The sequence below is a fragment of the Pseudoalteromonas sp. GW168-MNA-CIBAN-0100 genome, from assembly GCF_040309225.1.
GTDB classification, from domain to species: domain Bacteria; phylum Pseudomonadota; class Gammaproteobacteria; order Enterobacterales; family Alteromonadaceae; genus Pseudoalteromonas; species Pseudoalteromonas arctica.
The window spans coordinates 1-57,671 of the sequence record NZ_JBEOOL010000014.1 but is presented as its reverse complement, the minus strand read 5'-3'; the positions used below and the strand labels follow the sequence as shown (position 1 = coordinate 57,671).

The 57,671-nt window shown below is 39.4% G+C and carries 50 protein-coding genes (1 of these 50 running past the window's edge); 21 read left to right on the top strand and 29 right to left on the bottom strand.

Annotation, left to right across the window (positions count from 1 at the left end; all coding sequences use genetic code 11):
• From folE to ycaO, 6 genes are all read right to left on the bottom strand, one after another.
• A protein-coding gene (gene folE / locus AAEY62_RS10445) for a GTP cyclohydrolase I FolE (RefSeq protein ID WP_002962341.1) crosses the window boundary here: on the bottom strand, positions 1-281 show its 5' portion. 274 nt of this gene lie to the left of the window's left edge; the window shows 281 of its 555 coding nt (coding positions 1-281); it begins with the start codon at positions 279-281; its stop codon lies off the left edge, out of view.
• Positions 282-303: 22 nt separating this feature from the next.
• Positions 304-1,023 (bottom strand): dihydromonapterin reductase, encoded by a 720-nt coding sequence (gene folM / locus AAEY62_RS10440; protein WP_350634916.1) that lies wholly within the window; start codon positions 1,021-1,023, stop codon positions 304-306.
• Positions 1,024-1,246: 223 nt separating this feature from the next.
• Positions 1,247-2,077, bottom strand: coding sequence for an NAD(+) synthase (gene nadE / locus AAEY62_RS10435; RefSeq protein ID WP_024589633.1), 831 nt, complete (start codon positions 2,075-2,077; stop codon positions 1,247-1,249).
• 68 nt (positions 2,078-2,145) lie between these two features.
• Positions 2,146-2,775, bottom strand: coding sequence for a YceH family protein (locus tag AAEY62_RS10430; RefSeq protein ID WP_024589634.1), 630 nt, complete (start codon positions 2,773-2,775; stop codon positions 2,146-2,148).
• A 43-nt stretch (positions 2,776-2,818) separates the two neighbouring features.
• A complete protein-coding gene (locus AAEY62_RS10425) occupies positions 2,819-6,181 on the bottom strand; it encodes an ATP-binding protein (protein WP_350634915.1) in 3,363 nt (1,120 codons plus the stop codon).
• 115 nt (positions 6,182-6,296) lie between these two features.
• Complete coding sequence (gene ycaO / locus AAEY62_RS10420) at positions 6,297-8,057, bottom strand: 30S ribosomal protein S12 methylthiotransferase accessory factor YcaO (RefSeq protein ID WP_024589636.1); 1,761 nt, start codon at positions 8,055-8,057, stop codon at positions 6,297-6,299.
• Between the two features lie 156 nt (positions 8,058-8,213).
• Between ycaO and AAEY62_RS10415 the strand changes: the two genes are divergently transcribed.
• From AAEY62_RS10415 to AAEY62_RS10400, 4 genes are all read left to right on the top strand, one after another.
• A complete protein-coding gene (locus AAEY62_RS10415; RefSeq protein WP_024589637.1) occupies positions 8,214-10,499 on the top strand; it encodes a penicillin acylase family protein in 2,286 nt (761 codons plus the stop codon).
• A 79-nt stretch (positions 10,500-10,578) separates the two neighbouring features.
• Complete coding sequence (locus tag AAEY62_RS10410) at positions 10,579-11,427, top strand: MBL fold metallo-hydrolase (protein WP_024589638.1); 849 nt, start codon at positions 10,579-10,581, stop codon at positions 11,425-11,427.
• 98 nt (positions 11,428-11,525) lie between these two features.
• Positions 11,526-13,058, top strand: a complete 1,533-nt coding sequence (locus tag AAEY62_RS10405; RefSeq protein WP_010554553.1) for a bifunctional GNAT family N-acetyltransferase/carbon-nitrogen hydrolase family protein — start codon at positions 11,526-11,528, stop codon at positions 13,056-13,058.
• Positions 13,058-13,375: a DMT family transporter gene (locus AAEY62_RS10400; RefSeq protein ID WP_350634914.1), complete on the top strand. Its 318-nt coding sequence runs from the start codon at positions 13,058-13,060 to the stop codon at positions 13,373-13,375. Before AAEY62_RS10405 ends, AAEY62_RS10400 begins: the two co-directional genes overlap by 1 nt.
• Positions 13,376-13,442: 67 nt before the next feature.
• Here AAEY62_RS10400 and AAEY62_RS10395 read toward each other — a convergent pair whose 3' ends face one another.
• Positions 13,443-14,321, bottom strand: coding sequence for an EamA family transporter (locus AAEY62_RS10395; protein ID WP_024589639.1), 879 nt, complete (start codon positions 14,319-14,321; stop codon positions 13,443-13,445).
• Positions 14,322-14,560: 239 nt separating this feature from the next.
• On the opposite strand from AAEY62_RS10395, the gene AAEY62_RS10390 reads away from it, so the two are divergent.
• The gene (locus tag AAEY62_RS10390; protein ID WP_350634913.1) at positions 14,561-14,944 is read left to right on the top strand and encodes an MAPEG family protein; all 384 of its coding nucleotides are present in this window, start codon (positions 14,561-14,563) and stop codon (positions 14,942-14,944) included.
• Positions 14,945-15,017: 73 nt separating this feature from the next.
• On the opposite strand, the gene AAEY62_RS10385 is transcribed toward AAEY62_RS10390, so the two are convergent.
• The 3 genes from AAEY62_RS10385 to AAEY62_RS10375 form a co-directional block, all read right to left on the bottom strand.
• Entirely contained in the window at positions 15,018-16,229 is a 1,212-nt protein-coding gene (locus AAEY62_RS10385; RefSeq protein WP_350634912.1) for a M56 family metallopeptidase, read from the bottom strand.
• 9 nt (positions 16,230-16,238) lie between these two features.
• Complete coding sequence (locus AAEY62_RS10380) at positions 16,239-16,613, bottom strand: BlaI/MecI/CopY family transcriptional regulator (RefSeq protein ID WP_101217671.1); 375 nt, start codon at positions 16,611-16,613, stop codon at positions 16,239-16,241.
• 102 nt (positions 16,614-16,715) lie between these two features.
• Positions 16,716-17,408, bottom strand: coding sequence for a pseudouridine synthase (locus AAEY62_RS10375; protein WP_101217672.1), 693 nt, complete (start codon positions 17,406-17,408; stop codon positions 16,716-16,718).
• Between the two features lie 90 nt (positions 17,409-17,498).
• Here AAEY62_RS10375 and AAEY62_RS10370 point away from each other — a divergent pair, with 90 nt between their 5' ends.
• Both AAEY62_RS10370 and AAEY62_RS10365 read left to right on the top strand, forming a co-directional pair.
• Positions 17,499-17,804 carry a DUF6482 family protein gene (locus tag AAEY62_RS10370; protein ID WP_024607733.1) on the top strand — a complete coding sequence of 102 codons (306 nt, stop codon included), beginning with the start codon at positions 17,499-17,501 and terminating at the stop codon, positions 17,802-17,804.
• A gap of 40 nt (positions 17,805-17,844) precedes the next feature.
• On the top strand, positions 17,845-18,252 hold the full coding sequence (locus AAEY62_RS10365) for a GNAT family N-acetyltransferase (protein WP_101163819.1): 408 nt from the start codon (positions 17,845-17,847) through the stop codon (positions 18,250-18,252).
• A gap of 10 nt (positions 18,253-18,262) precedes the next feature.
• Here the strand turns inward: AAEY62_RS10365 and AAEY62_RS10360 are convergent, their stop codons facing one another.
• From AAEY62_RS10360 to lptM, 8 genes are all read right to left on the bottom strand, one after another.
• On the bottom strand, positions 18,263-18,619 hold the full coding sequence (locus AAEY62_RS10360) for a HopJ type III effector protein (RefSeq protein WP_197152270.1): 357 nt from the start codon (positions 18,617-18,619) through the stop codon (positions 18,263-18,265).
• Between the two features lie 21 nt (positions 18,620-18,640).
• Positions 18,641-19,744 (bottom strand): retroviral-like aspartic protease family protein, encoded by a 1,104-nt coding sequence (locus AAEY62_RS10355; protein WP_350634911.1) that lies wholly within the window; start codon positions 19,742-19,744, stop codon positions 18,641-18,643.
• 28 nt (positions 19,745-19,772) lie between these two features.
• Positions 19,773-20,480 carry an HAD-IA family hydrolase gene (locus tag AAEY62_RS10350; protein ID WP_121954373.1) on the bottom strand — a complete coding sequence of 236 codons (708 nt, stop codon included), beginning with the start codon at positions 20,478-20,480 and terminating at the stop codon, positions 19,773-19,775.
• A gap of 10 nt (positions 20,481-20,490) precedes the next feature.
• Positions 20,491-21,435 carry a tyrosine recombinase XerC gene (locus tag AAEY62_RS10345; protein ID WP_165729329.1) on the bottom strand — a complete coding sequence of 315 codons (945 nt, stop codon included), beginning with the start codon at positions 21,433-21,435 and terminating at the stop codon, positions 20,491-20,493.
• Positions 21,432-22,046: a DUF484 family protein gene (locus AAEY62_RS10340; protein WP_197236941.1), complete on the bottom strand. Its 615-nt coding sequence runs from the start codon at positions 22,044-22,046 to the stop codon at positions 21,432-21,434. The genes AAEY62_RS10345 and AAEY62_RS10340 overlap by 4 nt, the downstream gene beginning before the upstream one ends.
• Positions 22,043-22,873 (bottom strand): diaminopimelate epimerase, encoded by an 831-nt coding sequence (dapF, locus tag AAEY62_RS10335; RefSeq protein WP_033017114.1) that lies wholly within the window; start codon positions 22,871-22,873, stop codon positions 22,043-22,045. Before dapF ends, AAEY62_RS10340 begins: the two co-directional genes overlap by 4 nt.
• Positions 22,874-22,937: 64 nt before the next feature.
• The gene (lysA, locus tag AAEY62_RS10330; protein ID WP_024589650.1) at positions 22,938-24,191 is read right to left on the bottom strand and encodes a diaminopimelate decarboxylase; all 1,254 of its coding nucleotides are present in this window, start codon (positions 24,189-24,191) and stop codon (positions 22,938-22,940) included.
• Positions 24,192-24,386, bottom strand: a complete 195-nt coding sequence (gene lptM, locus AAEY62_RS10325; RefSeq protein WP_024589651.1) for an LPS translocon maturation chaperone LptM — start codon at positions 24,384-24,386, stop codon at positions 24,192-24,194. It abuts the gene before it with no gap.
• Between the two features lie 341 nt (positions 24,387-24,727).
• Between lptM and cyaY the strand changes: the two genes are divergently transcribed.
• The 8 genes from cyaY (at position 24,728) to add (ending at position 34,497) form a co-directional block, all read left to right on the top strand.
• A complete protein-coding gene (cyaY, locus tag AAEY62_RS10320; RefSeq protein WP_002960979.1) occupies positions 24,728-25,051 on the top strand; it encodes an iron donor protein CyaY in 324 nt (107 codons plus the stop codon).
• On the top strand, positions 25,048-25,704 hold the full coding sequence (locus tag AAEY62_RS10315; protein ID WP_024589652.1) for an alpha/beta hydrolase: 657 nt from the start codon (positions 25,048-25,050) through the stop codon (positions 25,702-25,704). Before cyaY ends, AAEY62_RS10315 begins: the two co-directional genes overlap by 4 nt.
• A gap of 22 nt (positions 25,705-25,726) precedes the next feature.
• The gene (locus AAEY62_RS10310; RefSeq protein ID WP_024589653.1) at positions 25,727-26,704 is read left to right on the top strand and encodes a DUF2914 domain-containing protein; all 978 of its coding nucleotides are present in this window, start codon (positions 25,727-25,729) and stop codon (positions 26,702-26,704) included.
• 35 nt (positions 26,705-26,739) lie between these two features.
• Positions 26,740-27,678: a hydroxymethylbilane synthase gene (gene hemC / locus AAEY62_RS10305; protein WP_010554568.1), complete on the top strand. Its 939-nt coding sequence runs from the start codon at positions 26,740-26,742 to the stop codon at positions 27,676-27,678.
• The gene (locus AAEY62_RS10300) at positions 27,679-29,520 is read left to right on the top strand and encodes a uroporphyrinogen-III synthase (protein WP_024589654.1); all 1,842 of its coding nucleotides are present in this window, start codon (positions 27,679-27,681) and stop codon (positions 29,518-29,520) included.
• A complete protein-coding gene (locus AAEY62_RS10295; protein WP_350634910.1) occupies positions 29,517-30,626 on the top strand; it encodes a heme biosynthesis HemY N-terminal domain-containing protein in 1,110 nt (369 codons plus the stop codon). Before AAEY62_RS10300 ends, AAEY62_RS10295 begins: the two co-directional genes overlap by 4 nt.
• Before the next feature lie 51 nt (positions 30,627-30,677).
• On the top strand, positions 30,678-33,365 hold the full coding sequence (locus AAEY62_RS10290; RefSeq protein WP_350634909.1) for a CHASE domain-containing protein: 2,688 nt from the start codon (positions 30,678-30,680) through the stop codon (positions 33,363-33,365).
• Between the two features lie 130 nt (positions 33,366-33,495).
• Positions 33,496-34,497 carry an adenosine deaminase gene (gene add, locus AAEY62_RS10285; protein ID WP_007580566.1) on the top strand — a complete coding sequence of 334 codons (1,002 nt, stop codon included), beginning with the start codon at positions 33,496-33,498 and terminating at the stop codon, positions 34,495-34,497.
• A 58-nt stretch (positions 34,498-34,555) separates the two neighbouring features.
• Here the strand turns inward: add and AAEY62_RS10280 are convergent, their stop codons facing one another.
• The 5 genes from AAEY62_RS10280 to AAEY62_RS10260 all read right to left on the bottom strand — a co-directional run bounded on the left by AAEY62_RS10280 (position 34,556) and on the right by AAEY62_RS10260 (position 39,874).
• Positions 34,556-34,966: a CBS domain-containing protein gene (locus AAEY62_RS10280; RefSeq protein ID WP_024589657.1), complete on the bottom strand. Its 411-nt coding sequence runs from the start codon at positions 34,964-34,966 to the stop codon at positions 34,556-34,558.
• Between the two features lie 168 nt (positions 34,967-35,134).
• Positions 35,135-35,848 carry an NAD(P)H-flavin reductase gene (gene fre, locus AAEY62_RS10275; protein ID WP_024589658.1) on the bottom strand — a complete coding sequence of 238 codons (714 nt, stop codon included), beginning with the start codon at positions 35,846-35,848 and terminating at the stop codon, positions 35,135-35,137.
• A gap of 109 nt (positions 35,849-35,957) precedes the next feature.
• Positions 35,958-37,424 (bottom strand): 4-hydroxy-3-polyprenylbenzoate decarboxylase, encoded by a 1,467-nt coding sequence (gene ubiD, locus AAEY62_RS10270; RefSeq protein WP_024589659.1) that lies wholly within the window; start codon positions 37,422-37,424, stop codon positions 35,958-35,960.
• 71 nt (positions 37,425-37,495) lie between these two features.
• Complete coding sequence (locus AAEY62_RS10265) at positions 37,496-39,526, bottom strand: methyl-accepting chemotaxis protein (protein ID WP_350634908.1); 2,031 nt, start codon at positions 39,524-39,526, stop codon at positions 37,496-37,498.
• 66 nt (positions 39,527-39,592) lie between these two features.
• Positions 39,593-39,874 (bottom strand): MliC family protein, encoded by a 282-nt coding sequence (locus AAEY62_RS10260; protein WP_024608268.1) that lies wholly within the window; start codon positions 39,872-39,874, stop codon positions 39,593-39,595.
• A 145-nt stretch (positions 39,875-40,019) separates the two neighbouring features.
• On the opposite strand from AAEY62_RS10260, the gene AAEY62_RS10255 reads away from it, so the two are divergent.
• Positions 40,020-40,925, top strand: a complete 906-nt coding sequence (locus tag AAEY62_RS10255; RefSeq protein ID WP_350634907.1) for a DUF808 domain-containing protein — start codon at positions 40,020-40,022, stop codon at positions 40,923-40,925.
• A gap of 80 nt (positions 40,926-41,005) precedes the next feature.
• Positions 41,006-42,970, top strand: coding sequence for an alpha/beta hydrolase family protein (locus tag AAEY62_RS10250; protein ID WP_350634906.1), 1,965 nt, complete (start codon positions 41,006-41,008; stop codon positions 42,968-42,970).
• Positions 42,971-43,003: 33 nt separating this feature from the next.
• Here the strand turns inward: AAEY62_RS10250 and AAEY62_RS10245 are convergent, their stop codons facing one another.
• The 3 genes from AAEY62_RS10245 to AAEY62_RS10235 form a co-directional block, all read right to left on the bottom strand.
• Complete coding sequence (locus tag AAEY62_RS10245) at positions 43,004-43,945, bottom strand: tetratricopeptide repeat protein (protein WP_024589662.1); 942 nt, start codon at positions 43,943-43,945, stop codon at positions 43,004-43,006.
• 86 nt (positions 43,946-44,031) lie between these two features.
• Complete coding sequence (locus AAEY62_RS10240) at positions 44,032-45,432, bottom strand: M20/M25/M40 family metallo-hydrolase (protein ID WP_165736046.1); 1,401 nt, start codon at positions 45,430-45,432, stop codon at positions 44,032-44,034.
• 180 nt (positions 45,433-45,612) lie between these two features.
• The gene (locus tag AAEY62_RS10235; protein WP_101163806.1) at positions 45,613-47,691 is read right to left on the bottom strand and encodes a TonB-dependent siderophore receptor; all 2,079 of its coding nucleotides are present in this window, start codon (positions 47,689-47,691) and stop codon (positions 45,613-45,615) included.
• Positions 47,692-47,882: 191 nt separating this feature from the next.
• On the opposite strand from AAEY62_RS10235, the gene dbpA reads away from it, so the two are divergent.
• A complete protein-coding gene (gene dbpA, locus AAEY62_RS10230; protein ID WP_007580581.1) occupies positions 47,883-49,271 on the top strand; it encodes an ATP-dependent RNA helicase DbpA in 1,389 nt (462 codons plus the stop codon).
• A gap of 22 nt (positions 49,272-49,293) precedes the next feature.
• Here the strand turns inward: dbpA and AAEY62_RS10225 are convergent, their stop codons facing one another.
• Positions 49,294-49,866 (bottom strand): DNA-J related domain-containing protein, encoded by a 573-nt coding sequence (locus AAEY62_RS10225; RefSeq protein ID WP_007580582.1) that lies wholly within the window; start codon positions 49,864-49,866, stop codon positions 49,294-49,296.
• 76 nt (positions 49,867-49,942) lie between these two features.
• Here AAEY62_RS10225 and AAEY62_RS10220 point away from each other — a divergent pair, with 76 nt between their 5' ends.
• On the top strand, positions 49,943-52,762 hold the full coding sequence (locus AAEY62_RS10220) for an ATP-binding protein (RefSeq protein ID WP_007580583.1): 2,820 nt from the start codon (positions 49,943-49,945) through the stop codon (positions 52,760-52,762).
• 64 nt (positions 52,763-52,826) lie between these two features.
• Here AAEY62_RS10220 and rho read toward each other — a convergent pair whose 3' ends face one another.
• Positions 52,827-54,086: a transcription termination factor Rho gene (gene rho / locus AAEY62_RS10215; protein WP_002960945.1), complete on the bottom strand. Its 1,260-nt coding sequence runs from the start codon at positions 54,084-54,086 to the stop codon at positions 52,827-52,829.
• 185 nt (positions 54,087-54,271) lie between these two features.
• The gene (gene trxA, locus AAEY62_RS10210) at positions 54,272-54,598 is read right to left on the bottom strand and encodes a thioredoxin TrxA (protein ID WP_002960942.1); all 327 of its coding nucleotides are present in this window, start codon (positions 54,596-54,598) and stop codon (positions 54,272-54,274) included.
• 91 nt (positions 54,599-54,689) lie between these two features.
• Here trxA and rhlB point away from each other — a divergent pair, with 91 nt between their 5' ends.
• Positions 54,690-55,967 (top strand): ATP-dependent RNA helicase RhlB, encoded by a 1,278-nt coding sequence (gene rhlB / locus AAEY62_RS10205; RefSeq protein ID WP_002960940.1) that lies wholly within the window; start codon positions 54,690-54,692, stop codon positions 55,965-55,967.
• Between the two features lie 43 nt (positions 55,968-56,010).
• On the top strand, positions 56,011-57,504 hold the full coding sequence (gene gppA / locus AAEY62_RS10200) for a guanosine-5'-triphosphate,3'-diphosphate diphosphatase (protein WP_350634905.1): 1,494 nt from the start codon (positions 56,011-56,013) through the stop codon (positions 57,502-57,504).
• The last annotated feature ends 167 nt before the right edge of the window (positions 57,505-57,671 follow it).

The window sequence follows — 57,671 nt, the reverse complement described above, 5'->3', positions numbered from 1 at the left end:
CCGTTTGGAATATAAGCAATATGGCAACGGCCAATAAAAGGTAGTAAATGATGCTCACACATAGAGTAAAGCTCTATGTCTTGCACTAACACCATGTCGTCAGCGTCAGATGTAAATACCGCTTTATTAGTTATTTCATCAAGCGTTTGACGATACCCTTGCGTTAAATATTCCATTGCTTTTGCAGCACGTTTTGGCGTATCAAGTAAGCCTTCGCGGTTAGCATCTTCGCCTACTGCGGTGATGATTTTTTCGTAACTTTCTTTTAATTCATTGTGCATAAATATCTCAGTTTATTTATATTTACTTTAAATGACGGCCGCCATCAACAGGCAAAGAGCGCCCTGTGATGTAGTGGCTTTGTAATAGTAGATCAATGCTATTGATAATTTCTTGGCATCCGGGTTCAATTCCCATTAATGATTTTTTAAGGGTCTTAGCTCGATATTGCTCATCGTCATGTTCATTAAAAATAATGAGTGATGGAGCAACCGAGTTCACTTTTATGTTTGGCGCATATTTAGCGCTAAACGATTTAGTTAAGTTATCGAGAGCCGCTTTACTTGCTGCATAAGCTAAGTGTTTAGGGCTGCCTGTTTCAACTACATAATCAGTAAGGTGAATTATATCAGCAGGTACTTTTGCACTTTGCTGATAGTTTAAAAGCAGCTCAGCGCACATTAAATTAATTAAATACGGTGTTTTGGCATGTATACGCATCATATTATCGAACAGTACTGCAAAGTCAGGATTGTTAGCTTCGCAGTCCCAGCTTGATGCATTGTGAACAATAGCGCGTAGGGATGTTGTATGCTCTTTAAGCTTATTTATAAATGCACTTATACCGTCATCGGTACTAAAATCGGCATAAATGCATACAGCGCCTTGTTGCTCTAATTTATCAACAGCGGCGTGACGAGTACGATACGTGATAATAATACTCAGCCCTTGGGCTATATAATGCTGAGCGAGTGCTAAACCAATACGTTGGCCTGCGCCGGTAATTAAAATGGGCGATGTCATATAAGGCAGTGTTCTCTTTGGCGGGTAGTTATACCAATATTATTAAAAATATCATCGTTCTATCGCTTTTTCATAGGGCTATAATAGCTCACTAACTTAACGCAATTGGTATTATAAAATTCAAAGCGTTAATTCATTAAAATATACGCAGCTTCTTAATCTGTCGATCAAAAAAGCAATTAATCCTCAAAGGCATTAATTGCTTTATTTTAGCTACTAAACATTAATCGTAGATTGTCGGAATTGGTTGACGCTTATGTTGTGTACGCGTGTAAATACTTACAAGCTTTTGTTCAACATCATTAGACACAGGTTTACCTTCTAAAAAGTCATCAATTTGCTCATAGCTCAAACCAAGTGCTTCTTCGTCTGTTAAACCTGGGCGGTCACTTTCTAAATCAGCTGTAGGTGCTTTATCTACCAATAAAGCTGGGGCACCTAGTGCAGTAGCAAGTGCACGAACTTGGCGTTTTGATAAACCAAACAGAGGGGCTAAATCGCACGCGCCGTCACCAAATTTAGTATAAAAACCAGTAATGTTTTCAGCACTATGATCGGTACCCACTACTAGGCCTTGGCAAAAACCTGCAATTTCGTACTGAGCAACCATACGTTGACGCGCTTTAACATTACCTTTAATAAAATCTATTTGAGCTTGCTCAGGCAGTGCTTCACCACAGCCAACTACAGCAGCTATCGCTTGCTCATGCAATGCATCAGCCGCAGGTTGTACGTTTACGGTCATACGTTTACTTGGCTGAATAAAATCAACCGCCATTTGTGCTTCATCTTCGTCAGCTTGTACACCATAAGGTAGGCGCACTGCAATAAACTGATACTTGTCAGTATCGTGTTCTTTATTTAGCTCGTTTACAGCAAGTTGACATAAGCGGCCGCAGGTTGATGAGTCAACACCACCGCTAATACCCAGTACTAACGAGCGTGAATGAGCTGCTACCAAACGTGTTTTAATAAAATTAACTCGGCGAGTTATCTCAGCATTTACATCAATAGTTGGCTGAACCTTCATTTCAGCCATAATTTCGGCGCGCATTGCCAGCTCCTTATAAAATTTAATATGTGATACGCAATAAACTTATTATGTGATTTAGTCTTAATTAATTAAAGTTTTAAATGAGCTTTTATTTTGCGAAGCTCTACTTTTAATTCTTCTACTTCTGCCAGTAAATCACTTAATTCTTTATCTTTAATTACTTCACTTGGTAGAGCAACAAAGGCATCGGCGGGATTATTTTGTTGTTCGCCAAATAAATGAATGTATCGGCTGTCGCGTTTACCTGCTTCTCGTTCTAATTTACGGGCGTAATCGCTTTCAATCAGTTTATTGAGCGCTGTTTCTACTTCATTTACGTTATTAAAATCAGCAAGCCTAGCACTGCGAGTTCTTAATTCACCTGGGGTTTGGGCACCACGTAAAAGTAATAAACAAACAATGGCACGCTGCTGAGTAGAAAATTGCAGATTACTAAACTCAGTGTTGCAAAAGCGGTGGTCGTATTTATTTACGCGACCAGAAAGCCCTTCATCTATAGTTACCAAACGCATGTCTATTAGTTCATCAAGTGCGTTTTGCACGTCACTATCTGTAAGATTTAACACAGGATCGCGATTAGACTTTTGATTACATGCGTTCACTAGAGCGTTTAACGATAGCGGATAATGTTCTGGCGTTGTGCTTTGTTTTTCTAGTAAACAACCAAGAATACGTTGTTGATTTGCTGATAACTGCATAAATAATCTCAAATTAGTAAGCGTATTTTATTAGCTTACACCTTTATTGGATACCAAGCCATTGCTGGAGTTTAGGTTTTAGGGCGGCTAAATCGAGCGGCTTACTTAAATAGTCGTTCATGCCTGCTGCTAGGCATTTTTCTTTATCGCCCTGCATGGCATTGGCTGTAAGTGCAATAATAGTAATATTTTCATTACCCTTACCTGCATCGCCTTCTCTAATAGCTTTAGTAGCTTGGTAGCCATCCATTTCAGGCATTTGGCAATCCATTAAAACTAGCTTATATGGCTTACCTTGTTTTGCATTGAGTTTTACAATTGCCTCAAGCCCATTTTCAGCAATATCAAAAGTCACACCTGCTTGCTTTAATAGCGCCGAGGCAACTACTTGGTTTATTTTATTGTCTTCAACGAGCAGTAGTTGTGGCTCTGATGAATCGAGTACTGGTGCTTTAGTTAGTTTATTTTGTAGTTGTGCTTGTTGCTGCTGTTGTTCAATGTATTTATCGTTAGTGAGTGAGTCAAACAAATCAGAAGGTGTGAGTGGTTTGAAAATCATACAGTCGACTTCCATACCTACTTTAGACTCCTCAGGTGAATAACTCATTGGCGCCATAAGAACTAACTTGCAACTATGCATATTTATAAAGTTTTTAAGCGCAGTTATATGCGTTTGCGGCGCTTTTTCAAAAAAGTAGTAATCAACTAAAATAGCTTCAGGGTGGGTGGTTACATTATTTAAATAATCATCAACCTCAAGATAGTCATGTACGCAATTAACTTTTGCGCCCCATACTGTGAGTTGTTTACTGGCTGTATTTGCATTTAACGAACACTCATCAATAATTAAAATATGTTTGTTTTTAATTAAATGACTCGGTAAATCTTGTTCTTTACTTAAGCGAGGCTGTATTTGTATTGTGAAAGAAAATGTACTTCCCTCACCTTGCATACTGTTTACGCTTACTTCACCGTGCATTAATTCACACAATTGTTTTACTATCGCAAGGCCAAGTCCTGTGCCCCCAAACTGGCGTGTAGTTGAGGTATCTGCTTGTGTAAATGAATCAAATAACGACGCTTGTTTTTTAGGGTCAATACCAATGCCAGTATCAATAATCGAACATTGTAGGAACGAGCCATCCGTTGTTTCATCCACTTTGGCGGTAATAACTACTTCGCCATCAATAGTAAATTTAACGGCGTTGCCAATTAAGTTATTCAGAATTTGGCGTAAGCGGTTCGGATCACTAATTATTTCGCTAACTGTAATTTGAGTGGCATCTAAAATAAGTTTTGTATTGTTTTGCTCTACTTTTAAAGCAAACGACTCAACCACTTCTCCTAATAACCGAGGTAGGTTAAATTGCACGTTTTCAATATCGAGCTTACCGGCTTCAATTTTAGAAAAGTCTAATATGTCGTTAATTATATTAAGTAAAGATTGAGCTGATGACTGAGCAAGTTCGATATGATGCTTTTGCTGTAGGTCTAGTTGCGTTTGCTTAATTATATTAAGCATGCCTAAAACACCATTCATTGGTGTGCGAATTTCGTGGCTCATACTCGCTAAAAATTCACTTTTAGCTTCAACAGCTTGTTCTGCAGTTTCTTTGGCGGCAACCAGCTTTTGTTCAGTTTCAATTCGTTGCTGGCTCGAGTGCAAGCTGCCTATTAACGCTGCAACGGCAATTAAAAAGCTTTCTTCGTTTTTAGACCAGTGGCGCTTGGATTGACATTGCTCGGCGCAAACAACGCCTATAGCACCACTTCCCGCAGGAATAATTACGCACAGCATTGATTTAATCTCGAGTGGCATTAAATACTGCTCTTTAATTGGTGCGAGTATTGGGTGTTCTAGTGCATCGGGTGCATTAAATACTGCTTGATGATCTATTGCATTAAAAAAGCTGGGGTTGTTTTTTCTTAGCCAAATAGAGTCAATTTTGTCACTAGACGAATGTTTGCTATGTATGGCAAAGGGGCTTAGTTGAGACTTGTCTTCATTAAAAAACCAAATACTGGCACGTTTAATATCGAATGCTTGGCAGATTGCTTCAGTGATAATATCTTTCGATTGGCTAAGTTGCCCATTTAATATTAATTTATTAACGGTAAGAGAAGCTAAAATTTCGTTATGTAATGCGGTTTTATTATTTTCTAATTCAATCTTTTTACGGGTATCAATATTCTGTAATGAGCCAAAAATACGTGTGCATCGTCCATTCTTTTGTTCTGCTTCACCATGTACGAGTACCCAAACAGATCCACCTTCTGCATCCATTACTTCTAATTCAACTTCGTAGCTTTCACCATATTTTATGGCTCGTTCAATTAAAGGTTTAATTGTTTCTCTGCTAGTGCCTTTTTTAAAGTAATTTAAATCTTTAGGCCATTCTGGTTGGTTATTTAATGGGTATTTAAATAGTTTTTTGGTCATATCAGACCAATACACTTGTTTAGTTTCTAAGTTAAATGACCATGCGCCTATTTGAGCTAGATCACTCATTGCTTCAAGCATTTTTTCATTTTGTTGCTGACGATTAAGCATTTTCAAAAAGAATAAAAAGGCCCAAATTAATAATCCGCAAATAATTATAATTGATAACCGAAGTGGCCACACAGCTGAATTTGGTGGGCTCCAACCTCTTTTAGGTGCTACGTAAAGTTGCCAATTGCCACCTTGAAAGCTTAACGCAAACTCAAGGGGATCTTGCTCTATTATGTTTTGATCACCGTAAAAAAATTCCCCTTTGCTGCCAAGTCCATGCCTGCCTTGTAAAGCGACGTTGTACTCTTTTCCTAGCTCATAAATACCTGAATTTTCATAGACTTTGTCAATGTTGAGAACAACTGAGAGTAATCCCCAAAAGCGATTCTCTGGCGGTATGTAAACAGGAACTCGGGCTATAAGTGCGATGTCACCTTGGACTAATTTTAATGGGCCAGCCATTACGATAGCATTTGTATCGCGGGCTCTAATTGCATCAGCGCGTTGGTTTTTTTCTTCTAAGAAGTTCAAACCGAGCGATTTTTCGTTACCTTCTAAGGGGTAAGTCATGCGAATGACCATATCGGGAGCGCCACCAATGTTACGTAGCTCATTAGAGGTTTTAAATAGGGGTTGGGCAATTTGTTCAAATTGGGTTTGTTGTAGATTAGGCTGCGCCGCTACGGCAACACCTAAACCTCGAACCAATTGGATATTAGAAACTAAAATAGATTCTAATTGAGCACGATAGGTACTTATTTCAGAGAGTATCTGTAACCTGTGAGCATCTTTTACACGATTATAGTTAATATGATCAAGAACAACACCAACTAGTACAGTTAGCGTAAGCGATAACCAAAAGGTCAGCTTAAAGTTATGAACATTCGTTTTTTTGTTATTACTAGACGGTGGCATTAGCTACATCGTGGCGTTAATTTAGGCAAATTAACTATAGCTAATTTATGACATAAATGAAAACGGCGCATTAACAAATGCGCCGTTTATTTTTTATAATTAGTAGTTTAGCGAGTTACGAATCGCTAACTTCACGTGCCCAATGATTTTGCTTTGCTACGTGTAGCTTGCGGTAACCATCAAGTAGTGCCGCATGCTTTTTAAAGCCTTCAAGCGATAAACCTGGAAAAGTTAAACCGTTAAACTGCTTTTTACCTTCGGCAATTTCTATAGCCAGCGCTACATTATTAGCACCAAACATTAAGCCTAATGCATCTTGGTAATCAGCGTATTCGCGCTCGTCATCGTATTTAATTTCAAGAATCGCTTTTAAACAGCGGAAGTGGCGCATTGCATCTTCGTTTACTTGGCCCGTATGAAGTATCCAATCAACCCAATCAATGGCTTCTTCGCTGCCTGCGGCTAAACATAGGTGCGCTTTAAGCTCACCTATACGCAGTGTGTGCCATGGTGTGTCGGCATCAGTTGCTAAGCCAATAAATTCTGCGGCGCGGATAATATCGCTATGACCGGCTTCTTCTAGGCTGTCGTAAATTTCCATCCATTGCTCTGCATCGTACTGATCAAGCGATAGGAATGCTTCGCGAAATTTTGCGCCTTCGTTGTTGTTGCGCCAAATAAGCTCATCAACTGGATAAATGTCTGACATGCCAGGTACTAAAATACGACATGCGTATACGTTTAGGTGCGTGTAATCCATGATGTATATATCGTGATCCATGCTGTGAATCAGGTCAGTACAGAAGTTATATTCTTGCTCTGTTGTGCCGCTAAAGTCCCAGTGTACAAATTCAAAGTCAGGTTTTGCACGGAAGAAATCATGCGAAATCAAACCGCTTGAATCAATAAAGTGCAGTTCAATGTTTTCTGGTGTTGCTACTTCATCGTTATCAAATGTTGCAGGTTGGAATACATCTAGTTGATCTAAACGACGACCTTGTAGTAACTCGGTAACGGTACGCTCAAGCGCTACTTCAAATGAAGGGTGAGCACCAAAAGAGGCAAATACAGAACCATCAGTTGGGTTAATAAGCGTTACGCTCATTACTGGGTAAATTCCCCCAAGTGATGCATCGGCAATACGTAAATGAAAGCCATGGCTGCGAAGCTCTTCACACGCTTCGTGAATTTTAGGATATTGCTTAACAACATCTTCAGGCACGATTGGTAAACAAATGCCTTCGGCGATGATGCGGTTTTTAATCGCGCGCTCAAATACTTCTGATAAACCTTGTACGCGAGCTTCAAACTTCGTGTTACCTGCGCTCATACCGTTAGATACAAAAATATTACCAATAACGTTTACCGGAATGTATACGTCTTGGTTATCGCGTTGGCGAGTGTAGGGCAGGGTACAAATGCCACGATCAATATTGCCAGAGTTAAAATCAAAGAGATGTGATGCGTTAAGTTCGCGCTCTGGGTCAAAGTAATCCCATAAGCTTTCATCCATAATACCTTGTGGTACTTCGTCGCCTTCAACTTTAAACCATTTTTCGGTTGGGTAATGAGTAAACTCGCCATTGGCAAATTCTTCACCTAGATAAAAGTCTGCAAAAAAGTAGTTACAGCTTAAACGCTCAAAGTATTCACCGAGTGCTGAGGCAATAGAGGCTTTGTCGGTTGCGCCTTTACCATTGGTAAACATAACACCGCAGTCACTGTCTTTTATATGAACCGAATAACAGTTAGCTACAGGGTTAAGCCAAAGCGCTTCTTCAACATTAATGTGTAGGGCTTCAAGCTTGTTTTGCATGGTAGAGATTGACGATTCTAGGTCGCGGTCTTTACCTTTGATAAATGTTTTTTCAGTCATATTGATCTCAACTAGTTCTGCACGATGTGTGGAGCTGACATTATCGTGGATTTTGATGTTTATTTCACCCTTTGCGAGCAAGAACATTATTATTTAATAAAACTGTGGTTATTATATGTCCTTAACGCTTGGTCAAAACGTGCAAAGGAAAGGTTGATGTTTAAAGTAATCAAACGCTTGTTATTATTAATTGTGATTTTAGGGCTGGCAAGTACCGCCGTTGTTTATGGTGTGCTTAGTTTAAGTTTACCTGCCCTTGATGGAAACGGACGTAGTAACGCGGTAGTAGAGCCCGTAAAAATTTCGCGCGATGCACTAGGGCAAGCAGTGATAAATGCAAATAGCCGAAACGACGTTGCCTATGGTTTAGGTTATGCGCATGGGCAAGACCGATTTTTTCAAATGGATTTACTAAGACGTAATGCCGCAGGCGAGCTAAGTGAATTATTTGGCGAAGCCGCGTTGGGGCTCGATAAAAAGATGCGTTTTCATCAATTGCGTAAACGCAGCCAAATTATTTTACAAACGCTGCCTGATGCAGATAAGCAATTACTTAAAAGTTACGCTCAAGGTGTAAACGAAGGTTTAGCGCAAGTAGGGTATTCAAGCTTTGAATATTTACTAACCGGTGCAACACAAAAGCCATGGCAAAGCGAAGACAGCCTACTTGTGATATTTAGCATGTACCTTGATTTACAAAGCGCGACATTTGAACGTGACCAAGCACTCATTCAAATTGAGCAAGCGTATGGTAAGCAAATGGTTGATTTTTTAACGCAACCAAGTAAGTACCAAGCCGCACTTGATGGCAGTAAATTAACGCCTTATAACGCCGGTATACCTACTTTGCCCACTCAAACAGAGCATACAGTTAAAAGTATTGAAGCCAACCAAGAGCGCGGCAGTAATAACTGGGCAGTTACGGGAACGCTTACTAAAACAGGCGCTGGAATGGTGTCTGATGATATGCATTTATCGATGGCAGTGCCTGTAATTTGGTACAGGGCTCAGCTAAATTATATACAAAATGGAAAACCCGCTCAGGTAACCGGTGTATCGCTGCCCGGAGCGCCGGCAATTGTTGTTGGCACTAACAACAATGTTGCATGGGGATTTACTAATGGTTATTTAGATACAGCCGATTGGATTGCATTAAACGATGATAGTAAAACATGGCAAGTAGATGAACCTATTGTATTACCCGATGGGGAGGTTGAAAACTATTCATTAATACTCAGCGAATATGGCCCTGTAAAATATATTAACGAAAAACCTTATGCATTGAGCTGGGCTGCACATCAGCCTTACGCCGTTAATATGCAACTATTAAAGTTAGAACAAGCCAAAACAGTAGATGATGCACTTGCTGTAGCAAGCGATGTAGGAATACCTGTGCAAAACCTAATGGTGGTAGATAGCCAAGGTAGTGCAGCGTGGAAAAATATGGGCGGTATACCGGCTCGTAAAACGCCAAGTGAGCTCGGTGTAAATGCCGGTGACTACTCAGCGCTTTGGCAGCAAACCGAATTAGAACGCCCCTTTATTAAAAACCCACAAAGTGGGCGATTATGGACTGGTAATTCTCGCGTGGTATCGGCTGAAGATAACGCCCGCTTTGGCAATGGTGGCTATGCACTCGGTGCACGTTCGAGCCAAATCCGCGATAGATTATTTGAAAAACAAACATTTGCAGAGAGCGACTTTTACGCACTACAGCTCGATAACCAAGCTCGCTTTTTAATGCCTTGGCATGCTTTGTTATTAAAGCAATTAAAAGCCGATCAAACCAAAAATCAGCAATATATAACAGCGCTCGAAAATTGGCAGCAATGTGCGTGTTCAACCTCCATAGGGTATACCTTAGTTAAGCGCTACCGCGATGAAGTGATTAATATTTTATTTAGTAATATTGAAAGCCAATTAAATAAACAGCAAGGCACACTTAAATACGTAAAACGAGATTTAGAGCCTGCAGTTTGGCAGCTTATTAATAACAAACCCGATACGTGGATAAACCCGCAATTTAAAAGCTGGGATGCACAATTACACGGTGCATTTAACCAAACTATCACTAAGCTTACTGAGCAATTTGGTAATAATGTACAAAGCTGGCAGTGGGGCAAGGTCAATGAGTTAGTGATAGAGCATCCGTTTGCAAAGCAAATGCCGTTACTTGCTAAGTTATTAAATATGCCCACAGCAGCGGGTTTTGGTGATAGCTACATGCCCGCCGTACAAGGGCGTAGTTTTGGCGCATCGCAGCGCTTTATTGCTCAACCTGGGCATTTAGAACATGCAATTTTAGCTATTCCCGGTGGGCAATCGGGGCATCCTCTTTCTGAATTTTATAGAGCGGGGTTTAGTGATTACGTAGAGGGTAAACATACACCTTTATTGCCGCAAACACTTATGCATCAAATAGTCATAAGTCCTATTAAATAACGTTTAAGTGATAAGTGAGTGAGCTTAAATAGTGATAAAAACGTTCTATATTTATTAATTCATACAACAGAGAACAAAAATGAAAAAAATACTACCCGCATTAATAACAGGTTTATTACTAAGTACAGCAGCGCAATCCGACGAGGGACCAGTAACAGCACAAAAGCTAAGTGAGCATGTATACGTACTATTTGGGCAAGGCGGTAATATTGCAGCGAGTGTAGGTGATGATGGCATTTATATTATTGATGATCAGTTTGCCAAACTCTCAGATGATATTAAAAAAACGATTAGCGATTTAAAACCAGGCAGTGCAGAGTTTGTTATTAATACGCATCATCATGGCGATCATACCGGTGGCAACGAAAACTTTGCTAAAGCGGGTGCGCACGTTATAGCACACGACAATGTACATAAACGTTTAGAAGAGCAGCATGGAGAAGGGTCAGACTTTTTACCGCGCATTAGTTTTGGTCACGATTTAAAACTGCATTTTAATAATGAACACGCCCATGTAGTGCATTACGAACATGCACATACCGATGGTGACTCGGTTGTCTTTTTTAGTAACGACAACATAGTGCACATGGGCGATATTTACTTTAATTTTGGCAGCTTACCGTTTGTTGATGTAGATAGCGGCGGCAGCGTTGATGGTATTTTAGCGGCAGTAGACGATGTAGTTAAACAAATTGACGACAACACTAAAGTAATACCAGGACACGGTAAGGTAAGTGACCGTTCAGGACTGATAGCGTATGGTAAGCTAGTTCAAAACGCGAAAGACGTAATGCTAAAAGCAATGCAAAATAATGCAAGCTTAGAGCAAGTACTTAAAGCCGATCCATTGGCAGAACTTGGTCTTGAATACGCAGGCTGGTTACCAAAAGAGAAAGTAACCACACTCTTTTATCGCAGTTTAAAGTAGTACATCTAAAGTAAAAAACATGATACAAAGCTGAGTGTATTCTTGATTTAATCGAGCGTACATTCGGCTTTTATTTTCTTATGCCTAAGGAGTTGTGTATGTCGGCAGAAAAAACCCATCTTGAAATTTGTAACTTAACCAGAGAGCAATATCCGCAAATTAAAACCTTGATGGATCAAGCGTATCCCGACTTAGGTGGTGCGTGGCCAAGTCATACCATTTTTAGATTAATAGACCAATTTCCTGAAGGGCAAATAGGTATTGTAGATGACGGCGTGCTGGTGGGCTTAGCGCTGAGCGTACAAGTTGATTACACACGTTTTTCAAACCCGCATACATACGAAGACATTGCAGATGGTCACGACCGTGTATTTAGCGATACAGACGGCGATGCGCTATACGGCTTAGATGTTGCCATTAGCGAAACTCACAGAGGCATGCGCTTAGGTCGTCGCCTTTATGATGCCCGTAAAGAACTGTGCCGCCAATATAACCTACGCGCTATTTTAGCGGGTGGGCGTATTCCGCGTTATTACAATCACAGCAGTGAAATGACGCCAATGGAGTACATTGCAAAAGTAGATCAGAGGGAGCTATACGATCCTATTTTAAGCTTTCAGTTGTCTAATGATTTTCAGGTAAAGCGTTTGCTTAAAAAGTATTTACCGGAGGATCAAGAGTCAGTAGGTTACGCCACTTTACTTGAGTGGAATAACATTATGTATGAACCAACCGACACGGTACTCGAGTCAACTAAATCAATTGTGCGCGTAGGTGCTGTGCAATGGCAAATGCGTTGTGTTGAATCGGTTGAAGAAATGCTAAAGCAGGTTGAATACTTTGTAGATACCGTATCTGACTACAAAAGTGACTTTATACTATTCCCTGAATTTTTTAATGCGCCATTAATGGGGCTAGGAAATCAAAGTAATCAAACTGAAGCGATTCGTTATTTAGCGGAATATACCGAAACGTTTAAAAACGCGATGTCGCGTATGGCAATAGAATACAACGCCAATATTATTACCGGCTCTATGCCGCTTGCCGAAGACGATAAAATTTATAACGTGAGTTATTTATGCCACCGCAGCGGTAAAATAGACGAGCAACGTAAAATACATATTACCCCGCATGAGCAAAACGATTGGGTTATTCAAGGCGGCGACAAAATTGCCGTATTTGAAACCGATGCTGGGCGTGTAGGTATTCAAATTTGTTATGACGTAGAGTTTCCTGAGCTTTCACGCATATTAGCAAAACAAGGGTTAGATATTTTGTTCGTCCCATTTTGGACCGACACTAAAAATAGCTACTTACGTGTGCGCCATTGTGCACAAGCGCGTGCAATAGAAAACGAATGTTATGTGGTTATTGCAGGCTCGGTAGGTAACTTACCACAAGTAGAAAGCCTTGATGTGCAGTACTCACAATCGGCTGTATTAACGCCATCGGACTTTTCGTTCCCGCACGATGCAACACTTAACGAAGCAACACCTAATACAGAAATGCTGTTATTTAGTGACCTTGATATGGATAAGTTAAAAATTCTTCACAGCGAAGGCACAGTGCGTAACTTAAAAGATCGCCGCGAAGATTTATATGAAGTTATATTGAAAAAGAGAGATGTTTAATGGCGTGGATTTATTTGGTTATTGCCGGTTTACTTGAAATTGGCTGGCCGATAGGTTTAAAAATTTCGCAAAACTCAGATACTCGCTGGCAAGGCATCGCAATAGCGGTGGCATTTTTAGTTGCTAGTGGTTTTATGTTGTGGCTTGCTCAAAGGCAAATATCAATGGGCACCTCATACGCGGTGTGGACAGGTATTGGCGCTGCGGGTACGTTTTTAGTAGGTATATTGTTTTATAACGATGCAGCTACATTTGTTCGTATTGCGGGAGTATTAATGATTATTAGCGGTGTGATAACACTTAAAATAAGCTCTTAATTGGTAATTTGAATAAACGCTTAATTATGAATAGCGCAGGTATAAAAGCCTGCGCTTTTTTATGCTCTTAACTTGGCAACATGACCAAAATAGCGGCAATGGCTATGAGTATTAAGCCTGCAGTATCTTGTTTTTTAAGTGGCTGCTTTAACCAAAGTACGGCAATTAGCATGGTAAAAAATACTTCAACCTGTCCAAGTGTTTTAACGTAAGCAACGTGCTGTAAGCTCATTGCACTAAACCAGCCAATAGAGCCGACACAACTAAAAACACTAATAGCGGCTGTAGTGCCTTTGTATTGCCACAGTTTACTGAGCGTTTTTGGCTCTTTTAGTAATAAATAGCCCAGTAGTATTAGCGTTTGTAAGCTAATTACAAACAGCAAAACCCAAGCGGCTGAGTGTGGAAATAATAATCCTGAGTTTAAGCTCGCTTCACGTACCCACAGTGATGTAAGTGCAAAGCAAGTACCACAAGAAAGTCCTAGTAATGCAGTTTTAGCATTAAAGTGTTTAACGCTTGTTATGCCGCTGAGTAGCAATACGGCAATAGCGCCAAAAAACACACCAAGCCAACCGAGTAAAGAAAGTGCCGAGCCAAAAAATAATACACCTAAAATAGCAGCCACTAACGCTTCGCTTTTGGCAAGACCAGCACCTACAGCGTAATTATTCATTTTAAATAACTTAACCATTAAACCAGTGGCAAGTATTTGCATCACACTTGCGCCTATAATAAATCCCCAAAAGGCATTATTAAACGTAGGCATGGCGGTATCTTGATATTGATAAAGGCCATATAAATACACGGCAGCAATAGGGCCTGCAATAATAAAGCGGGAGAGAGTTACGCCAGCAACACTCACATCGTTACTTAATTTACTTTGCAGGGCATTACGCCATGCTTGCATGAAGGCGGCTAAAAAAGTGAAAAATATCCAGGTCATGGTCGTCATCGTTAAAATGTAAGGCAGTAAAGTTAACAAGCTTTGTGAAGTAAAGCGATGCATTAACTATGATGTTGAATATTCATCATCTGCGACATTATGTCGCATGGGTTTGGGGATAAATTTAGCTATAGTAAGCCTGATGTTATTGTTAGCCGCCAGCGTTTGTCATAAAACGTATCTGGCGGCTTTTTTATTGCGCTTATGCTAAATTATCCGAAACATCAAAAGGATAAATTATGACAACATTAGTTGTATGTGCATTACTTGCGGTATTAATGCCTTACTTTGCAAAAGTGCCGGTTGCTATAGCAATGGCAAAATTAGGTCGATACGACAATAAACACCCAAGGGCGCAACAAAAAAAATTAACCGGCTTTGGTGCACGGGCGCTCGCTGCTCATCAAAACTGTTTTGAATCGCTTGCTGTTTTTGCTGTCGCTATTGCAGTTGTACTGGGCACTAACTCTGTAGGTGCAGTGACCGAAATGTTAGTGGTTACGCATATTGTGTCGCGTATTTTGTATTGCGTATTTTACTATATGAACCTAGATATAATTCGCTCATTAGTGTGGTTTATTGGTTTGGGTACAGCCATTGCCATGATTGTGGTGAGTTTGTAGGTTTATAGCGTAAAACCACAAAGCAAGCAGCCTAAAAGGGCGCTTGCTTTGTAGTCTTGAACAACTCGTGGCGTTAATGCGACACTTTAATTCGCTCAATTAAATCGGTAGGTGCCACTTCACTATTAATCGCAAAATCTAGTTGTACAAGTACATCTTCAAAACCTGAATCTGATGCTTTATATTTCCATTTTGCTAGCGCCTCTTTCGCTGATTTATCAAAAACATCTTTAGGTTTAGATTGAATAACACTAATGTTTTTTGTTTTACCGTTTGCTGCAATATCGTATTTTAATACAACAGAGCCGCTGATCCCTTGTTGGGCTGCTTGTATTGGGTAAGCCGGTTCAATGCGTATTGTTGGTGAAATATGTTCCTCTTGCGTTTTATTTACTTCAGGTTGTTTTGCAATTGCTAAGCCGCTTAGCATACTTGCTGCTACAAGCAATAAGCCACCTTTAGCAAGCTTTGAACGCTCCCCACTGTGTTTTATATTAGTTAGTCGTTGTAACATGGTTTTTTTATCTCCGTAGTGTGAATAAGCCATAAGTCCTGTGGGCGCATTTGCCGCGCAGTTTATTAAGGCTTTGCTATATAAAATATGTTGTTGTGTGGTTTTATTGCTAAGTACCCGTTCATCACAAGTCAGCTCTTGTAGTCGGCGCATGCTTGCGTAACAAAACCAAGCTAGTGGGTTAAACCAAAGTAAAATAGTAGGTAGTAACATAAGTGCGTTTGTTAGGTTGTCTTTGCGTTTTATGTGTACGTTTTCGTGCTCTAAAATAAGCGCTAATGTGGCTTTATCAAACTGGGTATTGTAGTTACTCGGTAACACCAGCTTGCTGTTTAAAATACCGACCACCATTGGCGTGGCTACATGTTGGCTGGTATAAGTTTTAACATCAGCGGTAAGAGTGCCTTCAAATTGGGTTAACTCAGTTAACTGCAGGCTTTTAACAAAACGGGTATGCGTAATAAAACTAGCTATTAATAACCCTGCGGTAATGAGTACATACATGAGCGCCCAGCTAATACCCATCTCATGTGTAAAGGGCTGATTAGGGGTGATTAAGTAATGGCTAATATTACTATTTTGCAGTGGTTTAACCGCATTTGGTAAATTAGCAATCACCAATGCCGCAGGTAATAGCCATGCTAATTTATATACAAACCGCGAGCCAAGGGCTTTTAAACCAAATCGCTCGAGTAAAATAAATCCACAAAACAAAATGCTTAATAGTAATTGCTGCTCAATCAACCAATTAAAACCAGTTTGAATAACCATGTTAATCCCTTACTTTTGGTTTTTTTCCCAGTCATCTATAACTTTTTTAAGCTCGTTTATATCTTGCTGAGAAAGCTGCTCCGATTTAGCAAAACCACTTACAAGTGGCGCAATACGCCCACTAAAAAAGCGCTCAATAAAGTTTTGGCTTTCTTTTAAGGTGTAGTCGGCGCGCTCCATACACGGCATATAAATATACTGGCGACCGTCTTTTTCAAATGTTAGTGCGCCTTTTTTTACTAAACGACCAAGTAAGGTTTTAATGGTTTTTTCGTGCCATTGTTTATCGTCGCTTAAGCGCTCAATTATTTGGCTCGCGGTGGCGGGGTAGTTAATCCAAAGTGCGTCGAGCACGTCAAACTCTGCTTTTGATAACTCAATCATGCTATTGCCTACAACTGTAATCTTTAATTAAAGACTACATCTGTAATCTGTAATTGCAAGTTTATTTTTTAACTTTTTGAGATGTAGTTAAGTGACTTGGTATTAGATTTTTGAAATATCGTTTTTATTAATTTGTATATATTGGTTTTCAGGTAGGTTTAGTTTTGAAAGGGTGAGGTCACTAAATTGCACTCTAAATAAATCAATTACTTTGTAGCCGCAGTAATGCGCCATTTTACGTATTTGCCTGTTTAACCCTTGCTTTAAAACAATACTAAATTGATTGCTAGCTATTTTATTAACTTCGCAAGGCAGGGTTACGTGTTTATCAACCGGTACGCCTGCTGCCATTTTTTTACAAAAAGCATCGTCTAAAGGCTTATTTACGGTGACTAAATAATGTTTAGGCTGGTGGAAGTCAGGATGTATTAGTTGATTACAAAAATCCCCATCGTTGGTCAAAATAAGCAAACCGCGAGAGTCTTTATCTAATCGACCAATAGGGTAAACACGGGTGAGTGTGGGCAAATGGTGAATAAGGCTGGCTGGGTCATCAATATTTAATTTACAGTCAATACCTACTGGTTTGTGGTACGCAAAATAAACTAAATCGGCAGCACCTTTAATTTCTTTTTCGTTCACTATTACAGTGTCTTGCTCATCAACGTGATCAATGTGATTAGCTGGGCGATTATTTACAGTCACAACGCCTTCGTCAATTAAACGCGAGGCTTGTTTGCGAGAACAAATACCTGAATGGGCAATATATTTAGCTAGTCGGATTTTTGTACTCATAACGTATGATGTCAGCGGCCAATAAAAATTTGATCGCGATTATAGCAAAGCTGCGTATCTATGAGGTTACTTTTAAAAAAGGTGGTTGTTATGGGTATGAAATTCTCAGAATTAAAAAAACATGAGCCATTACAAAAGGTGGTTGCGCATTCTCTTGAAATGGCATTATACCAAGTCTCTGTAATTATAAATAATGTTGAATATTACGTGACAGAGGAAAATGGTGAGTTTATAAAAGCACTAAGCCCACTGCATATTCAAAAGCGTTTTGAAAAAATAGCCTATGCACAAATGATGCTACGCCATACAAGTGCTTACGATGAAATGTGCGGTCAACCCGAAAAAACAGCCAGTAATATGCTTGAAGTCCCATTTGGTAAAAATAACCTGTATTGATTGAGCTAGTTTGCTAGTATCAGCTCTTTAAGGGCGATAAATGTATCAATTAAAAGTAGATAATATCGATGCGTTAAACTCAGCGCTTCGCGCACAAATGGTTGAATTTAACGCCCAGCATTTTGATGCGCAAAGAGTGCCATTAGGCTATAAATTTACTGATGAGCAAGGCGAGCTTGTTGCCGGTATTAGTGGGTGTGTGTTTGGAAATTGGCTGATGATTAGTTGGCTTTGGTGTAGCGATAGTGCACGAGGTAAAGGGCTTGCAGATAAATTGCTAACGGCACTTGAGCAAGCTGCTATTGAGCTAGGAGCAACAACTGCTCAGCTTGATACACTTGATTTTCAAGCAAAACCTTTTTACGAAAAGCGCGGTTATAGTGTTAAGTATCAACTTAATAATTACCCACGCTCAGGTACGCGTTACTTTATGGAAAAGCCACTTTAATTTTTGCTGGCTATTTTTCTTTTAGTGGCTCGCCTTCAAAGGTAATACCTAAAAAAGGTGTTGCCTCTGGTGCTAACATAAAAGTGCGAATATTTAGGTGATCATCGCCTTTTGGGTTTTGCAGCACGTCTTGTCGGTAAAACTTACCAAAGCAATCTAACGTATTTTGTTTACTTAAATCGTTTAATTTAGCAAACGCAAAAATTTTACATGAGCCGTTGTTCTCACTCGCAGCGCTAAGTAATCCATGGTTATTAAAGCCACATGCAGTAAAGTCGTAATTTGCTTCAATCACAGCCATTGTATCGGTAAATTGAATGCTTTTTGGGTTTTCAGCAAGTGCTTTTAAATAGTTATTTAGTGTCATGTGTTACCTTTGGATTTTTAATTATTTAGCGCTCAACTCTAGCTCATCTGTTTGCTGATTTATATTGAATTTAAATCGCGATAAAAAGTTCATCCCTAGCAAACCTTGTCCGCGTGTGTTTTCAATGCTCAACACTTCAAAACCATAAATAATTTGCGAGCCCACTTTAAACGATTCAATTTGATAACGTTTTACAACAATTTGACCGTTAGCTGTGTTTACCGTTACATCGCCTAAATATAAAGGTTGTGGCGAAATTTGCTCAATTATACTTGTAGGTAGTGAGGTTACGCTTGCGCCTGTATCAATCATTAGTTCGGTCGATAGATTGTTATTTATTTCGGTGTTTATTAAGTAATGCGCGCCGTAAGGCGTTAAAGCAACAAAGTCGTCTAGCGATTGTGCTTTATTGATCATCGCTTGCAGTGTTTGCACTTGGCTTTTCAGATTGTGCTGGTTTGGCATTCGATCAAGGGTTGCTTGTGCGCTAATTAAATCGCCTTGCTGATAGTGGGCGTACGCAAGCGGATATAAAAACTGCGCGTTATCGCTTTTATAATCAAGCCAAATTTGTGTTTGCTCAATAATAGCTTGCCAATTTTGTTGCTCAGTTAATGTGTGTAATTCGTTTTGAGTGAGCGTATTTAAACGTGTATTTTCGTTACTTTGCTGATCAGCAGGTTGTAATGAATTAAGCTCAAATAAAGCAATAATGGCGTTTTGTGTTTGCTCGCTATTTATTAAATACTCAACCTGTAAGTTAAGTAATTCTACGTTATAAGGGCTGTTATTTAATAGCGCATTGAGAAATGACTCGCTGAGTAATAAATTGCTATTTAGCCATGTTTTAAGCTGTATCAGCCACGATGAATAAAGTTTTTTTGCACTTTCTGGGTAGCTATTTTTGAGTTGTTGATAGCTACTAAGTGCGGCTTCAAATTGGTGTTGTTTAAATTGCTGCTTTGCCGTATTTAGTAACGTATTTTGTTGTTTAGGCGATATGCTTTGCTGGGCACTTTGCGTTTTTTGTGGTGTAGTTAACGCAGGCTGCGGCCATAATAAATAAGCGTTAAGGCTAAGCGAGCCAATTAATAGCAAGGTGATTAGCTTGGTATAGTGTCTCATTGTGACCTCTTATTTTTAAACGAGTAGGTTATTTAATAAAGTGCGTTAAAGCATGGATGTTGACTATTTCAATATCAGCCAGCCCTTTATAAGCATAATTGGCGCCTTGATCGTTTAACCATACCGATTGGCAACCGGCATTATTTGCGCCTTGTACGTCGGTATCTAGGCTATCGCCAATGTGTAAAATTTCACTTTTAGCAACGTTTAAATGTGTGGCTGCTTTATCAAATAAGGTGCTGTGAGGTTTTGCTTTACCGTGCATACCTGCTTGCAGTACGAGTTCAAATTTATCGTGTAAGTTAAAGCGTTCAATTTCAACGTTACCGTTAGTAATCGCAACAAGCGTAAAGTGTTTGGCTAGGTTATCTAGTAAGTTTAGTACGTCATCGCTTACGACTATGTTGCTGCGCGCATCGGCAAAGGCGTTATAGGCGGCATTTGCATGGCGCTCTACATCATCTGCGGTAAACCCAAGTTTAGAAAGCGCTAAACGTAGGGTGTGTTTGCGCCATTTAGTTACATCATCTGCGAGATCTGGGTTTTGTATTACGGCAAGTTCGCGACATAGTTGCCAGTACTTTGGACCTTGCTCTTGATAGCCCGGTAGCGCGTTTAAATAATTTTGTTGGGCTTTAACGGCTGCTTTTATAATAGGGTGATTGCTGTATAGCGTGTCGTCTAAATCAAAGCTCATGACAGAAAATGGCTTAATAGCACGATTAAATCGGATCATATTTATTTTCCTAATCAGTTCGTTTTTTTGCGCGAGGGTGAGTGTTGTCGTACACCTTGGCTAAATGTTGAAAATCTAAATGCGTATACACTTGTGTAGCCGACAAACTGCTGTGCCCTAGTAATTCTTGCACGGCGCGTAAATCACCAGATGATTCTAAAATATGTGACGCAAACGAGTGGCGCAGCTTATGCGGGTGAACCTGCGAGCTAATGCCTTGTTTTATTCCCCACTCTTGCATGCGTAGGCGCACTTGGCGAATCGAAATACGATTTTTTTGGCTACTTAAAAATACTGCTATTTCATCGGGCTTTGTAAATTGAGGGCGTATTGTGAGCCATTTTTTTAATGCGTCTAACGCTTTTTTACCCACCGGAATTAATCGCTCTTTATTGCCTTTACCACGCACTAAAATTTCGCCATTAGCAGCGCTAATATCTTGCATGTTAGCGCCAACTAATTCGCTTATACGCAGCCCTGATGAATACATAAGCTCCATCATTGCCTTATCTCTAATTGCGAGAGGCTCGTCGTCGGGTATTTCGAGTAAGCGCGCCATTTGATCTACGTCGAGATTTTTAGGTAGGGGCTTTGCAAACTTAGGACCTTTTATACCCACCGCCGGATTATGGTAATGCGATTGCTCGGCAATATTTTTTGCTTTTAAAAACTTATATAAGCTGCGAATACAACTGAGCTTTAAGCTAATTGTACGGCCACTTAATTGTTTTGATCGCAGTGCCATGCTGTAGCGGCGAATATGCTCGCCTTGTACGCCAAACCAGTCATCACATAGTTTGCTAAAATAAAGGGCTGCAAAGCCAAGTTGGCTTACGTATTGATTAACTGTGTGCGCTGAATATTGTTTTTCAAACTTTAAATAATCGCTAAATAGCGTTATGGGTGTACGCCAATTATCGCTTAACTGGGTAGTATTAGGCGCATCGTCACTCATGCTAGTTTTTGCAACCGCAGGTGTAATGCGTTTATAAAGTCGAGCACAAACAGGTTATCTTGCGCGGGCTCAAAATGGTTTACGTTACTGCTACCAAACGCCAAAATAGCGATAGGGTGTTTAGTGTCGCCAATTAAATAAATAGCGACAGATTGTGTATCTTCACTAAATAATAATTCGCGCTCTTGCTGATTAATACGCCCTAAATAATGCCCAGAATGGGTAAGGCGATGCGCAATAAGTTCGTCGTATTTGTGATTATATTTTACTAATTTGCAGTCGTTAACATCTTCACTTGAGCAAATTATATTGCGTAGATTATTTGCAAGAGTGTCAAAATCGTCATGATTCCAAAGTTGGCGATGACACTGGCTAAACAAACGATATACAAGCTCGTTTTGCGTTGCATGCTTGCTCATAGCGTCTATTTGGTTTTTTAAAAGCGTGTTGTGCTCGCGTAATTGGCGTTGCTGAATATGTACCAGCGACGTTGCACCTTGAGCTTGCTGTTGCAGCTCAAGTTGTGTGAGTAGCTCCGGGTGCTGAACCAAAAAATCAGGATGTTGATGTAAGTAATCAATAACCTGTTCTTTACTACTTAGCTCGCTCATAGCGCTACTTGCCCGTCGAACACATGCTCTGCGGGGCCAGTCATGCGTACTGGGTGACCTTCGCCACTCCAACGTACTTGTAAGCTACCGCCTGGTAAATCTACTTGAACGGTTGTTGATAACTTATTTTGTAGATGACCAATCACCATTGCTGCACACGCACCTGTGCCACAGGCTAGGGTTTCGTTAACGCCGCGCTCCCACACTCTTAATTTAATGTGTTCTTGCGATACAACTTGCATAAAGCCAATGTTCGCTTTTTGTGGAAAACGTTCGTGGTTTTCAAGTAATGGACCCAATATATCAACTTGCGCGGTGGTTACGTCGTCAACTTCTAGCACGCAATGCGGGTTACCCATAGATACCGCGCCACTAAATACAGTGTGTTCTTCGGTTCTAATAATATAAGTAAGCTCACGCTTGCTCGCTTTTAAAGGGATTTTACTTGGCTCAAAATTTGGATGACCCATGTTAACCGTTACTTGACCGTCTTTTTCTATGTAGAGCGTTAAGTTGCCCGACTTGGTCGACACAGTAATTTTATGCTTGTTAGTAAGGCCCTTCATACGTACAAAGCGGGCAAAACAGCGTGCGCCGTTACCGCATTGTTCTACTTCGGTACCATCGGCATTAAATATTCGATAATGAAAGTCGAGATCAGGAGAATATGGCGCTTCAACCATTAGCAATTGGTCAAAGCCAATGCCAAAATGGCGATCTGCCAGTTTTTTGATTTGATCTCGCGACAAAAAAACATTTTGTGTAATGTTATCAATCACAACAAAGTCGTTGCCTAAGCCGTGCATTTTGGAAAAATTAACTAACATAGCGCTCTAATTCGGTTTTGCTCTGTGCTAATCATGCCACAGAGCAGCTAGTAGACAAAAACGTTTATGGTAAAACTTTCTCACCTTGATAAAGGCTTTCAATAGTTTCGCGTTCACGAATAAGATGATGCTGCTGACCATCTACCATTATTTCTGCAACACGCGGGCGCGAGTTGTAGTTTGAACTCATGGTAAAGCCATATGCACCAGCACTTCGTTGTGCGAGTAAGTCGCCTTGTTTAAGCGCTAGTTCACGATCTTTTCCTAAAAAGTCGCCGGTTTCGCACACCGGACCCACAATATCAAAGTTGTGAGTAGGTGTTTCGTCGTCGCGAACTGATACCGGAATGATTTTTTGCCACGCTTGATAAAGCGCAGGGCGAAGCATGTCGTTCATACCGGCATCTACAATGGCAAAAAATTTGTCTTGGTTTTGTTTAATAAATTCAACTTGAGTAACTAAAATACCTGCATTAGCTGCAATAGCGCGCCCTGGTTCAAAAATAAGTTCAAGGTGTTTGTAGTTAGCTAAGCGTTCGGTAACTTGCGCTGCATATTCACTTGGGTGCGGTGGTTGCTCGTTGTTATATGGCACGCCTAAACCGCCACCAATATCTAAGTGAGTTAGCTCAATACCGTTGGTTTTTAGCTCATCAATAAGCGCCATTAATTTATCAAGGGCTTCTAAAAAAGGTCTGACTTCAGTTAATTGAGAGCCAATATGGCAATCAACACCAATAATTTTTAAACCAGGTAAAGCCGCTGCTTGTTGATAAACACTTACAGCAGTTTGTATATCAATACCAAATTTATTCTCTTTTAAGCCGGTAGAAATATACGGATGTGTTTTTGCATCTATGTCGGGGTTTACGCGAATAGAAATAGGTGCTTCTAAGTTAAGCTCGCAAGCCACTTCAGAAATACGCTCAAGCTCAGAGGCTGATTCAACGTTAAAGCATTTAATCCCCAATTTTAATGCGTACGCTATTTCGTCTGCTGTTTTAGCCACGCCCGAAAAAACCACTTTAGAAGCATCGCCTCCCGCTTTAATTACACGTGCAAGTTCGCCTTTGGATACAATATCGAAACCCGATCCTAGGCGCGCTAATATATTAAGCACGGCTATATTTGAGTTTGCTTTAACGGCGTAACATACCAAGCTTTTATGATTTTTAGTGGCGTTAGCAAACGCTAAGTAATGGCGTTCAAATGTGGCGCGCGAGTACACATAACAAGGCGTACCGTATTGCTGCGCTATGCTTGCCACACTTACGTCTTCGGCAAATAATTGGTTGTTTTTGTAGTTAAAATAATCCATTTATTGCTCCTGACTTTGCGATGTTTTGGCTTGCTCAGCGGTAGTGGCTGGTTTAGCTGTATTTTGAGGTTGGTTTTGCTCTGTTTGTTGCTCTGGTAAATATAACGGACCGCTTTGTCCGCAGCCAGCTAAGGCGCTTAACAGTACAGTGCTTATTAATAGTTTTTTTAATTGTAAGGTATGTGTCGCTTTCATTAGATTAATACGGTTGCTGGCTTTATAATCGCAGAGTAACAGAATATCTAAAAAATGCAGCTATTCGCGGATGATTTTATTCCTGTTACACTAGGACTTGTTTATCTCTCGAGGTTGAATTTGCGCTGCCCGTTGGGTTCGTCCTAGGAACGATTTACTCTTTGTTGCTCGGTTTTAACTTAGTCCACTAGGTTACAAACCTCGCGCCGCGATTAAATCGTCCCTAGATAGAACAAATTTCAATCCTGAAAGGTTAACAGGCCCTAGCTGCACATTTTTAAAGCTAATTCAAAGCTAAAACGTACCCAATATTAGGCGGCTCGCCTGCAAAGGAAATAACAATGACTGAACACGAATATCACCAATTAGCCGAAGCTCTTATGTTCACTATTGAAGAGCAGGTTGATGATTGCGAAGCTGATTTAGATTACGAATCGGCACAAGGTATTTTAGAAATTATTTTTCCTGATAAAAGTAAAATAGTGATTAATAAGCAAGCACCTCTTCATCAAGTATGGGTTGCGACTAAGTTTAACGGACATCATTTTGAAATGCGTGATGGGTTATGGATTGATAACCGCTCTGGCGCTGAATTTTGGGCGTTTATAAATGAAGCCTCAACTCGCCAAGCAGGCCAAGAAGTTAAGTGGCAATCATCACTATGAGTTTAGAATTTGTAGAATATGCAGCCCAAAGTGAGCACAAAGCAACGGTTATTTGGTTACATGGTTTAGGTGACTCTGGGGATGGTTTTGCACCCGTAGCTCCGCAGCTTAATTTACCAAGTGAGCTTGGTATACGGTTTGTTTTTCCGCATGCGCCAGTACAACCGGTCACCATAAATGGTGGTATGGAAATGCGCTCTTGGTACGATATTAAATCTATAGAATTAGATAAGCGTGCCGATGAACAAGGCGTAAGGGATTCGGCTGCAAAGGTAGAAGAGTTAATTAATAAAGAAATTGCTAATGGCATACCTGCTAATAAAATTATTTTAGCTGGTTTTTCTCAAGGTGGTGTTGTGTCTCTGCATTTAGCACCGCGCTTTGAGCAAAAGCTTGGGGGTGTTATGGCGCTTTCTACTTATATGTGTGTGCCGCAAAAATTTACTGATGAAGCAAAGCATACTGATTTAAACGTATTTATGGCTCATGGTAGCCAAGATAACGTTGTACCGCATAGTGCGGGAAGAAGTGCGTTTGAAGTATTAACAGCACATAACATGGATGTAAGCTGGCAAGAATACCCAATGGCCCACCAAGTTTGCGCAGAAGAATTGCAAGCTATTCGCCAATGGTTAATTGCTCGTTTAAGCTAATTTTGGAACCGCTGAGGTCAATATGAGTCAAAAAATAGTTATTAAAGCAAATGTTAAACGCGAACTACAAGAGAGTGTACCAACGGTAAGCTACGAGTGGAATTGGCGTCGTATTGTGAGTATTGCTATGTTGGTATTAATGACCTCTGCAGCAGTTGTGTATGGCTTAACAACGTCAGCCAGTGCAGAGCAAGGTGAGCATCCAAATGAGCAGGAGCAATTTTTAAGCTTTAGTAGTAACGCTCAAAACCAGACAAGCGTTGAAGTAACGGATGTTGAGCCTCAATCATCAGTAAACAACACTCCTAACGAGCCCGCAGAGATAACGCAACCGAGCATTGAACCGTTATTATTTGCGCAGAATGAGGTTGAGCAAAGCATATCAATTAATGCACCTGATAAAGCGGATCTTGTAAATACTGATACAGTTTTATTAGCTAACAACGATATTGTGATTGATCAAAGTGAGAGTATTAATACAGAGTTAAACTCAAACCTTGATAATGATGTGCAAGAAGAAACCGCAGAAGCTCAAAACGTAGCTGAGCCAGCCAGTCAAAGCGACTTACTTTTAGATTTAGAAAGTGATGATGGTGCATTGAGTGGCACTGAAGGTTTTTCACCTACAGCACAAGTGGCAAGTGTGGCATTGGGGGCGCAAATAGATACAGGTAAAATTAGCCGTGCAGTACTTACTCGCAAAGTAAGTAAGCGTGAACCTACTAATGTGTTTGCTGCTGATATTAGATTAAGTCAGTTTGATGAAGGGCTTTCGTTTTTTAGTGAGATTAAAAACCTTCAAGGCCAGCAAGTTAAGCATGTTTGGTCGTTTGAAGGTGAAACTATGGCTGAAATTACACTTAATGTTACTTCGCCTCGCTACAGAACGTACTCAACAAAAAATATCATGGACACACAGACAGGCCATTGGCGTGTTGATGTAGTTGATGAGCAAGGCAATTTAATTGCCCAAAAAGAATTTAGAATTTTAGCTGACTAAAACTAGCTAAACGCAGTAATTAATTGGATACCCCTATGACAGAAAAAACAAAATTAGTACGCATCGCAACGCGCAAAAGCGCCTTAGCACTTTGGCAGGCCGAATTTGTAAAAGCAGAGCTTGAGCGTTTTCATGCAGATGTGCGCGTAGAATTAGTCCCAATGTCGACGCAAGGGGATATAATTTTAGATACGCCATTGGCTAAAATTGGCGGTAAAGGCTTATTTGTTAAAGAGCTAGAGCAAGCCATGTTAGATGGCCGAGCTGATATTGCCGTGCATTCTATGAAGGACGTGCCAGTAGAGTTCCCAGAAGGATTAGAGCTGTATACTATTTGTGAGCGTGAAGATCCGCGTGATGCGTTTGTATCAAACAATTTTGCAAATTTAAACGAGCTACCACAGGGCGCCATTGTGGGTACTTCGAGCTTACGCCGCCAGTGCCAAATTAAAGCACTTCGCCCTGATTTAGATATTCGTGATTTGCGCGGTAATGTAAATACGCGTTTAGGTAAATTAGATGATGGCCAATATGATGCTATTATTTTAGCGGCAGCGGGGCTTATTCGTTTAAAAATGAGTAAGCGTATTGCTGACTACATTGAGCCAGAAGTGTCATTACCGGCAAATGGTCAAGGTGCTGTAGGTATTGAATGTCGTATTGATGATGAAGTAACAAAAGCATTACTTGCACCACTTGAGCATACCCAAACACGTATTCGCGTAAATGCAGAGCGTTCGATGAACCGCTATTTAGAAGGTGGTTGCCAAGTTCCTATTGGTGCTTATGCATTAGTTGATGGCGAGCAAGTACATTTGCGTGGTTTAGTTGGTGCTGTTGATGGCAGCGAAATTTTACGTGACGAAGTAACAGGTCATGTAAATGACGCAGAAGAACTAGGTATTGAGCTTGCTAAAAAATTACTAGCTCAAGGCGCAGACAAAATATTAGCTGAAGTTTATAGAGACGCATAAATGACACATATTCTGATAACTCGGCCCGAAGGAAAAGGCGCAGCCCTTGCACAGCAACTTGAGCAAGCGGGTTATCAGGCGTCTTTATTTCCGGTATTAAAAATAACGCATTTAACACCCTCCAGCACTGAACTTAGTCCGCTGTTAAATGCAGATAAAATAATATTTATATCGCAAGATGCAGTCAGTGCACTTTCGCAATTAAAACCCGATATAAATACCAAGGCGCAGTTTTATGCGGTTGGACAACAAACAGCCGACATTATATATGAGCAATTTGGTGTGCGCGCAGCAGTACCAAAGCAGTATGATTCAGAAGGGTTACTTGCGCTCAAATCACTCGCCGAGGTTGATGGCAGTAATATAGTGTTAGTTAAGGGTCAAGGTGGCCGCCCTGAGTTAGCTAAAACGCTGAAAGAGCGCGGTGCTTTTTTAAATAATTGTGTTGTGTACAAACGTGAACCCACAGAGAGTATCACCCCCAACTGGACAGACCACTGGAAAAGCCAGAATGTACACGGTATAGTCATAACAAGTAATGCAGCAGTTGATGCTATATTTAAAAGCCTTACTGCACACCAACTACAATGGTTACAACAGTGCCGATTTTATGTTGCAAGCGAGCGGATAGCCGCTTATTTAAAGTTGCAACAGGTAAGTTCGGCTAATATACACATTGCAGCAGGGGCTAGCGATAATGCTATGTTTACCTGCATAAATCAGCAAGGTAGCAACATGAGCGAACAGTCAAAGCCAGTTACGGCAGAAAAAGCCACACCAACAATAGCTAACACGGCCTCAGCTAAATCAGCTAAGCAAGAGCCAGCAGCTACAAAAAATACGACAGAAAAAAACAAACAAAAGGTAAGTAAGGTTGCAGCACTTGCGCTTCTTATTTCGTTAATTGTGGCCTCTGGTGTTGGATACGAGTTTTATCAAAAATTAAATGCTGGTAAGGCGCGAAACCTAGCCGTTAATGAGTTAAGCGAGCAAAATAAGTTACTCGTTCAAGAGCTGCAAGCACTTAAATCGGCGCAATCTAATTTGCAGCAAGCGCTGTTTAATAGTGAGAAAAAAGTAGCCGCAACCCTAAGTGAAAGTGCAGCTCAAAATCAGCAAGAGCTAAAAGCAGCCCTGCAAAAAGCGCAGCAACAAGGCTCGTCTTTAAACCCACAAGAAGTAACCAGCTTACAGCGTATGGCTGAATTTAAACTATGGGCTGAAAAAGATTACCAAGGCACTAGTGCTGTTTTAAAGCGCTTAGATGCATTACTTAGCGAACACCCAGGAACAGTTGAAGTTCGCCAAGCTATTATGCAAGACATACAAACACTTGATAGCCTTAAACCTGTTGCAACAGAGGCTATTTATTTACAGCTAAACAGTGCACTTAATAGCGTTGATAATTTAGTTTTTAATGCGGTTAACTTGCCAGAAGAAGCGGCTGCAATAGATGAAAATGCTTTAAGTGATGACGTGAGTGATTGGCAGCAAAACCTGAGTAATAGCTGGAATAAAATTGTGGATAGCTTTATTACTATTCGCCAGCACGAAGGTGTTTCCATTGAGCCATTACTTACAGATCAAGAGCGCCATTTAATTAATCAACGAATCAAGCTTAATATAACTCAGGCACAAGATGCACTTATGAGTAAGCAGGCGAGTATTTTCTTTAGCGCCTTAAGTGAAGCAAAACGTTTAGTTGGTGAGTACTTTAAGCAAGACGATGATGCAACCAAAACGGTACTTAAAGCGTTGTCTAAACTCGAAAAAGAGCAGCTTAATTTTAATCCAAAAATAACCTTAAATAGTACACAAAAGGTTAAGGAGTGGGCGCAATGATAGGGCTAATTATTTTAATTGTAGCTATTGTTGTTGTACTAGCGGTTACTCCATTTGTGCTAGATGAGAAAGGTTATGTACTTATTTCATTTAACAATACGACGATAGAAGGCACGATAGTATCGTTTTGTATAATGGCAGTCATTACCGCTGTTGTTTTATATTTAACATATAAGCTAATCCGCTACTTATTATCGATTTATCATAATACTAAACATGGCTTTTTTGCACGTAGCCAAGAGCGCAAACAAGTAGCTATTGAGCAGGCTCTGTGGAGTGCTATTAATGATGATTACGAGCACGTAGAACAGGCTTTATCGGGTAATAGCGTACCAGATAAGTTTGAAGATATTCGCTTAGCATTACTTGCAAAAGCAGCGCTTGCTAATAATCAAACAGATAAAGCACTTGAGCGTTTATTTGAAATAAGCCCAGAGCATCAATTAAAAGTAGCAAAGCTATGGTTGGCAAGTGGCGACAGTAGCGCGATTGAGTCACAAATGCGTATTAGTGCAGAAGCTAAAAAAGTCACCGCACTTGAGTTAAAACTTTATGCAGAAGTATTAGTACAGCAACAACACTTTAGTGCGCTGGAAGACTTTTTGCCGCGTTTACTGCGCAAAAAAGCACTTACTGATGCACAGTGGACGCAGTTATTTAGTACCTACTTTAATGCGTTAGATGCAGACAAACTGAGCGAAAAATATAAACAGCTACCTAAAAAGCTGCAAGCTCATGCCCACACCGCATATTTAATGCAAATGGCGCAAGCAGGTCAATTGGCTGTTATTGAAAGTGACTTAATTAAAATGGTTAAGCACAATGAGCAACACTTAGAGCTTGCCAATATATTAAGTAAATCAACAGCAGCCGATGCGCCTAAGTTGCAAATAAACATACAAGAACGCCTTAAAAAGGATGATTCAAATAATTCACTATTACTTGCGCTGGCTTGCCTTGCTAATGCTAAAGGTGATTATGACTTAGCAGCTAGAATTTTTGATAAAGCACTGAATAGTGACAATAAAAAACAGTTCTCTGAACAAGCTGTTTTGAGTTATAAAAATAGTGCACAAGCAGAAAAGGCGCTCGTTTTATATCAATAAATGACTACACTATAACTACTTAGCATTTTTTGTAGTTCAGGAGCACAAGCATTGAGAAAGTTTTTAATATTAACCCTTAGCTTGGCTTGTGCTTACTTCTTTACTGGGTATTTTAGCAATTCACTTCTTTCTGTAGATGGCTATGCGGTCGCCTCTTGGCCGCCCTCAGGAATTGCTTTAGCGAGCTTTTTAATTTGGGGACGTAAGTCATTTATTGGCCTTATTCTTGGTGCTTTCTGTACTAACTTAATTCACCTTGATAACACCGTAGATATTCTTCATTTTAATGTGCTTTTACAAGCTATTTGCGTCACTTTAGCCTCTGTTTTACAGGCTTGGATTGGTCGTCAAATTATAGTAAATGTTATAAAGGCTCCGCTAGATTTATCTTCTTTAAAACACAGTGTTCAAAGCTTAATAGTAGCAGGACCAATATGCTGTGTTATTGCTGCAGGTGTGGGAACTAGCTTATTAGCATTGAATAATGTGATTCCGACCAATGCTATTTTTGATAACTTTATAGCATGGTGGATTGGCGACAGTATTGGTGTACTTATATTTACTCCACTCATGCTCGCAGCCTTTAATTACACGCAAGTACGCCACCGTATGTTGGTAATTTTACCTTCACTATTAATTTATATACTAATCAGCGTTAGTTTTTATGGCGCTGCCAGTGTTAAAAAAGAAAAAGACATTCAAAAGCAAGAAGCCAAAATACTTACTGTGCAAAATGCTATAAGCCAGAAGCTCGATGGTATTACTGCTCACTTAGGATTGTTAGCTACATTTTTTGCTAGTAGTAATGACGTGAACTTTAAAGAGTTTAAACAATTTACTTCAAAGCAGTTGGACTATAGCCAAGAAATTTTAGCATTTGAATGGATACCTTATGTAGCAGCAAATAAACTCGCAGATTTTGAGGCACATGAAAATACAGCCACAGGCAAACCTTTATATATAAAAGAAAAGTCACTTGATGGAGGTTGGCAACCTGCAGGTACTCGTAGTAATTACTTTCCTGTAAAATATGTATATCCCTTAAAAGATAATGAAGGTGTTTTAGGGTTTGATTTAGCTTCTAGTAAAGTAAGAGGTGCAGCGCTTAGCAAAGCGAAAGAGCTTAATGAACTTGCACTAAGTGAGCCAATTAACTTGGTCCAAAATACAGCTGAAGACGGTGTACTCTTTTTATATCCTGTTTTTGGAGAGTCGTCTACCGAAGATGATTTTCAAGGTTTTGTGGCAGCGATTGTCAGTCTGAAACGCTTATCGCAAACACTATTATTTGATCACAACAACTCAATTTCAGTCAGTTTTTTTGATACAACGATACCAGGGAAAAAGCAGGCAATTTATATTGCCGATACCGATAACTCGCAAACGCTGTTTAAAGAATATCAATTGTTGATTGGCAAACGCATGTGGCAGGTCGAGTTATATGAACCAATAGTTAGAACGTCTTGGTTAATGTATTGGCTTGCACAAATAGTAGGTATGTTGTTTGTGTGGTTACTGATTACATTTTTGATTTCAGTTACAGGTACAAACATACAAATTCGCGAACAAGTGGCTAAGCAAACGCATACATTACGCAAAGAAAAACAAAAAGCAGATGAAGCGAGTCATATTAAAGGGCAGTTTTTAGCAAACATGAGTCACGAAGTCCGCACCCCTATTAACGGTATAAAAGGGCTGCATTATTTAGCGCTGCAACAGAATGATTGGCAACAAGCAAGGAGTTACATTGAACAAGCAGATGGAGCACTGGGTGTTTTACTGCGGGTATTAAACGATGTGCTCGACTTTTCAAAAATGGAAGCAGGCAAGCTAGACTTAATGCAAGAGCCTATTAATGTAGCGAGTTTAGCGGATGAAATGCTTAATTTACTTCAGTTTGAAGCTGACATTAAATCAATAAAGTTAAGTCTCGATTTTGATAAAACATCAACTTTGGTCATTAATACCGATCCAATCCGCTTAAAACAAGTGCTGCTGAATCTGCTCAATAATGCGGTTAAATTTACAGGGGAAGGTGAGATCACTCTGAAAATTTGGCAGTCGAAAAAAATGACTTACTTTAGTATTAACGATACGGGTATTGGTATTAGTAGTGAAGCACAAAAACAATTGTTTAAACCGTTTGCGCAAGCCGATAGCTCAACCTCACGTCAATATGGTGGTACAGGCTTAGGGTTAAGTATTTGCAGAAAGCTGGTTGAGTTAATGGGTGGTGCAATTGATTTAGTCAGTTATGAAGGCAAAGGTTCTACATTTACATTTAGTTTGCCGCTTATATCGCCTTTACCAAAGGCAGAGCAAATTCAGCAGCAATACGACGAAATAGATGTAAGTACCTTATCATTCGCAAACTATAAGTTGCTTCTAGTAGAAGATAACCCACTTAACCAGCATGTTGCCAGTGCCATTTTAAAAACAAAAGAGTGTATTGCCGATATTGCTAATGATGGTTTTGAAGCCATAGAAAAGCTAACCGAAAATAGCTACGACATTGTTCTTATGGATATTCAGATGCCAAAAATGGATGGACTCCAAGCAACAAAAGTAATTCGTTGTGATTTAGGGTTAATTGATTTACCCATAATAGGGCTATCGGCGAACGCTCATGACGATGACGTTAAAAAGGCATTAGCCTCTGGAATGAATAGTTATATTACCAAACCTATTGATGCAAATACGCTTTTTAAAACTCTTTGGCATTATTTATCAAATAAATAAATAAGTAACGTTATTTTTTGCACAAAAAGCAGACATATGACCGCTTAAACTTAACGCAAACCATATAGACTTGAAAAATAACTATATCTGCGTATCATGCGCGCAAATTTAACTAAACTGGGTTGCTATTATGATCAATAGAAAATTACCTTTGCTAGATATTCACCGTCATTTAGATGGTAATGTACGTGCGCAAACCATATTAGAACTTGGTCGTCAGTTTAATATAGAGTTACCTGCAGATAACGTTGAGGCATTAATTCCTCATGTTCAAGTTATTGACCCTGAGCCAAACCTTATGGCTTTTTTACAAAAGTTAGATTGGGGTGTCACTGTACTTGGCGACTACGATGCGTGTAGACGCATAGCGATTGAAAACATTGAAGATGCACAAGCACAAGGCCTTGATTATGTAGAGCTTCGATTTAGCCCTTACTACATGGCACAAAGCCAAGGTTTACACCCAGAAGGGGTTGTAGAGGCGGTTGTTGATGGTATTAAATCAGCAACAAAGGGTGCAAATATAAAAGCTAACTTGATTGGTATTTTATCGCGCACTTATGGCGTAAAAACATGTCAAAAAGAGCTTGATGCATTACTCGCATTTAAAAATGATTTAGTCGCTGTTGATTTAGCCGGTGACGAAATTGGCTTTCCTGGTGAGTTGTTTGTAGAGCACTTTAAACAAGTACGAAATGCTTATTTAGCTTCGACTATTCATGCTGGAGAGGCACTCGGTGCTCCAAGTATTTGGCAAGCAATTAATGAGCTAGGTGCAAGCCGAATAGGGCATGGCGTTAAAGCTATTGAAGATCCAAAACTAATGGATTACTTACGCGATAACCGTATTGGTATTGAGTCGTGCTTAACAAGTAATATTCAAACCAGTACAGTAAACGATTTAGCTAAGCACCCACTTAAACAGTTTTTAGATCACGGTATTTTAGCGTGTATTAATACTGATGACCCTGCGGTTGAAGGCATTGAAATTGAGTACGAATATACCGTTGCAGCACCTAAAGCGGGCTTATCTCAAGCTGATATGGAAAAAGCCCAAAAAAATGCATTAGAAATAGCATTTTTAAGCGATGGCGATAAAAAAGAGCTTTCAGCAATCGTTAGCGCACGTTAACTCTATTTAATACACATTAAAAATGCCGCTTTATAAGCGGCATTTTGTTATCTGCAATTTAGTGTGTTTGGCAGCTTATGTAATTATCGTAAAGTGCTTTAAGTACATCTGCTCGGCTGATCATGCCTATTACTTTAGCACCCTCTACAACAGGGTAGTTTTTTGGTTTACCAGGCTGCATCTGCTGTGCAAGCTCAATAATGTTGGTATCGCCGCTAACGGTCACTACCTTTGTTTGCATAAGTTGCGATACTTTAACCATCCCATCACAAAAATAACTGCTTTGCGTAAGTGGTTTTAATAGTTCTTGCTCAGATATAAATCCGACTAGGCATTTATCTTTATCAAATACTGGTGCGCCAAGTAGTTTAAATTTTTGTAGTTCTGCTATGGCTGTCGTCATTTCTGTATCTGGTGTGATATTTGGCAACTTGCGTTGCATAAAATCTTTTACTTTTGTATTTAGCATTTGGGTCTCTCCCGCTGATGTTCTATACAAAGTATGGTTTATAGATAGGGATTTAGGAAATTGTTTATGTTGATGAGATTGATAGGTTTTAACTATTAAGTATTTGTTGTTATATAAAATAAAAGCACCGATTAGGTGCCTTTATTCATAACTGAAAGTTAATTTCAATTATTTGATAAATGCGAATGCATCGGCGTACATGTTTTCACGAATTGCACCATGAGTAATAAAGTCATCACGGACAATACCTATCATGTCAAAACGACCGGCCATGTAAATATCGTATGGTTCAAGTGATACAATATCTTGCATTACCGCTTTATGTACATAGCCAGTGTGACCTTGCCAATTAGCAGATGGGTTTTCTACCACAGGGATAAACTCAAAGTTTTTGTGGCTATCGGCCCATGTTTGCATTTCTGTATGTGCGTATAAAGCAGATTCTTCTTTTACACCCCAGTAAAATAATACAGGACGGTCGCACTTAATTTCAGCTAAGTGATCAGCCATTGATTTTGCGTATGAAAAACCAGTGCCACCGGCAAGTAAAATAATAGGACGCTCACATTGCAGGCGCAACTGTGAAATACCCAAGCCAGCTTCAATGTCTACTAACTGCCCAGTGGTATGGGCGTTTCGTAAATGTTCCAGCGATTGCATTGCATACGAATCGGCACCTGACGCGCCAATATGCAGTTCTATTGCATCGCACTGTGAAGGGCGACTAGCTATAGAAAAAGCACGTTTGTCTTTTTCGCCCAATACGAGTTGCATGTATTGGCCAGCTTCAAAGGTCACAGGTTGTTGTGGCTTTAAAATTACTTTGTGAACAAATTCTGTAAGTGGGCTGATAGCTACAACTTCAGCTTTTAATGTTTGCATTTTTTACCTTTTAGCAGCGCTTTAAACAGCAGATACGCAATCGAATGACTCGATTCTAGCATATCTGCAGGGTTATTTTATAGCCTGTTATGTACTTACATATAAACACTTAAAGAATATTTAGGCTTTCCCAAATATCATCTACGCGGTCTTTGGTGTCTTTATCCATAACAATAGGCTCGCCCCATTCGCGGGTGGTTTCGCCAGGCCATTTATTGGTGGCATCCATTCCCATTTTTGAACCAAGGCCAGAGACTGGCGATGCAAAATCGAGATAATCAATAGGTGTGTTTTCTATTAATGTTGTATCGCGAGCAGGATCCATTCGGGTTGTTATAGCCCAAATAACATCTTCCCAATCACGGGCATTAATATCGTCATCGCACACAATTACAAACTTGGTATACATAAACTGACGTAAGAACGACCAAACTCCCATCATCACGCGCTTAGCATGACCAGGATATTGTTTTTTCATTGTTACAATCGCCATACGGTATGAGCACCCTTCAGGCGGAAGGTAAAAGTCGACTATTTCAGGAAACTGCTTTTGTAATATAGGCACAAACACTTCATTAAGTGCTACACCTAAAATCGCAGGCTCATCAGGCGGTCGGCCAGTAAATGTGCTGTGATAAATAGGATCTTTACGATGCGTTAAGTGAGTCACAGTCATAACTGGAAAGTCATCTACTTCATTATAGTAACCGGTGTGGTCACCATAAGGGCCTTCAGGTGCGATTTCACCTGGCATAATGTAACCTTCAAGTACTATTTCTGCACTGGCAGGGACTTGCAAGTCATTGGAAATAGATTTTACAACTTCGGTTCTGCTACCACGTAATAAACCAGCAAATGCATATTCGCTTAATGTGTCGGGTACAGGCGTTACTGCACCTAATATAGTAGCTGGATCGGCACCTAGTGCTACCGAGACAGGGTAAGGCTGCCCTGGGTTTTCTTTACACCATTCTTGAAAATCAAGCGCGCCACCACGATGCGACAACCAACGCATAATTATTTTATTTTTGCCTAATAATTGCTGGCGATAAATACCTAAATTTTGGCGCTTTTTATAAGGCCCTTTAGTAACTGTAAGGCCCCAAGTAATTAATGGCGCTGCATCACCTGGCCAGCAATGCTGAATAGGTAATTTAGTTAAGTCTACGTCATCACCTTCTAAAACCACTTGTTGGCAAGGTGCTTTTTTAACTTCTTTTGCAGGCATATTAAGCACTTGCTTAAAAATAGGTATAGCGCCTAAAGCTTCTTTAATACCCTTTGGTGGATCAGGTTCTTTTAAAAAAGCGAGTAGCTTACCCACTTCGCGCAGCTCGCTAACGTCTGTTTGGCCCATGCCCATTGCTACGCGTTTTGGTGTACCAAATAAGTTGGTAAGCACCGGCATATCGTAGCCTTTTGGATTTTCGAATAATAACGCAGGACCTTTAGCACGCAATGTGCGATCAGATATTTCGGTCATTTCAAGATACGGGTCGATTTCTTGGGTGATACGTTTAAGTTCGCCTTTTTTTTCAAGCAAATCGATAAAATCACGTAGATCTTTATATTTCATTGTGGGCCGCTATTAAGCAAAAGAGTTGAAGTATTATACCCATTTCATGCAAGCCAAGTCATTACTTGCACTTAAAACTTAAAGCGCTCAACGGCACTTGTTAAGGAGTGTGCAAGTTGATTTACGTCTTCACTTTCGCTTGCTAGGGTTGTTGCGTTTTTGGCATTCAAGGTTGCTTGCTCTGTCACCTTGGCCATTATTTGTTGAATGTCGCTACTGTTAGTCAATTGCTCATGTGATGCATGAGCAATTTGCTCACTCATCTGATTAACAGACAACAATGTGCTTTTAATACGCTCTACGGCTTTATTTAGTTCAGTGCTGTTTTTGACACATTGCTTGGCTTGGTGTTGGCCATCGGTAATGTGTTCTTGAGTTGTTTTAGTGTGTTGTTGCAATGTTTGGATCATGGTGTTTATTTCGCTAGTCGAGGTCTGTGTACGTGCAGCTAATGATCGAACCTCATCAGCAACTACAGCAAACCCGCGTCCGTTTTCACCCGCTCGCGCTGCTTCAATTGCAGCATTGAGTGCCAATAAGTTGGTCTGCTCGGCAATGCTGCTAATTGTTTCAACAATGGCTTCAATAAGCTGAGTGTGTTGGGCTAGTTCCTCAGTGCTGCCTACTGCTTTATCAAGGCGCTGTAATAAAGTTTCTATACTTAGACTATTTTGATTAGCAATCTTGTTTACGTCATTGGCAAATTGCGATGCATTGGTTATTTCACTTGATGTTTTATCTGCTTGTTCATAAACCGCTTGTGAGTTGGTTAGCATATTTTGTGCAAGCGATGTTGCCTGCGCGCTTCGCTCCAACTGCTGTTGTGCAACAACCGTCATTTGCTGACCTTTTTCACTGGTTTTAATAGCGCTGCGGTCTAGTTCATGGGCGTCACTACTAATTGCGCCAATTAACTGGGTAAGGTCTTCACTGAGTTTATTTATGTTATTTAGCAAAGTACCAAATTCATCTTTACTGCGCGGATGGCTTCGCTTTGATAAATCACCTGAGGCGATTCGGGCTAAATCGCGGTTTACTTTTTTAAGCGGTTTTAGCATTGCGCGAGTTGTAAAAATAGAGATAGCGATAATCAATATAATTAAAACAAGCGTAATAATTACTACAGAACTAATCCCAGTATTTATGGCGGCCTTTGCATTAGTTTGTAATGCATTAAAGCGCTTATCAGCCAATTTATTAAGTTCAATAAGCTGACTTTCTGTTGTTATAAATTGCTGTTGAAAGTGTTCAAAATTTTGAGCCGCAGCAATAGCACTTTTGAGTACTTTATTTTGTTGGGCATAAATTCCTGTATTGTTGTTAAGTAACTCTCTTAATTGATTAAATTTAGCCGTTAAATTTTTAGCGTTAAACGCATTATTAAAAGGTAGCGCTTGTTGCTCTAAATAGGTGAAATTAGGTTGGATGTTATCTAGTAGAAATAGAGTATCTTGCTGATGACTATTTAAATCATTGATACTTGTAGTTTGAGTAATGCTTTTTATATTATTGCTTAAGTTAAACAATAAATCATCTATACGGGTCGCTGTTCCAAACATAGCATTAAGTAGCGCCTGCTGTTTTGCAGGCACTTCTAAAAGTTCTATATCAAGTAAGTTAGAACTTAAATTGTAAAGTTGCTCGTTAAACGTTGCTGATAATTCTATGGTGGAATTTTGCGCTAAAAACTTACTCTCTTTAGCGCTAAACATTGCGACACTTACTTTAGTCAGTTGCTCAAAGCCTTCGTTGGTACTGGCGAGTAAATTTTGCATTGTTATTTGTTGATTTAGTTGAGTGCTTAACGAATTGAGCATATCGCTAAATTGTTGTTGCTCAGCTTGCGACTGTTTTTTATTTTGTTGAAGTAAATCAAGGTTTGCTTGGCTGTAAGCTAAGGCGTTAAATTTGGTAATAGACAGTAGTGATAGCCTTAAATCTTTACTGAACTGTTGTACAGGAACCGCTAATTTTTCTGTTCGGGTATTGTTAACGCTAATTTTGTTTAATGACCAATAAAAAAACACACTACTTGTTAGCACCAATAAACCAATGGCTGTAAAAGCTAAAATTATTTTATGTTTGATCGCAATTGAACGCATAACTTCATCACAATAATGGGTCTTTAATTATTGTAGCATTGCTGTAATTTATTGGTTAGTTTTGTGTTAAACCTTGATGCACTGTCTTTTTTTACCAGCAATGATTAGCATGGCTTCATTTCCCTTACCCCAAAACAGTACCTCTTCACTTATATATTTATTCCCTGATGCACTTTTTTCGTGATTAAGTACATGCACTTTATTGTTAAAGATAAGTTCGGCTTCAGAATTATTAATGATATTGAGTTTTACGCTCTCATCATCGCATTTGTAAGCAGTACTGGTTTGTAAATCACTACATGCGGTTAAGCTTAGTAAAATAGCGATTAATGCTAAATATACTTTCATTTTTCCTCCCATCTTCTTTAAAAGTTAGTTAAAACACAGGGCAAAATTTTAATCTAATGTAAGAATAACAAAGCAAAATTAACCGTTGGTGAAAGTAGCGCTTTACGTTATGTTTATAGCAATATTTTTTGAGCTCGGAAGCTTTATGGCAGGCACTAACCTTTTAACGTTATTAGACGATATAACCACTTTACTTGATGACATTGCGACAATGAGTAAGGTAGCAACAAAAAAAACAGCGGGTGTATTAGGCGATGACTTAGCGCTCAATGCACAGCAGGTTACAGGTGTTGCAGCAGAGCGTGAATTACCGGTTGTTTGGGCTGTGGCAAAGGGCTCATTTTTAAATAAAGCGATACTCGTACCCGCTGCTTTATTAATAAGCGTATGGCTGCCTTGGTTAATAACACCGCTTTTAATGATGGGTGGTTTGTTTTTGTGTTTTGAGGGAGCTGAAAAAGTATTTGCTAAGTTTTTGCCTCATCACAATGAAGTGGTAGATGAAGATGAAAAATTAGATTTAGTTGAGTATGAAAAACAAAAAATAAAAGGGGCAATAAGAACCGACTTTATTCTTTCTGCCGAAATTATTGTTATTACTTTAGGCACTGTGGCAGGCGCTACATTACTTAACCAAGCTTTAGTGCTTTGTGTTATCGCAATTATAATGACGATTGGCGTTTATGGCTTAGTGGCCGGTATTGTAAAGCTGGATGATGCAGGACTTTATTTACTCAACCAATCTAAAGTGTCAGCTAATAAATTTAAAGAGTTACTCGGAAAAGGCTTGCTCGCAGCAGCGCCTAGGTTGATGCAGTTTTTAGCATTTGCGGGCACCATCGCGATGTTTTTAGTAGGTGGCGGGATTTTAGTACATGGTGTTGAGTTACTGCATCATACTCAAGTCGATGTAACAAACTATGCCCAATCTGTTGCTGGCGGTACAGGAGAAGTATTAGCGCCTCTATTGTTTGATGGTTTGCTAGGCGTGATTGCTGGCTTAGTTGTTGTGCTTATACATGTAGGTTATACAAAGTTATTTAAAAAATAGCAGACACATTGAGTTATCATTTTCGTTACATTTTATAAGACTTTATATATTATGACTTCTTGTTGTTAATACAGGGAATTATGATGAATTTTCTTTTAAGATGTAACTTGTTAGTACTTCTGTTATTTGTAAGCTTTTTTAGCTTCTCAAAGCAGCCCCAAATCCCCGTGGAGTACTTCAGTAAAAATAAAGAGTTTAATCACGCTACTATTTCTCCAGGCGGCGAGTATTTAGCGGTTATAAATAAAGTTGCAGGTAAAAATGCGCTTGTTATTTTTGATACTGAAAAGTTTAAAATGCTTCATGCAGTTGCCTTTGAAGGAAATGCTCAAGTTGGTGATTATCATTGGGTTAATAATGAACGAGTTGTTGTTACTAAAGAGTATTTAAAAGGGTGGCAAGACCACCCTGAATATCATGGTGAGATATTTGGCGTAAATGCTAATGGAGCTAGAGGTAAATATCTAATTGGTTACCATGGTGAAATGCAAACAGGTACACGCCTTAAAAGGCAGACCCCTTTATACGGAACTTCATTTGTATTAGATCCCTTAGTTACTAACAAAAGAAAAATGTTAGTAGTTACCTATCCTTGGACCTCGAGTAATGAACCGCATACTATTGTCTATGAAGTAGATGTATATACGGGCAAAAGGAAGCAAGTTACTTTGTCTCCATCACGTATGGCTGAATTTTTAACTGATCATGATGGTAATGTTCGAGTTTCAGTATCTACAGATAATTATATAGATGCAAAAATACATACTAAGGCAAAAGATGGCGGTGACTGGGAGAAATTAAATTTAGGAGAGGTTAGTTATGGCGATATTAGACTAAAAGCTTTTGATAAGTCTGGTGACAACATTTATATGACTGCTTCTGTTGGTGGAGAGGCTGAAGGATTATATAAACTAAATTTAAATACTAAGGAAATTGAATTAGTTCATCAAGAACAATATGTATCTCCAAAAAGAGTGTGGGTTGATGAAGTTTCAAAAGAATTATTTGCAATAGAAAGTGAGTTAGGTTATCCAAACTATGCTTTTATAGATAAAGACTCTCATAAAAGTGTTCGTTTAAAGTCTTTGATAGAAGCATTGCAGGGCGACCAAGTGCAGTTAGTCAGTAGCACCTCTAATGGCGATATTAATGTTATTTACGCATCAAGTGATACCAACCCTGGTAAATATTACTTATACGATGGGGTACAAAATAAGCTAAGAATATTATTTTCAGCGCGTGGCTGGCTGAACGAAAATGAGCTTTCAAAGACAAAACCTATTCAATATAAAACTCGGGATGGTTTAACTATTTATGGGTATTTAACTGTTCCTAATGGTCTAGAAGATAAAAACTTACCTCTAGTTGTAATGCCTCATGGCGGTCCACATGGCCCTCGTGATTATTGGGGTTATGATTCTGAGGTACAGTTATTAGCAAGTAGGGGAATGGCTGTACTAAGAGTTAATTTTAGAGGTTCTGGTGGGTTTGGTCGAAACTTCGAAGAAGCAGGTTACCAAAAGTGGGGTTCTGATATTCAGTTTGATATTATTGATGGTGTTAAGTTTTTAATTTCTAATGGAACGGTAAACAAAAACAACATTTGTATAATGGGATCAAGCTTTGGTGCTTATTCAGCTTTGCAGAGCGCCATTTTAGAGCCAGACATGTTTAAGTGTGCAATTGGCACAGTTGGTATTTATGACCTACCGCTAATGTTTGAAGAAGGTGATATTTCAGGGCGTAGTACAGGACAAAACTATCTTGAAAACGTTTTAGGCACTGATGAAACGCTTTTGAAGGCATTTTCACCTAGCTATAATATAGATAAGCTTAAAGCAGCTGTGTTCATAGTTCACGCAGGTGAAGATGCACGAGCCCCTATTGAACAAGCCGAATCATTAATTGCTGCATTGAAAAAGGCTAACCATCCTTATAAGTACGTGTTATTGGAGGATGAGGGCCATGGTTTTTACAAAGAAGAGCACAGAACTGCTTACTACAAACAAGTAATTAATTTTTTAGATAAACATTTAGAGTTATAAAATATTAAAGCAGCAAGTAACATACTTGCTGCTTTATTCACAGTTAGCTATTTTACAAAGCGATTCTAATTCAAATTGTGCTTTAGTATTTTTTTGCTCAATGGCCTTTTTATACCAATAAATAGCCTGTTGATAATTTTGAGCTATTCCCTGACCATCACGATACATTTGCGCTAAATTTAATTGCCCCCATTGAGAACCCGCTTCAGCAGCTAGCTTAAAGCTATTAAATGCTTCAAAAAACAACTTATCTTTAAAATAAATAATGCCTTGTTGATTGTTTTTATCGAGTTTTAAACCTTTATATAGTGGCTTAGGTTTGGGAGGAAACATCACAAACCCGCCATAAAGGCTGTTGGCATAAGGTCGCAGCACGTCATAAATAGCTTCGTCTTTATACAAACGCTTTACTTCATCACGAGGGAGAGTGATTGTTTTAGTGGAGAAGTAATTGTCTTGAATTAGTTGGCTGGTACGCATTGCCAAGGTAATACTATTATTACGTTTATAGCTGTAGTTGCTTATCTGAAAGGTAATAAACTGCTTATCAAAACTTAAAACTTGAGCAATTCTTAAATTGGTTAGGGTCCAGGGTTCGTGTGTAAATTTGTCGGCGTGTACTAAGTAGGTGTCATATATTTTAGGTGTATTCAAATAGCTTTGCTTTTGAGTCTCGGTATCAAGGTGTTGTTGATAAAAAAACGAAACAATCCAAAGCAATAAAAATACGCCAATAAAGTATTTAGGTAGGCTTAGTTTTTCTATTAACGGTAGTTGCGGTATTTTAACAGGTTCGCTTTTTCCGCATTGATAGCACTCGCGTTTATAGCTTAATTTTAAGGCAAGCATAGGTAAAATGCTAAATCGTAAATAGCGGCTTTTATTTACTAAATGGTAGGCGTCGCTTTGGCAGTGAGGGCAGCGTGTTATTTGTGCAAAATGTGGAAATGATTCACTCGTGTTGAAAAGTAACATAAAGCACGCTCCTTGTTTAATTACCTAAAGGTAAAACAAGAAGCGTGTTAGTTAAAGCTACAAACTGTAAGTAAGTATGTCTGTTATTACTTATTTTGAGCTTTAGGCTTGATAGTGGTTTTTGCATCGGCAGCCATTAGAGCAAATACAGCGTATGCAGCGGTATTTTGACGAAGCTTAGCAGGTGTTACTTTATCAAGCGTATCGTCAGCTGTATGGTGGTAATCAAAGTAATCTGTTCCATCTTGAGCAAGTTCAAAAATAGGCGCTGACGTTGCTGCTTTAAGTGGAATTAGATCGGGGCCACCATTCGCTTGGTTTTTACCAATGTGCTCAATATTTAACGGCGCAAGTTCTTTTGCTATAGCGCGAACTACAGGAAGTGACTCTGCGCTTACGTTCGATTCAAAAGCATATACAACATCGGCGCCAAAATCAGACTCAGCGGCTGCAACAATATTGCTTAGCTCGTTTTTATGCTCTGCAAAATAAGCTTTTGCACCCCAAAGACCTAGCTCTTCAGCTGCAAAAAGTACCACACGAATACTGCGCTTAGGACGTTTTACATCGCTAATATGTTTAGCGGCTGCCATTGTTAGTGCAACGCCTGCGCCGTCATCTAATGCGCCAGTCCCTAAGTCCCAAGAATCTAAATGCCCCCCAATTAATACATATTGCTCAGGGTTTTCGGTACCATTAAATTGGCCAATCACGTTATAACCAGTGCCTTCACCAAGGCTTTCGGTTTGCACATTAATATTTACCGATACGTCTTTATTTAAAGCGACTAAGCGTGCTATTTGATCTGCATCTGGGTTAGCAATTGTTACGTTAGGTATTTTTGTAACACCTTCTTTATAGTAACTACCACCGGTGTGTGCAAAACGATGATGACCGGTACTAACCGAGCGCATCATGTAGGCAACAGCGCCTTTTTTAGACGCTTCTATAGCGCCTGTACCGCGTGCTTTTACAGCAGGTCCGTAACCATTCCCGTCTATATCGCGGTTCATACGGTAATTAATATATGCAATTTTACCTTTTAAACTGTTCGCCGGTGCGGCTTTTAATTCATCAAGTGTTTCGAATAATACAACCGGCGCTGTAATCCCATCTTTTGGCGTGCTTATACTGTTACCTAATGCAGTTAAGTGCAGTGGTTGCTCGCTTGGTGTTAGTATTTTTCCGCTTTCGCTATAACGGCGCCATTCAGGAAATGTGGCTTTTTCTAACCATACTTTATCAAAGCCCAGTTCATTAAATTTGGCTTGAGCCCATGCAACCGCTTTTTTATCGTTTTCGGTACCAGGAAGGCGTGGGCCTACTTCAGTTGTTAATGACTCTAGTAATTTATAGCTTAAATCACTATTTAGTGCAGAGGTGCGCACTTCGTCTACTTGTTGTAATTGCTTTTGGGTAAATTCGGCGCTGTTAGCGTTTGCAGCCATACTGCTAGTAAGCAGCAGTGCGGTAATTAATTTTTTCATTTTGGTAGGCCTTTTTAATAATTAGCGCTATTAGAGCATGTAACAAACATGATAAAAAATAGATGAGATGAATAGGCTTTGTAATAGGTTTAATGCTGTTAAGTGTAAATATTTAGATATAAAAAAGCCCGCGTAAATGTACGCGGGCTATATTTTAAAGCTGTTATTTAAGGCATTTATTTAAAAGCTAAATTGCGCAGCTAAACGAAGATTTGTACCCTCGCCAACAGTTACATTATTTGTGCCGCCACCACCTAAATAGCTTTTATCAAATAAGTTTTCGATGTTAAGGCGTAAGTTAATATCGGTATTACTTAAGTTAAACTTATAAGTTGCACCTACATCAACACGCGTATATGCATCTTTAGTAATTGTATTGTTGCTATCGGCAAAGCGCTCACCTTCGTAAAATGCACCAGCATTAAGTGCAATGGCGTCATTTAATTCATAACGCGTCCAAAGTGATGCCGACCATTTTGGTGCATCGGTAGGGCGTTTACCTTCCAATACTTCATCGCGTTCAAAGTTAGCATCTAAGTACATAGTTGATGCCATAACAAATAAGCGGTCAGTAGCGGCACCTTGTGCGCTTACTTCAACACCTTTGTGGCGTTGTTCACCCACTTGGTTTGTTTCACTTGTGAATGAGCCAATAGGCGTCTCAAGTTGTTCGCTAACAAGAGTACCTTCTTTGCTAATATCAAAAATAGCACTGGTAAGCATTAGGCGGTCATCAAATAACTGCCATTTTATACCAATCTCTCTTTGCTTAGATGTAACAGCATCTAATTTCATGCCGTTATTTACATCTGTTTCATCAATCAGTGTTTCGCTACCTTGAGGCTCAAAACCTTCTGAGTAACTAGCGTATATAGTTGCAGAAGCATTTGGGTGATAAAGCACACCTACTTTTGGTACAAATGATTCGTTATCATTTCCTGTGCTATTTTGTTTGTCGTAACGACCACCCAATGATAGTTGCCACTCAGGCGAGAACGAAATTAAGTCTTGAACGTAAATTCCGTAGTAGTCGTATTCAGTTTCGCTTACTGTATCATCTGTTTTATAGCTTACTGATGGACGAGATGGTTCTGCTTGTCCTGCAGAAAAATCAAAAGAGTCGGCAGAGGTACGACGTTGCCCGTAGTAATAATCAAGCGAGTTTGCGCCAATTAAAAATTGGTGCTGTAAGCTACCTGTTTTAAATTCACCAATAAAATCAATAAATGCAGTTTTAAATTGCCAATCGTCAAAACGGTCGTAAGGACGAGACTCATAGCTGTCCCCCTCAACAAAGTCACTTGGCATATTCGGTGCTGACTCAAAGCGTTGGCGCTCAAACGTTTGTTCGTTATAGCCAAGCTTTACTTGCCAGTTATCGGTTAAAAATACTTCTAGGTCTACACCTAGGTTTTCTACGGTTATATCGGTAAACGCCCAAGACATATCACGGATTGTTTTATCATCACCAATTACATTGGCATTATCGTCTATCCATGCGCCAGTATCTAAACCTGCTTCGTCGTCTGTGCGGTCGTAATGCACACGTACTAATGCGTTGTCGCTAATATCGTAATCTACAACTAAAGCACCTAAAAAGCGGTCACGCTCGCGGTTTTCACCGTTTTGGTATTCACGCCAGTAATCAACATCTTGTTTAACTAAAATACCACGAGCACGTAAATCTTCAGATTCAGTCAAGGCACCTGCAGCATCAACCATAAAGCGCGTTGAGCCATGTTGATCTACATCGGCACTGGCGTTAAATAATGTTTGTGCTGTAGGCTTTTTAGTAACCATGTTCACCAAGCCACCCGGACCTGATTGACCATATAAAATGCTCGATGGGCCTTTAATTACTTCAACTTGTTGTAAAATTTCGATTGGTTGTTGGTAGTGCGACCAATGCTGATGCCCATCACGTAAATAACCTGTTGATGAGCTTAGCTCAAACCCACGTAAGTTAAATACTTCACGATTTCGTTGTTGTGAGCCTGCAGTTAAGCTTGCGTCATTTGTGAGTACTTCGCCAAGTGTAGTGGCAAGCTGTTCGCTAATAATAGTGTCGGTTATTACAGTGACAGATTGTGCGGTTTCAAGTAATGAAGCTGATGTTCTCATTGCGCCATTAGCGTTATCTACTTTGTAATCGTTAAAGTAGCTACCCTTTACTTCTATGCGTTCAAGGTCGGTAGTGTTTGCATATGTGTTTGTTGTAATGCTTGCTAATAGTGCTATGTAAAGAGAATTCAGTTTCATTGTTTGCTTCCAGCAGTGATATGTAAAAAACAATCGCGATCTTAATGCAAACTACTATCATTTTCAACGCCTTTTGTTAACGTGCTTTATTATGTGTTTGTTAATGGTTGCTAATTACGAATTCTGCTATTATTAGCAGCATATTTAGTGGGGCTTTCCCCCACGTTATTTTTATTGCTATGGAACTTACTGTGACTTCAACTGCTTTTTCATCTTTGGCTTTACCAGCTGGACTCGTTGATAATTTATCAACACTTGGTTATGCGCATATGACACCTGTACAAGCGCAAAGTTTACCGCCTGTACTTGCTGGTAAAGACATCATTGCTCAGGCAAAAACCGGTTCAGGTAAAACTGCTGCGTTTAGCTTGGGTGTGTTAGCTAAATTAAACGTAAAACGCTTTCGTATTCAATCTTTAGTGTTGTGTCCTACTCGTGAGCTTGCCGAGCAGGTTGCGGTTGAAATGCGTAAATTAGCGCGCGGTATCCATAACATTAAAATATTAACGTTATGTGGCGGTGTATCAATTGGTCCACAAATAGGCTCGCTTGAACATGGCGCGCATATTATTGTTGGCACACCTGGGCGTGTTGATGACCATATTCGTAAAGGTACTTTACGTTTAGATGATGTTGAAACATTGGTACTTGATGAAGCCGATCAAATGCTTGATATGGGTTTTCAAGATACACTTGATGCAATTATTGAGCGTATCCCACAAAATCGTCAAACATTGTTATTTAGTGCAACATTCCCAAGAGCTATTGAAGCAATTGCTAAGCGTGTACTTAAAAATCCAGAAATGGTTAAAGTAGAAGAAGAGCAAGCCAAAAGTACAATTAAGCAGTACTTCTACAAAATGGATAATAATAAGCAGCGCTACCCAACGCTAAAATTATTATTACTTAAATTTACACCACAAAGCTGTGTTGTGTTTTGTAATACTAAAGTAGAAACACAACAAGTGTGTGACGATTTAGCTGATGAAGGCTTTAGTGCTGTTTCGCTACACGGTGATTTAGAACAGCGCGATCGTGAACGTACGTTAATTCACTTTTCAAATAAAAGTGCTTCAATACTTGTTGCAACCGATGTTGCTGCACGTGGTTTAGATATTGACGATATGGATATGGTGATTAACTACCATTTAGCACATGACACGCAAACACATGTGCATCGTGTTGGTCGTACAGGTCGCGCTGGTAAAAAGGGCATTGCATGTTCTATTTACGGTGAAGCCGAAGCGTTTAAAATTGCTCAAATAGGCGAACATTACGAACGCGATATTACTCCAGAGCAAATGCCACCATTTAATTTATTAGACAAGCCACCATACCGCCCTGAAATGGTTACTTTGATGATTGATTCAGGTAAAAAGCAAAAAGTACGTGCAGGTGATATTTTAGGTGCTTTAACGGGTAAAGATGGGGTTGCAGGTCGTCAGGTGGGTAAAATTAACGTACTTGATAACGTAGCGTTTGTTGCTGTTGAGCGTAACTCATTAAAACCTGCGCTTCGTAAATTAACCGAAGGCAATATTAAAGGGCGTAAAATACGCGCACGCCGCCTTACTCGTTAATTTAAACTTCTAAATTAATAGATTAACGAGCAGCTACCTTTAGCTGCTCGTATTGTATTTTTATTTTTTTAAACTCAACTTCACAGCCATTTGGTTTATCTGGGTGCACTTGTAATGCAAGTTGTCTCCAGCGCTTTTGAACATTTTTAAGAGTGAAATTTTCAGGTAACTTCCATTCTAAAGCCAATGCTTTAAATTCATTTTCATTTAAAGCCTGTTGTGGTGATGTCGTTTTAAACTGACGCCAAAAGCTATTTAAAAGCTCATCAATCTGCTCTTCACTGGTATCGTAATTATGCCAATCTAAATAATAATCTCGCAAATTTTCGCTTGTTGTTACTAAACTATTATCTCCTTTTTCTAAAAGCTCGATATGCAGAGCTGAAATGAGTAAACTCTGAGGGCGTAATTGTGCCTGCAGTTGGTACAGTGCATTCATGATTAAAAAGTTACGTTTAAATAAATCACGTTCAGGACTTTTATCGAGAGTGGTCATAGCGCTGCGGTTTGTCAGTTCTGCTGCTAAAGTATGAACTTGCCAAACCTGCTTTGTTAGTATTAGCTCAAAAATCTCATCAATCAGTGGGTTAAGCATTGTTTAGGCCCTAGTAGTTGGTGTATCTTCAATAAAGATTACACTGATATAAGTAACGGTTTGAAGGATTAAAATTATGCTGGGCAAGTTAAAATGCCTCTTATTTACTATATGCTGTGTACTAATAGCTCCTAGCTATGCCCAAAATAATGATTCGTTATTTGAGCAATTCAAAAACGAAGTGCAGTGGGAACCTAAATTACAATTAGCAAACATGCTACTTGCTAATAAAAATGCCTCCAAAAAGGAGCGTGTCGCTGTTTATTCGGCATTGGGTAATACTGCGTTATCGGTTGATAATTTTAAAGACTCATTACATTACTTTAAATTACTCGAACAACATACTTCGGATACTTTCTTCCCTGATGAGCACTTTCGTGCAATTAAAATGCAAGGTGTTGTACTTTTTTATCAAGGCTTATTTCAAAAAGCGATTATTGAATATACCCGTACCCTAGCATTAGCAGAAAAGAATAAGCAATTACTAGAGCAGGCAAACTTATTAAATAATATTGGTTTGGCCTATTTTAATATGAATAAGCTAGGCGATACCCTAGAGTTTTATTTAAAAGCAAAAGCTATCTACGAGGCGTACGGCAGTGAGCAAGATAAAACCGATATACTACTTAATATAGCAGGCGTTTATATACGCTTATCACGCTACGATAGTGCGTTTGGTCTTTATCAAGATGTACTTAAGGTTTATCAACGATTAGATGATAAAAGCGGTATTGCGCAGGTATATAACAATATGGGTGTTGCCCATATGGAGAGTAATCAATTTGACTTAGCACTGCATTATTATCAGCTAGCGCTGCGCTATTATATTTCAGCTAATGATTACAATAAGTTATCTACACAATATACAAATTTAGCTAACACTAATTTAGTATTAAAAAAAGTGGATGAAGCGTACGAGCAAGCTAAATTAGGTGAGTACTATGCCCTTAAAATAGATAATCATAATTTAGAGCTTAATGCGCTACATGCGCTGGCTAAAATTCAGTTTGTTAAGGGTAACTTAGAAGAGGCGCAAATAAATTTAGATAGAGCAATTTTACTTGCTCATGAATATGGTAGTGAGCGAATAATTAGAGAGAGCTTGGGGGCCAAAGCACTTCTTGAAGCCAGTAAAGGCGATTATTCAAGCGCAATGGCTTTGCAACAAAAATATATTAGTGAGTTGCGAAAGCTCAGAAGTACGGCAATTATAAATGCACTAGCGGTACTTCAGCATCAATTTAAAGCAACGCAATTAAACCAAGAGATAGAAAAACTTAAACAAGATCGCCGTGTGCAAGAGCTAAAAATGTCGCAGCGTTCTCAGCTTACTTTATTCTCTTTTTTACTATTACTTTTAGTTGTCGTAACTGGTATTGCGCTTTATCGCCGTGGTGCAGAAAAACGCGCTAAGCAGCAGTTAACAGAACAAGTTACGCAACGTACTGCAGAATTGCAGGCAATTGCACAAGAGCTGAGAGAAGCCAACGATGTTAAAAGCCAGTTTTTGGCTAATATTAGTCACGAAATTCGCACTCCACTAACGGCTATTTTAGGGCAAACAGATGCTTTGATTAATGAATTATATGAGCCTGAGTCACTTAAAGATGAATTAAGAGTAATTCAGCGTCACAGTGACCATTTAAAAAGCTTAATAAATGATGTACTCGATTTAAGTAAAATTGAAGCCAATAGATTAGAGTTAAATATTTCGTGCTTTGATATTGTAGAGCTCGTAAATGATGTGCACGCAATGTTTATCACCCAAGCAAAAGCAAAAAATCTACATCTTATTTTAGACAATCAAGTGGGTAATGAGTTTTACACTAAGCTGGATTTAATACGCGTAAAGCAGATTCTTATAAACTTATGTGCAAATGCTATTAAGTTTACTCATTCAGGGCAGATCATTATTGCATTAAATAAGAGTGAGCAAGGACTAGTTATTATTGTAAAAGATACCGGTATTGGTATGAGCTCTAAACAGTTAAAGCTTATTTTTGAATGCTTTAGCCAAGCTGATAACAGCATTAGCCGTCGCTTTGGTGGTACAGGGTTAGGCCTTAGCTTATCGCAACAATTAGCTGCGATGATGGGTGGTTATATCAGCGTACAAAGCGAATACAAAAAGGGCAGTCAGTTTTCGTTCTTTTTACCGTGCGCAGAAGTAAATAAATCTCAAAGCATGATTGAAACTCAAAGTGCTCCTAAGGCAAATAAGCAATTGGCAGGTCGTGTCGTACTTGCGGAGGATCATCCTGATAATCGTAGGTTAATAAGTCGTTATTTACGCTCAATGGGACTCGAGGTTATTGCTGTTGAAAATGGTGAGCAAGCGGTAGAGCAGTGCTTAAAAGAATATCCAGATTTGGTATTGCTCGATATTCAAATGCCAGTAATGGATGGGCGTTCTGCTTTTCAGCTATTAAAGCAATGTGGTTTTGAGCGACCTATTTTTGCTTTAACAGCAAATGCTATGAGTCATGAAGTGGATGGTTATTTAGAGTTAGGGTTTACTGGTTACTTAGGTAAACCGATAGACAAAGAGTCATTTTATAAAGCGCTTTCTAGTCACCTACATAATGCAGAAGATCAGCCAATTACAAAGCAAAATGAAGTTGATATGAGCGATCTTGTGATTAGTTTCAAGCAGAGCTTTGCTTTGGAGAGTGAAACGATTACGCAGCATTTTATAAGCGAAGATTTAGATGCGCTACAAAAAGATAGCCATCGCATCTTAGGGGCTGCACAAATGTTTGGTTTGGATGAAATTGCGCAATCGGCTAAAAATTTAGACAGAGCACTTCTACGCAGAAGCCAAAAAAGCAGTGCAAATGACTTTAAAGCGCTCGTTGATACGCTGCAGGGTGTACTTAAAAAGTATAATGAAAGTTAAACTGTATTTAATCCAGACACAAAAAAAGCGCCTAAGGCGCTTTTTTTATTCAATTAAAACGCTTTTATTGGCGTCTCATCGAATCAAAAAATTCATCATTGGTTTTGCTCATCGATAGTTTATCGATTAAGAATTCCATTGCATCAATTTCTGACATGTCATGAACAATTTTACGTAAAATCCAAAGCTTTTGAAGTTCATCTGGTTTTGTTAGTAATTCTTCACGACGAGTACCTGAGCGGTTAAAGTCGATAGCTGGGAATACACGTCTTTCCGCAATTTTACGGTTAAGGTGAAGTTCCATGTTACCAGTACCTTTAAACTCTTCGTAGATAACTTCATCCATTTTAGAGCCAGTATCGATAAGAGCTGTAGCTATGATTGTTAAGCTACCACCTTCCTCAACGTTACGTGCAGCACCAAAGAAGCGCTTAGGTTTATGTAATGCGTTAGCGTCAACACCACCAGTAAGTACTTTACCTGATGAAGGAATAACGGTGTTATAAGCACGTGCTAAACGAGTGATTGAATCCAATAAGATAACAACATCTTTTTTATGTTCAACTAGGCGTTTTGCTTTTTCGATAACCATTTCGGCAACTTGTACGTGACGAGAAGCTGGTTCATCAAACGTTGATGCAATAACTTCACCTTTAACTAGGCGTTGCATCTCTGTTACTTCTTCCGGACGTTCATCAATAAGTAAAACCATTAATGTTACATCAGGATGATTGTGCGTAATTGATTGTGCAATATTTTGAAGTAGCATTGTTTTACCCGCTTTTGGCGGAGCTACTAACAAACCACGTTGGCCGCGGCCAATAGGAGATGCTAAATCAAGTACACGGGCTGTAATATCTTCTTTACTGCCGTTACCACGTTCCATGCGAAAACGTTCGTTTGCATGTAATGGAGTAAGGTTTTCAAAAAGAATTTTAGTTCGAGAGTTTTCAGGTTTATCAAAGTTAACTTCATTTACTTTAAGTAAAGCAAAGTAACGTTCACCGTCTTTAGGTGGACGAATAAGACCTGAAATTGAATCGCCAGTACGCATGCTGAAACGGCGAATTTGGCTAGGTGAAACATAAATGTCATCTGGGCCAGCTAAGTAAGAGGCTTCTGATGATCTTAAGAAGCCGAAACCATCTTGTAAAATCTCTAATACACCGCCGCCGAAGATATTCTCTCCGCCTTTGGCATGGGATTTAAGAATGGCAAAAATGATATCTTGCTTTCTTAAGCGGGCTACGTTTTCGAGCCCCATGGACTCAGCTAAGTCTACAAGCTCTTTAATGGACTTGTCTTTTAATTCGCGTAAATGCATATTGGTGGGTTCTTTATTACAGTTGTCATACTCAAAATCGCTTTGATCGTTGAGTGAGGTTTGTTGAATATAACTAAGGATTAGTTGGCTTTATAAACTAGCAGTTCACTGGCAAAGCGTCCAGTCTTTATACAAAATAAATTTAAAAAAGGGCAAAAAGCCCTTTTTATTGTTCTAGCTTACAGTTAGATGTTGTTTTCTAAAAACTCGATAAGTTGAGTTTTTGAAAGAGCACCTACTTTCGTTGCAGCTACTTGGCCATCTTTAAAAAGAAGTAAAGTAGGGATACCACGAATACCAAATTTTGGCGGTGTGCCAGCATTTTGGTCAATGTTTAATTTAGCAACAGTCACACGGCTGTCGTATTCATCAGCAACTTCGTGAAGAATAGGGGCGATCATTTTACAAGGTCCACACCATTCAGCCCAGAAATCTACTAGTACTGGTTTGTCAGATTGTAATACGTCAGCTTCAAAGCTATCGTCAGTAATTTGGATTATTTTCTCGCTCATTGCGCTCTCCGATTTAGTTAGGCGAAATATTTAGTGCGTATTTAAACACTCTTGTTTCTTATTGCAAGTTTAAACGTTATGCTTAAACGCTATGACTAAGACACATTTAACCGATAAAAAGTTTTCAGACTTTGCTATCGCACCGGAAGTGGTTGCCGGTTTAACCGAGAATGGGTTTGAATATTGCACACCTATTCAAGCAAAATGCCTACCTTTTATTTGTGATGGACGCGATATCGCGGGCCAAGCTCAAACAGGTACAGGCAAAACGTTGGCGTTTTTAACTGCCACGTGCCATCGGTTATTACAATCTAGCAAAGCACCTAGTAAACATCCAAGAGCCCTGATCATGGCCCCTACTCGGGAGCTTGCGATTCAGATACACAAAGATGCTAAAATTTTAGCGCCGCACTGTAATCTTAACTTAGGTTTAGTATATGGTGGCGAAGATTACGAAAAACAACGTGCACAACTAGAAAAAGGCGTTGATATTTTAATTGGTACTACAGGTCGTCTAATTGATCTGTATAAGCAAGGCTGTTACACCCTTAATGAAATTGAGGTAGTCGTGCTTGACGAAGCTGATCGTATGTTCGATTTAGGTTTTATCAAAGATATTCGCTATATGTTCGATCGTATGCCAGATACATCAAAGCGTTTAAACTTATTATTTTCTGCCACATTATCGTATCGCGTACAAGAATTAGCTTTTGAGCACATGACAAACCCAGAACATGTTCAAATTGAACCTGACGTTAAAACGGGTAAACGTATTCAAGAAGAGCTATTTCATCCTTCGCAAGAAGATAAAATTAAGCTGTTGTTAACCTTAATTGAAGAAGAATGGCCAGAGAAAGCAATCGTGTTTGCAAATACCAAGCACAGTTGTGAAACAGTATATGCTTGGCTTAAGTCAGACGGTCATCGTGTAGGTATGCTTACTGGTGATGTTAACCAGAAAAAACGCCAAACTATATTAGCGCAGTTTAGCAAAGGCGACTTAGACTTTTTAGTTGCGACTGATGTTGCAGCGCGTGGTCTTCATATTCCAGAAGTAAGTCATGTATTTAACTTTGATTTACCTGACGATTGTGAAGATTATGTTCACCGTATTGGTCGTACTGGCCGCGCTGGTGCATCAGGCCACGCAATTAGTTTTGCATGTGAGCAATATGCATATAACCTGCATGAAATTGAAGAATATATAGAGCACAGCATTCCTTTATCACATTATGATAAAACAGCATTGCTAGATGATTTAACTCAGCCTATTATTCAAAGAAAGCGCAACTATTCAACAGGTCCACGTAACCGTAGTAATAACAGCGGACGTCGCCCAAATAATAGTTACCAAAAAGGACGGTCGTAAACGACCGTTTGTATAAGTAGTAGTAACTAGAGGTTTTTGAACGGTGGGGCAACTTAAACCGCAAAAAAATGTGTACGCAGTTATTGATTTGGGCTCAAATAGCTTTCATATGCTTATAGCCAAATCAATTGCTGGCGGTCTACAAACAATTGGACGTGTTAAACGCAAAGTCCGATTAGCCGCAGGGCTTGATAAAGATAACGTATTGAGCACTGAAGCAATGCAGCGAGGCTGGGAATGCCTTGCCCTTTTTGCTGAGCGTCTACAAGATATCCCAGATAAAAACATCACCATAGTAGCAACAGCCACCTTACGGCTAGCCACTAACGCCGAAGTATTCAAAAATCATGCAGAAAAGATTCTTGGCCATAACATTAATGTTATTAGCGGAGAATTAGAAGCGCGTACAATTTATAAAGGTGTTGCTCATACTTCATCTTGTACTGGCAAACAGCTTGTTATTGATATTGGTGGTGCAAGTACCGAAGTTGTAATTGGTAAAGCATTTGATGCCTTACATTACAAAAGCCTCAATATGGGGTGTGTTACCTATCTTGAACGCTATTTCAAAGACTGCCAATTAAGTAAGAGTAACTTTAACGCAGCCATAAAAGCAGCTCGTACAGTCATTGATGAAATTTCTCCAGAATATAAAACAGCGGGATGGCAAATTGCATCTGGTGCTTCTGGCACAGTGCAAGCAATTCAAGAAATTATGGTCGCTCAAAATCTTGACGATTTACTTACGCTTGAAAAGCTCAACACTATAAAAGAGCAAGCAATTGCATTTAGCACTATTGCAGCGCTAGACCTTCCTGGATTAAGTGAAGACCGTCGACTGGTATTTGTATCAGGGCTCGCAATCTTAATCGCACTATTTGAATCTCTTGAAATAGAAAAAATGGGATTGGCGGGTGGAGCACTGCGTGAAGGCGTTTTATATAGCATGGTTCCGGAGTTTCATAATAACGACATTCGTAAACGCACAGTTGATGGGTTTATGAGTCGTTATCACGTTGATCAAAAACAAGCGTGTCGGGTTTCAAGCTTAGCTATGCAGTTAGCGGTAAGTATTGATAAAGATTGGCCAATTGAAAGTTTAAATGGGTTACCACTATTAAAAGCGGTAGCGCAGCTTCATGAGATTGGATTACTAATAGAATATAAGCAGTACCATAAACACACCGCTTATATTTTGGAAAATACTGATATGCCTGGTTTTTCACAGTCAGAGCATAAATTAATAGTAGCGGTAGCAGATGCGCATCGTTCTGATTTTCCAAAAGGCTGTTTTAATTCACTCGGCGTAAATAGTCTATTAGCGCAATATATAGTGAGATTACTACGGATAGCAGTCATCTTATCAATGCGCAGACAAGATGATGTACTGCCTATGTTTAAGTTAACTGCTAAAAATGAAGTGTTAGACCTTAAGTTTGAAAGTAACTGGTTAAAAGATCATCCATTAATGGCCAGCGAGCTACAACAAGAGTCTAAACAGCAAGGTAAACTTGGGTGGAAGCTCATAGTAAACTAATTAAAAAGGCCCATCAGGGTCTTTTTAGTGTTTAAAGTAACCATTTCGATGCAAATATGTACGAGCAGCACATTATTTCAAGTTTTCTTCAAAAAAGGGTTGATCTGTTTTCGGATCTCCCTATAATGCGACCCCACTGAGACGGGAAACGCCAACGCATAGCGAGG

Bases quoted from the DNA above. Each gene is read 5' to 3' on its own strand.
- folM (WP_350634916.1), bottom strand. From the start codon at position 1,023: ATGACATCGCCCATTTTAATTACCGGCGCAGGCCAACGTATTGGTTTA.
- nadE (WP_024589633.1), bottom strand. From the start codon at position 2,077: ATGCGCGCCGAAATTATGGCTGAAATGAAGGTTCAGCCAACTATTGAT.
- AAEY62_RS10430 (WP_024589634.1), bottom strand. From the start codon at position 2,775: ATGCAGTTATCAGCAAATCAACAACGTATTCTTGGTTGTTTACTAGAA.
- AAEY62_RS10425 (WP_350634915.1), bottom strand. From the start codon at position 6,181: ATGCCACCGTCTAGTAATAACAAAAAAACGAATGTTCATAACTTTAAG.
- ycaO (WP_024589636.1), bottom strand. From the start codon at position 8,057: ATGACTGAAAAAACATTTATCAAAGGTAAAGACCGCGACCTAGAATCG.
- AAEY62_RS10415 (WP_024589637.1), top strand. From the start codon at position 8,214: ATGTTTAAAGTAATCAAACGCTTGTTATTATTAATTGTGATTTTAGGG.
- AAEY62_RS10410 (WP_024589638.1), top strand. From the start codon at position 10,579: ATGAAAAAAATACTACCCGCATTAATAACAGGTTTATTACTAAGTACA.
- AAEY62_RS10405 (WP_010554553.1), top strand. From the start codon at position 11,526: ATGTCGGCAGAAAAAACCCATCTTGAAATTTGTAACTTAACCAGAGAG.
- AAEY62_RS10400 (WP_350634914.1), top strand. From the start codon at position 13,058: ATGGCGTGGATTTATTTGGTTATTGCCGGTTTACTTGAAATTGGCTGG.
- AAEY62_RS10395 (WP_024589639.1), bottom strand. From the start codon at position 14,321: ATGACCTGGATATTTTTCACTTTTTTAGCCGCCTTCATGCAAGCATGG.
- AAEY62_RS10390 (WP_350634913.1), top strand. From the start codon at position 14,561: ATGACAACATTAGTTGTATGTGCATTACTTGCGGTATTAATGCCTTAC.
- AAEY62_RS10385 (WP_350634912.1), bottom strand. From the start codon at position 16,229: ATGGTTATTCAAACTGGTTTTAATTGGTTGATTGAGCAGCAATTACTA.
- AAEY62_RS10380 (WP_101217671.1), bottom strand. From the start codon at position 16,613: ATGATTGAGTTATCAAAAGCAGAGTTTGACGTGCTCGACGCACTTTGG.
- AAEY62_RS10375 (WP_101217672.1), bottom strand. From the start codon at position 17,408: ATGAGTACAAAAATCCGACTAGCTAAATATATTGCCCATTCAGGTATT.
- AAEY62_RS10370 (WP_024607733.1), top strand. From the start codon at position 17,499: ATGGGTATGAAATTCTCAGAATTAAAAAAACATGAGCCATTACAAAAG.
- AAEY62_RS10365 (WP_101163819.1), top strand. From the start codon at position 17,845: ATGTATCAATTAAAAGTAGATAATATCGATGCGTTAAACTCAGCGCTT.
- AAEY62_RS10360 (WP_197152270.1), bottom strand. From the start codon at position 18,619: ATGACACTAAATAACTATTTAAAAGCACTTGCTGAAAACCCAAAAAGC.
- AAEY62_RS10355 (WP_350634911.1), bottom strand. From the start codon at position 19,744: ATGAGACACTATACCAAGCTAATCACCTTGCTATTAATTGGCTCGCTT.
- AAEY62_RS10350 (WP_121954373.1), bottom strand. From the start codon at position 20,480: ATGATCCGATTTAATCGTGCTATTAAGCCATTTTCTGTCATGAGCTTT.
- AAEY62_RS10345 (WP_165729329.1), bottom strand. From the start codon at position 21,435: ATGAGTGACGATGCGCCTAATACTACCCAGTTAAGCGATAATTGGCGT.
- AAEY62_RS10340 (WP_197236941.1), bottom strand. From the start codon at position 22,046: ATGAGCGAGCTAAGTAGTAAAGAACAGGTTATTGATTACTTACATCAA.
- dapF (WP_033017114.1), bottom strand. From the start codon at position 22,873: ATGTTAGTTAATTTTTCCAAAATGCACGGCTTAGGCAACGACTTTGTT.
- lysA (WP_024589650.1), bottom strand. From the start codon at position 24,191: ATGGATTATTTTAACTACAAAAACAACCAATTATTTGCCGAAGACGTA.
- lptM (WP_024589651.1), bottom strand. From the start codon at position 24,386: ATGAAAGCGACACATACCTTACAATTAAAAAAACTATTAATAAGCACT.
- cyaY (WP_002960979.1), top strand. From the start codon at position 24,728: ATGACTGAACACGAATATCACCAATTAGCCGAAGCTCTTATGTTCACT.
- AAEY62_RS10315 (WP_024589652.1), top strand. From the start codon at position 25,048: ATGAGTTTAGAATTTGTAGAATATGCAGCCCAAAGTGAGCACAAAGCA.
- AAEY62_RS10310 (WP_024589653.1), top strand. From the start codon at position 25,727: ATGAGTCAAAAAATAGTTATTAAAGCAAATGTTAAACGCGAACTACAA.
- hemC (WP_010554568.1), top strand. From the start codon at position 26,740: ATGACAGAAAAAACAAAATTAGTACGCATCGCAACGCGCAAAAGCGCC.
- AAEY62_RS10300 (WP_024589654.1), top strand. From the start codon at position 27,679: ATGACACATATTCTGATAACTCGGCCCGAAGGAAAAGGCGCAGCCCTT.
- AAEY62_RS10295 (WP_350634910.1), top strand. From the start codon at position 29,517: ATGATAGGGCTAATTATTTTAATTGTAGCTATTGTTGTTGTACTAGCG.
- add (WP_007580566.1), top strand. From the start codon at position 33,496: ATGATCAATAGAAAATTACCTTTGCTAGATATTCACCGTCATTTAGAT.
- AAEY62_RS10280 (WP_024589657.1), bottom strand. From the start codon at position 34,966: ATGCTAAATACAAAAGTAAAAGATTTTATGCAACGCAAGTTGCCAAAT.
- fre (WP_024589658.1), bottom strand. From the start codon at position 35,848: ATGCAAACATTAAAAGCTGAAGTTGTAGCTATCAGCCCACTTACAGAA.
- ubiD (WP_024589659.1), bottom strand. From the start codon at position 37,424: ATGAAATATAAAGATCTACGTGATTTTATCGATTTGCTTGAAAAAAAA.
- AAEY62_RS10265 (WP_350634908.1), bottom strand. From the start codon at position 39,526: ATGCGTTCAATTGCGATCAAACATAAAATAATTTTAGCTTTTACAGCC.
- AAEY62_RS10260 (WP_024608268.1), bottom strand. From the start codon at position 39,874: ATGAAAGTATATTTAGCATTAATCGCTATTTTACTAAGCTTAACCGCA.
- AAEY62_RS10255 (WP_350634907.1), top strand. From the start codon at position 40,020: ATGGCAGGCACTAACCTTTTAACGTTATTAGACGATATAACCACTTTA.
- AAEY62_RS10250 (WP_350634906.1), top strand. From the start codon at position 41,006: ATGATGAATTTTCTTTTAAGATGTAACTTGTTAGTACTTCTGTTATTT.
- AAEY62_RS10245 (WP_024589662.1), bottom strand. From the start codon at position 43,945: ATGTTACTTTTCAACACGAGTGAATCATTTCCACATTTTGCACAAATA.
- AAEY62_RS10240 (WP_165736046.1), bottom strand. From the start codon at position 45,432: ATGAAAAAATTAATTACCGCACTGCTGCTTACTAGCAGTATGGCTGCA.
- AAEY62_RS10235 (WP_101163806.1), bottom strand. From the start codon at position 47,691: ATGAAACTGAATTCTCTTTACATAGCACTATTAGCAAGCATTACAACA.
- AAEY62_RS10225 (WP_007580582.1), bottom strand. From the start codon at position 49,866: ATGCTTAACCCACTGATTGATGAGATTTTTGAGCTAATACTAACAAAG.
- AAEY62_RS10220 (WP_007580583.1), top strand. From the start codon at position 49,943: ATGCTGGGCAAGTTAAAATGCCTCTTATTTACTATATGCTGTGTACTA.
- rho (WP_002960945.1), bottom strand. From the start codon at position 54,086: ATGCATTTACGCGAATTAAAAGACAAGTCCATTAAAGAGCTTGTAGAC.
- trxA (WP_002960942.1), bottom strand. From the start codon at position 54,598: ATGAGCGAGAAAATAATCCAAATTACTGACGATAGCTTTGAAGCTGAC.
- rhlB (WP_002960940.1), top strand. From the start codon at position 54,690: ATGACTAAGACACATTTAACCGATAAAAAGTTTTCAGACTTTGCTATC.